At 74.4% G+C, this 54,853-nt stretch carries 54 protein-coding genes (1 of these 54 cut by a window edge); 28 read left to right on the forward strand and 26 right to left on the reverse strand.

Annotated features, from left to right (window positions below; all coding sequences use genetic code 11):
* The 3 genes from ABZ497_RS06750 to pdxH all read right to left on the reverse strand — a co-directional run.
* Positions 1-200: the start of a TIR-like protein FxsC gene (locus ABZ497_RS06750; protein WP_352291451.1), read on the reverse strand. It extends 1,138 nt beyond the left edge of the window; only the first 200 of its 1,338 coding nucleotides appear in the window; it begins with the start codon at positions 198-200; its stop codon lies beyond the left edge, outside the window.
* 106 nt (positions 201-306) lie between these two features.
* On the reverse strand, positions 307-492 hold the full coding sequence (fxsA, locus tag ABZ497_RS06755; protein ID WP_329489200.1) for an FxSxx-COOH cyclophane-containing RiPP peptide: 186 nt from the start codon (positions 490-492) through the stop codon (positions 307-309).
* A 200-nt stretch (positions 493-692) separates the two neighbouring features.
* Positions 693-1,325, reverse strand: coding sequence for a pyridoxamine 5'-phosphate oxidase (gene pdxH / locus ABZ497_RS06760; protein WP_329492207.1), 633 nt, complete (start codon positions 1,323-1,325; stop codon positions 693-695).
* Between the two features lie 416 nt (positions 1,326-1,741).
* On the opposite strand from pdxH, the gene ABZ497_RS06765 reads away from it, so the two are divergent.
* Together ABZ497_RS06765 and serC are read left to right on the forward strand one after the other, a co-directional pair.
* Entirely contained in the window at positions 1,742-2,842 is a 1,101-nt protein-coding gene (locus tag ABZ497_RS06765; protein ID WP_329489199.1) for a citrate synthase 2, read from the forward strand.
* A 133-nt stretch (positions 2,843-2,975) separates the two neighbouring features.
* Positions 2,976-4,094 (forward strand): phosphoserine transaminase, encoded by a 1,119-nt coding sequence (gene serC / locus ABZ497_RS06770; RefSeq protein WP_359803797.1) that lies wholly within the window; start codon positions 2,976-2,978, stop codon positions 4,092-4,094.
* A gap of 209 nt (positions 4,095-4,303) precedes the next feature.
* Here serC and ABZ497_RS06775 read toward each other — a convergent pair whose 3' ends face one another.
* On the reverse strand, positions 4,304-5,071 hold the full coding sequence (locus ABZ497_RS06775) for an SDR family oxidoreductase (protein WP_329489197.1): 768 nt from the start codon (positions 5,069-5,071) through the stop codon (positions 4,304-4,306).
* Between the two features lie 84 nt (positions 5,072-5,155).
* Between ABZ497_RS06775 and ABZ497_RS06780 the strand changes: the two genes are divergently transcribed.
* The gene (locus tag ABZ497_RS06780; protein WP_359803798.1) at positions 5,156-5,806 is read left to right on the forward strand and encodes a TetR/AcrR family transcriptional regulator; all 651 of its coding nucleotides are present in this window, start codon (positions 5,156-5,158) and stop codon (positions 5,804-5,806) included.
* Between the two features lie 62 nt (positions 5,807-5,868).
* Here the strand turns inward: ABZ497_RS06780 and thpR are convergent, their stop codons facing one another.
* The gene (gene thpR / locus ABZ497_RS06785) at positions 5,869-6,456 is read right to left on the reverse strand and encodes an RNA 2',3'-cyclic phosphodiesterase (RefSeq protein ID WP_359803799.1); all 588 of its coding nucleotides are present in this window, start codon (positions 6,454-6,456) and stop codon (positions 5,869-5,871) included.
* 45 nt (positions 6,457-6,501) lie between these two features.
* Here thpR and ABZ497_RS06790 point away from each other — a divergent pair, with 45 nt between their 5' ends.
* Entirely contained in the window at positions 6,502-7,020 is a 519-nt protein-coding gene (locus ABZ497_RS06790) for a GNAT family N-acetyltransferase (protein WP_359803800.1), read from the forward strand.
* Between the two features lie 48 nt (positions 7,021-7,068).
* Here the strand turns inward: ABZ497_RS06790 and ABZ497_RS06795 are convergent, their stop codons facing one another.
* The 7 genes from ABZ497_RS06795 to ABZ497_RS06825 all read right to left on the reverse strand — a co-directional run bounded on the left by ABZ497_RS06795 (position 7,069) and on the right by ABZ497_RS06825 (position 14,227).
* Positions 7,069-8,571: an MFS transporter gene (locus ABZ497_RS06795; protein ID WP_352291454.1), complete on the reverse strand. Its 1,503-nt coding sequence runs from the start codon at positions 8,569-8,571 to the stop codon at positions 7,069-7,071.
* Positions 8,572-8,705: 134 nt separating this feature from the next.
* Positions 8,706-9,140 (reverse strand): MarR family transcriptional regulator, encoded by a 435-nt coding sequence (locus tag ABZ497_RS06800; protein ID WP_329489192.1) that lies wholly within the window; start codon positions 9,138-9,140, stop codon positions 8,706-8,708.
* Between the two features lie 41 nt (positions 9,141-9,181).
* A complete protein-coding gene (locus ABZ497_RS06805; protein ID WP_359803801.1) occupies positions 9,182-11,002 on the reverse strand; it encodes a hypothetical protein in 1,821 nt (606 codons plus the stop codon).
* A gap of 66 nt (positions 11,003-11,068) precedes the next feature.
* The gene (locus ABZ497_RS06810; RefSeq protein WP_359803802.1) at positions 11,069-11,905 is read right to left on the reverse strand and encodes a nucleic acid/nucleotide deaminase domain-containing protein; all 837 of its coding nucleotides are present in this window, start codon (positions 11,903-11,905) and stop codon (positions 11,069-11,071) included.
* A 16-nt stretch (positions 11,906-11,921) separates the two neighbouring features.
* Complete coding sequence (locus ABZ497_RS06815) at positions 11,922-12,482, reverse strand: SUKH-4 family immunity protein (RefSeq protein WP_329489189.1); 561 nt, start codon at positions 12,480-12,482, stop codon at positions 11,922-11,924.
* A 36-nt stretch (positions 12,483-12,518) separates the two neighbouring features.
* Complete coding sequence (locus ABZ497_RS06820; RefSeq protein ID WP_359803803.1) at positions 12,519-13,508, reverse strand: nucleic acid/nucleotide deaminase domain-containing protein; 990 nt, start codon at positions 13,506-13,508, stop codon at positions 12,519-12,521.
* The gene (locus tag ABZ497_RS06825; protein ID WP_329489187.1) at positions 13,505-14,227 is read right to left on the reverse strand and encodes a WXG100 family type VII secretion target; all 723 of its coding nucleotides are present in this window, start codon (positions 14,225-14,227) and stop codon (positions 13,505-13,507) included. Before ABZ497_RS06825 ends, ABZ497_RS06820 begins: the two co-directional genes overlap by 4 nt.
* Positions 14,228-14,473: 246 nt before the next feature.
* On the opposite strand from ABZ497_RS06825, the gene ABZ497_RS06830 reads away from it, so the two are divergent.
* A complete protein-coding gene (locus ABZ497_RS06830; RefSeq protein ID WP_329489186.1) occupies positions 14,474-14,878 on the forward strand; it encodes a VOC family protein in 405 nt (134 codons plus the stop codon).
* Between the two features lie 373 nt (positions 14,879-15,251).
* Positions 15,252-16,034 (forward strand): MHYT domain-containing protein, encoded by a 783-nt coding sequence (locus ABZ497_RS06835; protein ID WP_329489185.1) that lies wholly within the window; start codon positions 15,252-15,254, stop codon positions 16,032-16,034.
* A gap of 133 nt (positions 16,035-16,167) precedes the next feature.
* Here the strand turns inward: ABZ497_RS06835 and ABZ497_RS06840 are convergent, their stop codons facing one another.
* Together ABZ497_RS06840 and ABZ497_RS06845 are read right to left on the reverse strand one after the other, a co-directional pair.
* Positions 16,168-17,880, reverse strand: a complete 1,713-nt coding sequence (locus tag ABZ497_RS06840; protein WP_359803804.1) for a hydrogenase maturation protein — start codon at positions 17,878-17,880, stop codon at positions 16,168-16,170.
* A 186-nt stretch (positions 17,881-18,066) separates the two neighbouring features.
* Positions 18,067-18,990, reverse strand: a complete 924-nt coding sequence (locus tag ABZ497_RS06845) for a DUF4231 domain-containing protein (RefSeq protein WP_359803805.1) — start codon at positions 18,988-18,990, stop codon at positions 18,067-18,069.
* Between the two features lie 131 nt (positions 18,991-19,121).
* On the opposite strand from ABZ497_RS06845, the gene ABZ497_RS06850 reads away from it, so the two are divergent.
* Positions 19,122-19,571, forward strand: a complete 450-nt coding sequence (locus ABZ497_RS06850; protein ID WP_329489182.1) for a VOC family protein — start codon at positions 19,122-19,124, stop codon at positions 19,569-19,571.
* A gap of 76 nt (positions 19,572-19,647) precedes the next feature.
* Here ABZ497_RS06850 and ABZ497_RS06855 read toward each other — a convergent pair whose 3' ends face one another.
* Entirely contained in the window at positions 19,648-21,108 is a 1,461-nt protein-coding gene (locus ABZ497_RS06855) for an NCS2 family permease (RefSeq protein ID WP_359803806.1), read from the reverse strand.
* 312 nt (positions 21,109-21,420) lie between these two features.
* Here ABZ497_RS06855 and ABZ497_RS06860 point away from each other — a divergent pair, with 312 nt between their 5' ends.
* The 3 genes from ABZ497_RS06860 to ABZ497_RS06870 are packed head-to-tail and all read left to right on the forward strand — an operon-like array spanning position 21,421 to position 24,688.
* On the forward strand, positions 21,421-21,723 hold the full coding sequence (locus tag ABZ497_RS06860; protein WP_359803807.1) for a DUF2530 domain-containing protein: 303 nt from the start codon (positions 21,421-21,423) through the stop codon (positions 21,721-21,723).
* Between the two features lie 52 nt (positions 21,724-21,775).
* Positions 21,776-24,268, forward strand: coding sequence for an HAD-IC family P-type ATPase (locus ABZ497_RS06865; protein ID WP_359803808.1), 2,493 nt, complete (start codon positions 21,776-21,778; stop codon positions 24,266-24,268).
* Positions 24,269-24,286: 18 nt separating this feature from the next.
* On the forward strand, positions 24,287-24,688 hold the full coding sequence (locus tag ABZ497_RS06870; RefSeq protein ID WP_329489178.1) for a hypothetical protein: 402 nt from the start codon (positions 24,287-24,289) through the stop codon (positions 24,686-24,688).
* Here the strand turns inward: ABZ497_RS06870 and ABZ497_RS06875 are convergent.
* Positions 24,633-27,938: a molecular chaperone Hsp90 gene (locus tag ABZ497_RS06875; RefSeq protein ID WP_359803809.1), complete on the reverse strand. Its 3,306-nt coding sequence runs from the start codon at positions 27,936-27,938 to the stop codon at positions 24,633-24,635. The two genes, ABZ497_RS06870 and ABZ497_RS06875, sit on opposite strands and share 56 nt — an antisense overlap.
* Before the next feature lie 220 nt (positions 27,939-28,158).
* Complete coding sequence (locus ABZ497_RS06880; RefSeq protein WP_359803867.1) at positions 28,159-29,037, reverse strand: DUF3027 domain-containing protein; 879 nt, start codon at positions 29,035-29,037, stop codon at positions 28,159-28,161.
* Between the two features lie 554 nt (positions 29,038-29,591).
* On the opposite strand from ABZ497_RS06880, the gene ABZ497_RS06885 reads away from it, so the two are divergent.
* The 4 genes from ABZ497_RS06885 (at position 29,592) to ABZ497_RS06900 (ending at position 33,227) form a co-directional block, all read left to right on the forward strand.
* Complete coding sequence (locus ABZ497_RS06885; RefSeq protein WP_359803868.1) at positions 29,592-30,956, forward strand: MFS transporter; 1,365 nt, start codon at positions 29,592-29,594, stop codon at positions 30,954-30,956.
* Positions 30,957-31,049: 93 nt separating this feature from the next.
* Positions 31,050-31,583 carry a hypothetical protein gene (locus ABZ497_RS06890; protein ID WP_329489176.1) on the forward strand — a complete coding sequence of 178 codons (534 nt, stop codon included), beginning with the start codon at positions 31,050-31,052 and terminating at the stop codon, positions 31,581-31,583.
* 11 nt (positions 31,584-31,594) lie between these two features.
* Positions 31,595-32,389: a futalosine hydrolase gene (locus tag ABZ497_RS06895; RefSeq protein WP_359803810.1), complete on the forward strand. Its 795-nt coding sequence runs from the start codon at positions 31,595-31,597 to the stop codon at positions 32,387-32,389.
* Positions 32,382-33,227 carry a 1,4-dihydroxy-6-naphthoate synthase gene (locus tag ABZ497_RS06900; protein WP_329489174.1) on the forward strand — a complete coding sequence of 282 codons (846 nt, stop codon included), beginning with the start codon at positions 32,382-32,384 and terminating at the stop codon, positions 33,225-33,227. The genes ABZ497_RS06895 and ABZ497_RS06900 overlap by 8 nt, the downstream gene beginning before the upstream one ends.
* 16 nt (positions 33,228-33,243) lie before the next feature.
* On the opposite strand, the gene ABZ497_RS06905 is transcribed toward ABZ497_RS06900, so the two are convergent.
* A complete protein-coding gene (locus tag ABZ497_RS06905; RefSeq protein WP_329489173.1) occupies positions 33,244-33,627 on the reverse strand; it encodes a cold-shock protein in 384 nt (127 codons plus the stop codon).
* Between the two features lie 452 nt (positions 33,628-34,079).
* On the opposite strand from ABZ497_RS06905, the gene ABZ497_RS06910 reads away from it, so the two are divergent.
* Positions 34,080-34,316, forward strand: a complete 237-nt coding sequence (locus ABZ497_RS06910; protein ID WP_329489172.1) for a hypothetical protein — start codon at positions 34,080-34,082, stop codon at positions 34,314-34,316.
* A gap of 12 nt (positions 34,317-34,328) precedes the next feature.
* Here the strand turns inward: ABZ497_RS06910 and ABZ497_RS06915 are convergent, their stop codons facing one another.
* Positions 34,329-34,967 carry a haloacid dehalogenase-like hydrolase gene (locus ABZ497_RS06915; protein WP_359803811.1) on the reverse strand — a complete coding sequence of 213 codons (639 nt, stop codon included), beginning with the start codon at positions 34,965-34,967 and terminating at the stop codon, positions 34,329-34,331.
* Between the two features lie 135 nt (positions 34,968-35,102).
* On the opposite strand from ABZ497_RS06915, the gene ABZ497_RS06920 reads away from it, so the two are divergent.
* The 7 genes from ABZ497_RS06920 to ABZ497_RS06950 all read left to right on the forward strand — a co-directional run bounded on the left by ABZ497_RS06920 (position 35,103) and on the right by ABZ497_RS06950 (position 41,451).
* Positions 35,103-36,161 (forward strand): iron ABC transporter permease, encoded by a 1,059-nt coding sequence (locus ABZ497_RS06920; RefSeq protein WP_359803812.1) that lies wholly within the window; start codon positions 35,103-35,105, stop codon positions 36,159-36,161.
* A complete protein-coding gene (locus ABZ497_RS06925; RefSeq protein ID WP_359803813.1) occupies positions 36,158-37,210 on the forward strand; it encodes an iron ABC transporter permease in 1,053 nt (350 codons plus the stop codon). Before ABZ497_RS06920 ends, ABZ497_RS06925 begins: the two co-directional genes overlap by 4 nt.
* Positions 37,210-38,031 carry an ABC transporter ATP-binding protein gene (locus tag ABZ497_RS06930; protein WP_329489168.1) on the forward strand — a complete coding sequence of 274 codons (822 nt, stop codon included), beginning with the start codon at positions 37,210-37,212 and terminating at the stop codon, positions 38,029-38,031. Before ABZ497_RS06925 ends, ABZ497_RS06930 begins: the two co-directional genes overlap by 1 nt.
* A gap of 80 nt (positions 38,032-38,111) precedes the next feature.
* Positions 38,112-39,092: an iron-siderophore ABC transporter substrate-binding protein gene (locus ABZ497_RS06935; RefSeq protein WP_359803814.1), complete on the forward strand. Its 981-nt coding sequence runs from the start codon at positions 38,112-38,114 to the stop codon at positions 39,090-39,092.
* Between the two features lie 174 nt (positions 39,093-39,266).
* The gene (locus tag ABZ497_RS06940; RefSeq protein WP_329489166.1) at positions 39,267-39,593 is read left to right on the forward strand and encodes a hypothetical protein; all 327 of its coding nucleotides are present in this window, start codon (positions 39,267-39,269) and stop codon (positions 39,591-39,593) included.
* On the forward strand, positions 39,593-40,933 hold the full coding sequence (locus tag ABZ497_RS06945) for a putative T7SS-secreted protein (protein ID WP_329489165.1): 1,341 nt from the start codon (positions 39,593-39,595) through the stop codon (positions 40,931-40,933). The genes ABZ497_RS06940 and ABZ497_RS06945 overlap by 1 nt, the downstream gene beginning before the upstream one ends.
* 23 nt (positions 40,934-40,956) lie before the next feature.
* On the forward strand, positions 40,957-41,451 hold the full coding sequence (locus tag ABZ497_RS06950) for a SitI3 family protein (protein ID WP_359803815.1): 495 nt from the start codon (positions 40,957-40,959) through the stop codon (positions 41,449-41,451).
* 96 nt (positions 41,452-41,547) lie between these two features.
* On the opposite strand, the gene ABZ497_RS06955 is transcribed toward ABZ497_RS06950, so the two are convergent.
* Complete coding sequence (locus tag ABZ497_RS06955; protein WP_359803816.1) at positions 41,548-42,546, reverse strand: zinc-dependent alcohol dehydrogenase family protein; 999 nt, start codon at positions 42,544-42,546, stop codon at positions 41,548-41,550.
* A 148-nt stretch (positions 42,547-42,694) separates the two neighbouring features.
* Here ABZ497_RS06955 and ABZ497_RS06960 point away from each other — a divergent pair, with 148 nt between their 5' ends.
* Entirely contained in the window at positions 42,695-43,036 is a 342-nt protein-coding gene (locus ABZ497_RS06960; protein ID WP_329489162.1) for a helix-turn-helix transcriptional regulator, read from the forward strand.
* A gap of 62 nt (positions 43,037-43,098) precedes the next feature.
* On the opposite strand, the gene ABZ497_RS06965 is transcribed toward ABZ497_RS06960, so the two are convergent.
* On the reverse strand, positions 43,099-44,058 hold the full coding sequence (locus ABZ497_RS06965) for a hypothetical protein (RefSeq protein WP_359803817.1): 960 nt from the start codon (positions 44,056-44,058) through the stop codon (positions 43,099-43,101).
* A gap of 235 nt (positions 44,059-44,293) precedes the next feature.
* On the opposite strand from ABZ497_RS06965, the gene ABZ497_RS06970 reads away from it, so the two are divergent.
* Positions 44,294-46,849: a helicase C-terminal domain-containing protein gene (locus ABZ497_RS06970; RefSeq protein WP_359803818.1), complete on the forward strand. Its 2,556-nt coding sequence runs from the start codon at positions 44,294-44,296 to the stop codon at positions 46,847-46,849.
* Between the two features lie 33 nt (positions 46,850-46,882).
* On the opposite strand, the gene ABZ497_RS06975 is transcribed toward ABZ497_RS06970, so the two are convergent.
* A complete protein-coding gene (locus tag ABZ497_RS06975; RefSeq protein ID WP_329489159.1) occupies positions 46,883-47,143 on the reverse strand; it encodes a hypothetical protein in 261 nt (86 codons plus the stop codon).
* Positions 47,144-47,246: 103 nt separating this feature from the next.
* Here ABZ497_RS06975 and ABZ497_RS06980 point away from each other — a divergent pair, with 103 nt between their 5' ends.
* On the forward strand, positions 47,247-47,657 hold the full coding sequence (locus ABZ497_RS06980; RefSeq protein WP_329489158.1) for a hypothetical protein: 411 nt from the start codon (positions 47,247-47,249) through the stop codon (positions 47,655-47,657).
* Positions 47,658-47,740: 83 nt separating this feature from the next.
* Positions 47,741-49,378: a DNA repair helicase XPB gene (locus ABZ497_RS06985; protein ID WP_359803819.1), complete on the forward strand. Its 1,638-nt coding sequence runs from the start codon at positions 47,741-47,743 to the stop codon at positions 49,376-49,378.
* A 13-nt stretch (positions 49,379-49,391) separates the two neighbouring features.
* On the opposite strand, the gene ABZ497_RS06990 is transcribed toward ABZ497_RS06985, so the two are convergent.
* Positions 49,392-49,586, reverse strand: coding sequence for a hypothetical protein (locus tag ABZ497_RS06990; RefSeq protein WP_329489156.1), 195 nt, complete (start codon positions 49,584-49,586; stop codon positions 49,392-49,394).
* Between the two features lie 330 nt (positions 49,587-49,916).
* On the opposite strand from ABZ497_RS06990, the gene ABZ497_RS06995 reads away from it, so the two are divergent.
* A complete protein-coding gene (locus ABZ497_RS06995; RefSeq protein WP_359803820.1) occupies positions 49,917-51,968 on the forward strand; it encodes an ATP-binding domain-containing protein in 2,052 nt (683 codons plus the stop codon).
* 105 nt (positions 51,969-52,073) lie between these two features.
* Here ABZ497_RS06995 and ABZ497_RS07000 read toward each other — a convergent pair whose 3' ends face one another.
* The 3 genes from ABZ497_RS07000 to ABZ497_RS07010 are packed head-to-tail and all read right to left on the reverse strand — an operon-like array spanning position 52,074 to position 54,101.
* Entirely contained in the window at positions 52,074-52,760 is a 687-nt protein-coding gene (locus ABZ497_RS07000) for a copper homeostasis protein CutC (RefSeq protein ID WP_352297294.1), read from the reverse strand.
* A 55-nt stretch (positions 52,761-52,815) separates the two neighbouring features.
* Entirely contained in the window at positions 52,816-53,757 is a 942-nt protein-coding gene (locus ABZ497_RS07005; protein ID WP_359803821.1) for a hypothetical protein, read from the reverse strand.
* Complete coding sequence (locus ABZ497_RS07010; protein ID WP_352297299.1) at positions 53,754-54,101, reverse strand: PadR family transcriptional regulator; 348 nt, start codon at positions 54,099-54,101, stop codon at positions 53,754-53,756. The genes ABZ497_RS07005 and ABZ497_RS07010 overlap by 4 nt, the downstream gene beginning before the upstream one ends.
* Before the next feature lie 90 nt (positions 54,102-54,191).
* Between ABZ497_RS07010 and ABZ497_RS07015 the strand changes: the two genes are divergently transcribed.
* Positions 54,192-54,845 carry a hypothetical protein gene (locus ABZ497_RS07015; RefSeq protein WP_359803822.1) on the forward strand — a complete coding sequence of 218 codons (654 nt, stop codon included), beginning with the start codon at positions 54,192-54,194 and terminating at the stop codon, positions 54,843-54,845.
* Positions 54,846-54,853 lie beyond the last annotated feature (8 nt).

Below are 54,853 nucleotides of genomic sequence, written 5' to 3' on the forward strand. Positions count from 1 at the left end.
GCCAGCATCTGGGCGAGCTGCTGCTCCCAGTTGTCGCCCAGGCGCAGCCGCTCGGTGTCGCGGTAGGCGAGCTCCTCGGCGCCGGCGGCGGGCTCGATCCGGCCGAGCTCGTCCCGCAGGTCGTTGAAGAACTGGTCGACGAAGGCGTCCCCGGCCTCGTAGTCCCGCCGGGCGTAACTGAAGAAGAAGTACGGCCGCACTGATCCCCCCGGGCCCGACGGTGCCGCGACTGCGCTGCTGTCCTCCCCAGCATGTCGCGAACTCCGCGGCCGCGCCCGGGAGTCGGCGAAGCTCGTGGCTCCGGGACTACAGGGACGACTGGAAGGCCGCGACCGGCTCCGCGCCGGGGGCCAGGACGTCCGCGACCACCCGGCGCAGCAGGTCGCCGAGGACGGTGTCGGGCAGGGCGTCGATCTCGTCCAGCGGCAGGGCGGTGACGTCGACCAGGTCAGAGCCGAGTCCAACGGCGGTTCCCGCACCGGTGACGCCCATCAGTCCCTCACTCGATCTGCTCGGCCCAGCGGGCTGGTGGCCCCGGGGAGTCGACCCGGTCCGCGACGCGCATACTACACCCGTGCATGACGGGCCATCAGCTGTGCTGCGCCGCCGCGCCAGGCCCTTTCCCGGCCGGGGCGGGGTCGACGACACCCGGCGCGGCGGCCACGACGGCGGCGTCGGGCCGCCCCCGGCGGTCAGGGGCAGAGCCGCTCGACCCGCCAGCCGGTCGGCGCCGACGGGTCGGCGAGGAAGCGGAGCCGGTCGTGCAGCCGGTTCTCCCGGCCCTGCCAGAACTCCACGCTCTCCGGGACCACCCGGTACCCGCCCCAGAACGGCGGGACCGGCACCCCCTCTCCCTCCGGGTAGCGGCGCTCCAGCTCCGCGTACCGCTGCTCCAGCACCTCGCGGCTGCCGACCGGGCTGGACTGCTCGCTGGCCCAGGCGCCGAGCTGGGAGCCGTGCGGTCGGGTGCGGAAGTAGGCGGCGGTCTCGTCCCGGCCGACCTTCTCCACCCGGCCCTGCACGATCACCTGGCGGGCCAGCGCCACCCAGGGGAAGAGCAGGGCCGCCTGCGGGTTGACGGCCAGCTCGGTGCCCTTGCGGGAGCCGTAGTTGGTGAAGAACACGAAGCCGCGCCGGTCGAAGCCCTTCAGCAGCACCGTGCGCGAGCTCGGCCGCCCCCCGGCGTCGGCGGTGGAGAGCACCATCGCGTTGGGTTCCACCACGCCGGCGTCGTCCGCCTCGTGGAACCAGCGGGTGAACTGGGTGACCGGGTCGGCCGCGAGCTGCCCCTCGACCAGGCCCTCGTGGGTGTAGTGCTTGCGCATCACGGTGAGGTCCGGCCCGGGCCGGGCCTCCTCGGCCAGGATCCGGGAGGCGGGGCTCGGGGGCGTCGACTGGGCGCGTTCCGGGGTCTGCACGTCAACATCATCCCGTACGACAAGCAACCGGCACCGCTACCTCCGGACAAACCCCCGTGGGAGATAAGGTGTCTCGCCACCGCTCGGCCGTCCGAGCTACAGGCAATTGTCCGGAAACCGATGATTGATTCCGGAGAATCGCCGGGCGCGACCGGCCCTCAGGTGAAGGTCGAGCGGTCCTGCGGGAAACATCACCACCGTGGTGTATGGCGCAATGCACCCCGTGCCTGTCAGGCTGGCACCGAGTGCCAAACACCATTCGGTCACTGGCGTACCGCCCCACCACGGCGGCCCGCCGATCACAGAGCTGAAGGAGCCGTCGCATGTCCGACTTCGTACCCGGGCTTGAGGGAGTCGTCGCTTTCGAGAGCGAGATCGCCGAACCCGACCGTGAAGGCGGCGCCCTGCGGTACCGCGGAGTCGACATCGACGACCTGGTCGGCCACGTCTCCTTCGGCCACGTCTGGGGCCTGCTGGTGGACGGCAAGTTCAACCCCGGCCTGCCGGCCGCCGAGCCCTTCCCGATCCCGGTCCACTCCGGCGACATCCGGGTGGACGTGCAGTCCGCCCTCGCCATGCTCGCCCCGGTCTGGGGCCTCAAGCCGCTGCTCGACATCTCCGCCGAGCAGGCCCGTGACGACCTCGCCCGGGCGGCCGTGATGGCCCTCTCGTACGTGGCGCAGTCCGCCCGCGGCCAGGGCCTGCCGATGGTCCCGCAGAGCGAGATCGACAAGGCCGAGACGGTCGTCGAGCGCTTCATGATCCGCTGGCGCGGCGAGCCGGACCCGAAGCACGTCAAGGCCATCGACGCCTACTGGACGTCCGCCGCCGAGCACGGGATGAACGCCTCCACCTTCACCGCCCGCGTCATCGCCTCCACCGGTGCCGACGTCGCGGCCGCGCTCTCCGGCGCCGTCGGCGCGATGTCCGGCCCGCTGCACGGCGGCGCGCCGTCCCGGGTGCTCGGCATGATCGAGGAGATCGAGCGCACCGGCGACGCCAAGGCCTGGGTGAAGAACGCGCTGGACAAGGGCGAGCGCCTGATGGGCTTCGGCCACCGCGTCTACCGCGCCGAGGACCCGCGCGCCCGCGTGCTGCGCCGCACCGCCAAGGAGCTCGGCGCGCCGCGCTTCGAGGTCGCCGAGGCGCTGGAGAAGGCCGCGCTGGAGGAGCTGCACAACCGCCGCCCCGACCGCGTGCTGGCCACCAACGTCGAGTTCTGGGCCGCCATCATGCTGGACTTCGCCGAGGTCCCGGCGCACATGTTCACCTCGATGTTCACCTGTGCGCGCACCGCCGGCTGGTCGGCGCACATCCTGGAGCAGAAGCGCACGGGCCGGCTCGTCCGCCCCGCCGCGCGCTACATCGGCCCCGCCCCGCGCAGCCCGCGCGACATCGAGGGCTTCGAGGCCATCGCGCACTGAGAAACCGCTGGTGAGCAGCGGGTCCGACGCTCCGTCGGACCCGCTGTTTCCGCAGCTCGCAGCCGTGAAGATCGCATCTCAGCGGGCGGACTGCCGTAACACTTCCGCAATCGCGGCCGGTAGGCTGCCGCCCGTGGCTCAGATCCAGATCCCCGCTGACATCAAGCCCGCAGACGGCCGTTTCGGCTGCGGCCCGTCCAAGGTGCGCCCCGAGGCCCTGAGTGCCCTCGCCGCCACCGAGACCTCCCTGCTCGGCACCTCGCACCGCCAGGCCCCGGTGAAGAACCTGGTCAAGCGCGTGCGCGAGGGCGTGAGCAGCCTCTTCTCCCTCCCCGAGGGGTACGAGGTGGTTCTCGGCAACGGTGGCTCCACCGCCTTCTGGGACATCGCGGCCTTCGGCCTGGTGCGGGAGAGGTCCCAGCACCTCGACTTCGGCGAGTTCTCCTCCAAGTTCGCCTCCTCGGTCAAGGCGGCGCCCTGGCTGGGCGAGCCGACCGTGATCAAGACCGCCCCGGGCACCCACCCGCTGCCGGTCGCCGAGGCGGGCGTGGACGTCTACGCGCTCACCCACAACGAGACCTCCACCGGTGTCGCGATGCCGATCGGGCGCCCGGCCGGGGCGGACGAGGGCTCGCTGGTCCTGGTGGACGCCACCTCGGGCGCCGGCGGCCTGCCGGTCGACATCACCGAGACCGATGTCTACTACTTCGCGCCGCAGAAGTCCTTCGCCGCCGAGGGCGGCCTCTGGCTGGCGACGTTCTCCCCGGCCGCCCTGGAGCGCGCCGCCGAGATCGCCGGCTCCGGCCGCTACATCCCGCCGTTCTTCGATCTGCCGACGGCCATCGACAACTCGTCGAAGGACCAGACGTACAACACCCCGGCGATCTCCACCCTGTTCCTGCTGGCCGACCAGCTGGACTGGCTGAACGGCAACGGCGGCCTGGACTGGGCAGTCGCCCGGACGGCCGACTCCTCCTCCCGGCTGTACGGCTGGGCCGAGAAGTCGTCGTTCGCCACCCCGTTCGTGGCGAACCCGGCGGAGCGCTCCCAGGTGGTCGGCACGATCGACTTCGACGACGCGGTGGACGCCTCCGCCGTCGCCAAGGCACTGCGTGCCAACGGCATCGTCGACACCGAGCCGTACCGCAAGCTCGGCCGCAACCAGCTGCGCGTCGCGATGTTCCCGGCCATCGAGCCGGCGGACGTCGAGGCGCTCACCGCCTGCATCGACTACGTGGTCGAGCAGCTCTGAGCACCGGCACGGTCGCACGGCCCTGAGCGGGCCGGCACACGCGTGAGGGCCACCGCCTGCGGGCGGTGGCCCTTCCGTTTGTTCGCGCTACCTGTTGACGAGCGAGCTGATCAGGACGACCACCAGCAGCAGCACCAGGGCGCCGGTCACGATACGCATGCGAGTCTTGGGATCCACGGTCATCGAGCGTACCCGCGACCCGTCGGCGGTCAGACCCCGAGGTTGGATCCGCCGGTGGCGTCCAGGTTCTGCCCGGTGATCCAGCGGGCGTCGTCGGAGGCCAGGAAGGCCACGATGTCCGCCACGTCGGCCGCCTCACCGACCCGGTCGAAGGCCGAGTGGCCGGCCGCCCCGGCCCGGGCCGCCGGGTCGGCCAGCCAGGGGTTGATGTCGGTGTCGACGATGCCCGGCAGCACCGCGTTGACGGTGATCCCGCGCGGCCCGAGCTCCTCGGCGAGCGTCAGTGTGAGGGTGTTCAGCGCCCCCTTGGTCATCGCGTAGGAGACGGCCGACGGGAACGCGACCCGGGTGACCCCGGACGAGACGTTGACGATCCGGCCGCCGTCCCGCAGCCGGCCCAGGCCGTGCTGGACGATGAAGAACGGCGCCTTGGCGTTCACCGCGAACACCCGGTCGAAGTCCGCTTCGGCGACCTCGTGGATCCGCCCGTTCTGACCGATCCCGGCGTTGTTCACCAGGATGTCCAGGCCCTCGCCGCCGCCGTGCGCGGCGAGCCCCGCGTCGAAGGCCGCCCAGAGCGCCCGCGCGTCACCGGGCACCCCCAGTTCGGTGCCGATCGCGAAGGCCCGGCCGCCGGCCCGCTCGATCACCCCGACGACCCGCGCCGCCGCCTCGGCGTCACGGCCGTAGTGGACGGCGACCAGCGCCCCGTCGCGTCCCAACCGCTCGGCTATGCCTCGCCCGATCCCCCGGCTGCCGCCCGTCACCAGAGCCGTCCTGCCCGCAAGCGTGCCCATGGCCACGCCCCCTATTTCTGTAGCGGTCGCTAATGAAATGAACCGTACCAGAGCTTCTGTAGTGCTCGATATAGAATGACGGGCATGGCCCCCGACCCAGCCACCCCAGCCGCCGCAGCCGCCGTCCCGCCCTCCGACGCGGGCACCGGCACAGCGCGGCGCGGACGCCCCCGCTCCTTCGACCGCGAGGCCGCCCTGGAGCAGGCCCTTCGGCTGTTCTGGGAGCGCGGCTGGGAGGCGACCTCGGTCGCCGACCTCACCTCCGCCATGGGCATCCGCCCGCCGAGCCTGTACGCGGCCTTCGGCGACAAGCGCGCGCTCTTCGCGGAGGTCGTCGCCCGCTACCGGGAGAGCCACGGCGCCTACTCGACCCGCGCGCTCGCCGAGGAGCCCACCGCCCGGGCCGGCATCGCCCGGATGCTCCATGAGGCCGCCGCCGAGGCCACCGACCCGGAGCACCCCTGGGGCTGCCTGCTGATCAGCTCGGCCGTGAACTGCACGTCCCCCGAGGTCGAACAGGCGCTCCGGGAGATCCGCAACGCCAACGTCCGCGCGCTGGAGTCACTGATCCGGGCGGACATCGCGGCCGGCCGCGAACCCGCCGGGGCTGACGCGGCGGCGCTGGCGCAGTTCACCGCCACCGTGCTCCAGGGGATGTCCCAGCGGGCCCGCGACGGCGCCGACCGGGCCGAGCTGGAGCGGGTCGCCGCCGACGCGATGCGGGTCTGGCCCTGAACGGGCCACCACGCACGCGCCGGCGGCCCGGCCCCCAGCGGGCCGCCACCCCCGGGCCCGCCTCAGCCCCAGCGGGCCAGCGGCCAGGAGGCGACCGTCTCGTAGTGCGCGAAGCCGCCGTCGAGCTCGCTCTTCATCAGGTGCAGCTCCGCGGCCTCCCACTCCGGCCCGCGGTACCCGCCGAGCGCCGACTCCAGCGCCTCCAGCTCGGCCACCGCCCCCCGCTGCGCCGCCCGCCGGTGCCCCCGGGAGGAGCCTGCCCGGGCGAGGGTGAGATGCGGGTGGAAGGTGAACGCGTCGACCTCACCGGCCACCCCCGCGGTGGCCTCGTGCACGGCCTCGGCGAGCCGCCGCAGCGCCCACGCCTGGCCCTCCACCCCGGCCCAGAGCACCCGGTCGCCGAACCGCCCGGCGCCCGCGAGCCGCAGCCGGTGCACCCCGTGCACCCCGGCCACCGCCGCCAGCCCGGCCTCCAGCTCCGGCAACCGCTCCACCGGCACCTCGCCGAGGAAGGCCAGGGTCAGGTGCCAGCCCTCGACGGCCGTCCAGCGCAGCCGGTCCGCCCCCGGCAGGGTCCGCACCGGGGCGACCGCGTCGGCGAGCCCCTGCACCGCCTCGACCGGCGGCAGCACCGCCACGAAGAGCCTCATGGGCTCATCTTCCCCCGCCGCCCGGTTTGGGCTAGAACCTTTTTCATGAAGATCCGTACCGGCGGCCGCGCCGACACCGCCGACATCCTCGCCCTGCTCGACGGCGCGGTGGCCTGGCTCGCCGCGCGGGGCCGCGCCGACCAGTGGGGCGACCGGCCCTGGAGCAGCGTCCCGGCCCTGATCGACCGCATCGACGGGTACACCGCCGAGCCGTTCCTGATCCGGCTCGCGACGGACGACGAGGGCCGCACCATCGGCTGCTGCGTGCTGTCCGAGCAGGCCAGCGCCTACGCCACCGCCGTGGACGAGCGCGAGCTGTACGTCCGCAACCTGGTCACCGACCGCTCGCTGAAGGGCTCCGGCATCGGCGCCGCGCTGATCGCCGACGCCCTCGACGAGGCCCGCCGGCGCGGTATCGGCCTGGTCCGGGTGGACTGCTTCGCGAGCGAGGACCGCCGTCTGGTCGAGCAGTACCGGGCGCTCGGCTTCACCGAGACCGAGGCCTTCGAGTCCGAGTACAAGGGCAGGCCCTGGCGGGGCCAGATCCTGGAGATCCGGCTCTGACCCCGCGCCCGGGGCGCACCACGCGGTGCACTCAAGGGTGACGAACCGTCAGCAGGCCGGTGCCAGCTCGGACTTCGCCGGGGCGACGGTGCGCGGGACGAAGGCCACCACCCGCCCGCCGCGACCCGGATGCAGATCGACGCGGACCTTCAGGTCCGCACTGCGGGCCAGCACCAGACCGACCGTGCCGGCCGCCAGCGCCGAGACCACCCCACAGGCCAGCAGCCCGAGCCGGGGCCCGTACGAGGCCGTCACCCAGCCGACGACCGGCGCGCCGATCGGCGTGCCGCCGGTGAACACCAGGACCAGCAGGCCCATCACCCGGCCCCGCATCGCCGGGTCGGTGCCCAGCTGGAGCATCGAGTTGACCGAGGTGTTGAAGCTCAGCCCGAAGACCCCGATCAGGGTCAGCAGCAGCGCGAACGACCAGTAGTCGGGCGCGAAGGCGGCCAGCACCTCCAGCGCGCCGAAGGCCAGCGCGGCGGCGACCAGCCGGCGCAGCCGGGGCGCGCCACGCCGGGCCGCGAGCAGCGCGCCCGCCAGCGAACCGACCGCCATCGCGGTGTTCAGCAGGCCGTACTGCCCGGCGCCGACCTTGAAGGTGTCGTGGGCGAAACCGGAGAGCAGCGTCGGGAAGTTGAACCCGAAGGTGCCGATGAAGCCGGCCAGCACCATCGGCCAGAGCAGCTCGGGCCGCTCCTTGACGTACCGCAGCCCCTCCCTCAACTGCCCCTTCTCGCGGGCGATCGGCGCGGTGGGGCGCAGTTCGGACGACCGCATGGCGAGCAGCCCGCCGATCACGGCGGCGAAGGAGAGCGCGTTCACCGCGAAAGCCCAGCCACTGCCGACCGCGGCGATCAGCAGGCCCGCGACGGCGGGGCCGACCAGCCGGGCGGTCTGGAAGTTGGCGGCGTTCAGGCTGACCGCGTTGGCGAGGTCCTTGGGACCGACCATCTCGGAGACGAAGGCCTGCCGGGTCGGGTTGTCGACCACCGTGACGAGGCCGAGCAGCAGCGCGAACGCGTACACGTAGTAGGGCGTCACCACGCCGCCGACGGTCAGCACGGCCAGGCCCGCGGCGAGCAGGCCCATCGCGCCCTGGGTGTAGATCAGCAGCCGGCGCTTGGGCATCCGGTCGGCGAGCACGCCGCCGAAGAGGCCGAGCAGCAGCATCGGCAGGAACTGCATGGCGGTGGTGATGCCGACCGCGAGCGGGCTGCCGGTGAGGCTGAGGACCAGCCAGTCCTGGGCGATCCGCTGCATCCAGGTACCGGTGTTGGAGACCACCTGGCCGGCGAAGTAGTAACGGTAGTTGCGGACGCGCAGTGAGGAGAACATCCCTCCGGGCCGGGTGAAGCGGGCTCCGGTCGGGGATTCCTGAGCGGCGGGGGTGACCGCCGCGGTGCGTTCGTCGGGGTCGTCGTCGCCGTTGCCGGCCGGCCCCGTCGGGGCGGGTGCCTGGGCGTCGGCGGCCGCGGCGGTGGCCGCGGCGGGTTCGGTGGTCGGTTCGTCGGTGCGGATGGCGGCGCTGGCTGCGGCCGGCGGTGTCACGGTGCTCTCCCCTCGCGGCGCGACGACCCGGCAGGGGGTCGTCGCGCTCCTGGTTTCGGTGGTCGGTGCTGCGGTGATGCGGTTCTCCTTCGTCCTCCGGCGGCTGACCGGAACGGCTGGGCCCCGAGCGTGTCTTACAGGTGTGCGAGCTTGTAGAGCACCGGCGCGGCCGCCCGCAGGGCGGCCCACTCCTCCTCGTCGAGACCCTCGGCGAGTTCGGCGAGCCAGGCGTTGCGCCGGCGGCGGCTCTCCGCGAGGATCACCTCCGCCTGTTCGGTACTGCTGACGACCACCTGACGGCGGTCCTCCGGGTGCGGCTCCCGCCGCACCAGGCCCTTCTCCTCCAGCATCGCGACGATCCTGGTCATCGAGGGCGGCTGCACGTGCTCCTTCCGGGCGAGCTCACCCGGCGTGGCCTTCCCGCAGCGTGCGAGGGTGCCCAGCACCCCCATCTCGGTAGGGCTGAGCGACTCCTCGACCCGCTGGTGACGCAGGCGGCGGGAGAGGCGCATGGTGGACGACCGCAGCTGACTGACGGCTGCGAGGTCCTGCTCGGACATCTCGGGCATGTCCTTAGTCTATGTCATTACTCTCGCTAATGAAAATTGCTTCAGGCGCCGGCCCGCAGCCCGACGGCGGGGGCCGCGGCCCCGTGCGGCCGGGGCCGGGTGTCCACCGCGGCGAGGCCGTCCGGCATGCCCAGCACCAGCAGCGTTCCGGCCAGCGCCAGCGACCAGACCTCGGAGCCCGTCCGCAGGTCCAGCACCCCGCCGGTGCCGAGGTCGCGCACCCGGACCAGCCCGTCGGACCAGGCCGCGGCCACCACCGGGCCGGCCGCGGTCGCCCCGGCGGCCACCGCCGTCACCGGGCAGCCGCGCCGGTCGGACGGCTCGGGCATCGGCGCCGAGCGCGGGCCCCAGAGCCGCACGGCGCCGTCGAAACCGCCGCTGACCAGCAGCGGGATCTCCGGATCGGACAGCGGTCCGCCCCCGAGCGCGGCGCCGGCCAGCGCGGTGACCGGCCCCTGGTGCAGCCGCTCGCTCACCACCGCGCCGTCCTGGTACCAGTGCACGGCGCCGGCCGCGTCGCCGAAGGCGGGCGCGGAGTCGGCCAGCCCGCCGATCGCGGCCACCGCGCTCAGCCCGCCGCCCGGACCGCCGGCCACCGCGCGGACCGCGTCCAGCGCCGCCATCAGCCCGTATCCGTCCAGCCCCGGCCGCGGTTCGGCCGGCACCACCAGCTCCGCCCGGCCCCAGGCGTCGAGCAGCACCACGGAACCGCCGGCCGTCACGGCCAGCCCCCGCAGCGGGCGCGGGGCCGGCACCACCACGGCACCGACCCGGCGGCCGGTGGCGACGTCGAAGGTCCGCACCGCGCCGGTCGGATCGGCCACCAGCACCTGCGACAGGTACGGCCCGACCCCGGCGGTGACCGCGACGGCCGGGCCCGGCCAGTCCCGGTCGGTGCCCTCCCAGCGCGCCCAGCGCCCGGACCACGGCGCGGGCAACTGCGCGAGGACGGCCGCGGCGGCCGCGGCGGCGGTGTCCGCGCCCAGCAGCCTGGTCCGCAGCACGGCGGCGCGGACGGCCGGGTCGGGCTCCTCGATCACGGCCGGACCGGCGGCGCGCCAGGCCCGGCCGAGCGCGTCGTCCCGCCGCTCGACGGCCGCCGTCACCGGGACGGGGCGGGCCAGCGCGTAGAGCAGCGGATCGGCGGTCAGCGGGCCGGGGTCGCCACCGGCCGCGGCCGCCGTCCAGAGCGCGGACAGCGCCTCCTCGCCGGCGGACCGCAGATCGGCACCGGCCGGCACCACCGGCGGAGCGGCCGGCGTCCCGAGGACCGGGCCGGGCAGCGGGTAAGCGCCCGCGTCGCCGCCCCGGGCCGCCGCCCACTGCGCGAACCGCTCCCGGTCCGTCCACTGCGGATCGCCGAGCTCCAGCACCGCCGGCGCGGGCACCGCGGTGAACGCCGCGGCCGCCGCGCCCCCGGTCGTCGCCTCGACCACCAGGCGCACCCCGGGCAGCCGGAGCAGCGGGTCGAGCAGCCCGGTCACCAGGCCGGCCGGGTCGTCGGCCCTGTCCAGCTCGGGGACGCAGATCAGGGTCGGGCGGTTGTCCGCCGCGATCGCCTCGATCAGCGGGCCCGGGGCGTGCGCCACCAGGTCGAGCTGGTGGCCCAGCGACCAGACGGCCGTCCGGAGGGTGGCGCCGGCGGCGGGCAGCACGGCGTGGATCCGCCGCTCGCCCGGCGCCTCGTCCGTCGTGCAGCCGCGGACCAGCCAGGCCAGCAGGTGCGACTTGCCGGCCCCGGGCGGCCCCGCCACCCGGCAGAGCCGCGGTGCCCGCATGTCGTCCAGCCAGCCGAGCAGTGCCAGTCCGGCCGCCCTGCGCCCCGCCCCCAGCGGCGGCATCCGTCGCCCGTCCCGCACCATTCCCGCTTCCCTCTCCTGGTTCCACCGCGGCCCGACCGCTCGGGCCTCCCCGCGCGGCCCGACCGCTCAGCCCTGCCGCTCGGCCAGGCTGATCATCAGTGCCTTGATCCCGCTCTCGCGCGACTCGGCCGTCTCCCCGTAGTCGAAGCCGTGGGTGAACTCCGCCTGCGGGAACTCCGCCGCCATCCAGCGCGCGCAGTAGTGCCCGGGCATCATGCACGGCTCCAGCTCGCAGTAGACCCGCACCACCTGCTCGGGCTCCACGCCCTCCGCCCGCAGGCGGTGCCAGAGCACCTCCTCGGGGTGCAGCAGGCCCGGGCCGCCGATGGCCGTCTCGATCCGCGTCCCGCCCTGCTCGTCGACCACCTCGAAGGCCGCCGAGGAGTCGACGTTCAGCGGGCGCCGCAGGTCGTCCAGCACCCGCGGCCACCAGCCCTCGCGGTCCTCGAAGGCGGCCGGGTCGGCCGCCAGCAGCCCCTGGCGCAGCTCCCGGTAGGCGGCGAAGGCCGCCTCCGGCCGGTCGGACGCGGCGACCGCCGGCAGGTACCGGTCCAGCAGCAGCAGCCCGGCCGCGAACGCCTCCACCGTCGAGGCGACCGGCAGCTCCGCCGGCTCGGACCCCAGCAGCAGCGCGCGGACGGACCGGTCCGGGGCGAAGAACAGCTCGGCCCCGCCGTCGGTGCCGATCCGCAGTTGGGCGGCCGACGCTCCGGCCGCCAGCCCGGCCCCGGCCGCGTACTCACCCAGCGACAGCGGGTCGGACTCCTCGGCGGCCCGGAAGTACGGCCCCACCTGGAGCGGCAGTCCGGGGTCGCGCAGCGGCCCGGCGGGCGCGACCGACAGGCTGCGCAGCCCCCGCGGCCCGAAGTGCGCCGTAAGCGCCGCCGTCAGCTCGTCGTCCATGTCCGCACCGGCCCTCTCACGTCGTCTGGTAGAAGTCGAGGAAGGAGTTCCAGAACTCCGCCTCGCTGCCGAACGGCAGATCGTCCCAGCGGCCCATGCCCTCCCGGATGTACTCCTCGGCATCGGCCCAGTCGTACGGCGTCGGCCGTTCCTCGGGCCGCGGCCGCTCGATGGCGATCTTGTACACCAGGTACGCCAGCGAGGAGATGTCACGGTGGATCAGCTGGTACTCCTCGTCGGCGTCCGGGTCGCAGACCCAGATCGTCCCGTCGTCGAGGTTGACGAACACGAACGCGCTGGACAACTCGCCCAACTGGCGCAGCGTGCCGTGCTCGGTCTCCACCAGCGAATCGGTCAGCGGCCGGGCGAACGCCCAGTCCGGGTTCTCGGGCCGCCGGTCCGCGAGCTCCTCCAGCAACCGGAACAGCCCGTTGGAGAACGGCACCCCGATCTCCGTCACGAAGCGGGCGCCGTCCCCGTCCGGCCAGATCCGGGCCGCCTCGTCGGGCTTGAACCTCAACAGGTCGCCGGGCGCGGCCTCGGCGACGACCCGGGGCCAGTCGATCCCTACCAGCACCGGTCATCCGTCCTCTCGGTCCGCCCGCCAACTGCCCTACTGTCCATGCTTCGCCTTCTTCGCCACGTGCTTCGTCTCGTGGGCCGCCTTGTCCTGCTGCCCCTGCGCGTCGAAGTCCTTCGTGCCCATCGTGCCACCATGCTGGCCCGCGGTGTGATCCTGGTGGAGCTGGTCCAGGTACGCCCGGTGGCCCCAGTCCCGGTTCTTCGTGGGGACCTTGCTGTCGTACTCCACGCCGTAGTTCACGTCGAGGTCGGGGTTCTTGGGCTGGAAGTGCCGGCCGAGCCAGCGCTCGCAGTTCTCGTTGGCCTGACAGGGGGCCCGCTCGGTGTACAACTCGGAGACGTGGTCCTCCCGGCCGCCGAGCAGCGGTTTGCCGATGGACCGTTCGGAGTGGCTCCGGTCACCGCTGCGGCCGACCAGGATGATCTCGTCGCCGTCCGGGTGCTTGTACCGCAGCGCCGCGTAGTTCTTGCCGCCGTAGTCGCCCTGGGCCCGGCGGGCCTCCTCGACGGCCCGGGAGAGCGGGGTCGGAGCGTCGATCCGGCTGCTCGGGACCTTCTCGTCCTTCTTGGGGTTCCCGTCGTCGTCCTTGTCGGACTTCTTGTACTTCTTCGCGTGGTACTTGTCCTTGAGGTCGTCCGGGGAGGGGTCCTTGACCTTCTCCGAAGCCCCGTCCAGCAGGGTCTTCAGGGACTTGTCGCTCCCGTCGACGTCGACGAACTTGCCGTCCTTGATCTCCTGGACCCGGCCGTCGTCGTGGACGTAGTACTTCCGGGGCGGCGTCTTCGGCCCGTCGCCGCCGCTGCTGCCCGCCTTCGGCGGCGGCGCGGCCTTGTCCTTGTTCTTCTCGTCGAAGGTGTGGGCGTTGCCGGAGTCGTTGTCCTTGTGGTGCTTGGCGGCCTTCGACAGGTTGTCGCCGGCCTGCTTGTACATCTTCTTGGCGGCCTTGCCCATGTCGTCGGCGAGTGCCTTGCCGAGCTTCTGGGCGCCCTTCTCCAGGGCCTTGACGATCGGGTCCGTCACGCGAAACTCACCCCCGCGACCCGGCTGCTGAAGACCTGCGCGTGCTGGGCCACCTTCTCGGCCTGTTCGTGCAGGGCCTTGGCGTGCGCCTCCACCGCGTCAGGGTTGATCTTGAACTGGGTTCCCCCCGACCCGCCACCGCCGCTCAGCGCGGCCTCGGCGGCCTCGAACACCAACCCGGCCACCGCCCCGGAGACGATCTCCACCAGCGGGGTGATCGCCGCCTCGATCACCTCGGAGACGATGTGGTCCTCCAACTGGTGCGCCAGGTAGGACATCAGCTTGCGCCCGGCCTGCTGGATCGCGATCACCCCGGCCTCCGCCAGGCCGAAGGTCGCCACCGCGGCGGCCTGGGCGGCGACGAAGGAGGCGGCCAGCACGATGAGCTCGCCGAGCGCCTCCAGCTTCATCGCCACGATCACGTCGGCGGCGGTGTCCAGCGCCTTCGCCACCACGTGGGCCGCCTGGACGACCTCGTTGAAGTGCTTGTCGGACATCAGCGCCCACTTGGCGATGAGCGCCTCGTAGGACGCCCCCTCGTACGCCCCGCCGAGCTGATGGACCGTCGCCGTCGAGTCCGCGTGCAGGTCTTCGAGGCCCTTCGCGAACTCCTTGACGTGCTCCCCGAATTCACGGACCTTGTCCTCGTTGACCGAGGGCCAGTGGATGCCGATGAAGTCCAGGAGCGTCGCTACCTCGCTCGGCAGCTCGATCGCCATTGGAGAACCCCCCGGTTAACAACAATCCTTCGATATCGTCGAAAGTTTATACATCCCGCATCCCACCGACAGTGGCGGAAACGTCCTGATTCTGTAGCGATCCACCCGGCTCCACGGCGCACGGCGCCGGACACGAGCCCCCCGCACCACCGGCCGCGCCCTCCGTGACTCCCGGTGCGATGCTGGTTCTGGGGCCCGATCCACGCGGGCCCCGGCACCACCCCTCAGTAGAAGGGCCGACCAGAAATGACCGACGTCGCCGCTGAGCAGGCCGAGCAGAACGACACCGGCTTCGCCCGCCTCGCCATGGTCACCATCGACTGCGCCGACCCGGTCGCGCTGGCCGCCTTCTACGGTGAGCTGCTCGGGTGGGAGACCAGGCACGTGGACGAGCGCTTCGCCATCCTGGACAACCCCGAGGGCGGCAGCCCGCTCGGGTTCGGACGGGTCGCCGGGTACCGCCAGGAGCCGTGGACCGAACCCGACGGAAGCAAGCACTTCCACCTGGACTTCTACGTCGACGACCTGGAGGAGGCCACCGCCCGGGCACTCGCGCTCGGGGCCACCGAGCCGCAGTTCCAGCACGGCCGCACGCTCAGGGTGCTGATCGACCCGGCCGGCCACCCGTTCGGCCTAGCACCCCTGGAGTGACCGCGCCCCGGCGGCCGGACGCCGGCGCCGCGGCGGGCCCGGACGGCACATGCGCAGGGCCCGGGCGGCACATGCGCAGGGCCCGTGTGCGTGCGCAGGCGGCGTCAGGGCTTGGTGGCGAGATCTTGCCGATCACGTGAAGGACGGCTCTGACCTGCGATTTCACCAAATGATCGAACATTGTGCGACTCACCGGTAGTGGTTACTGTCCCCCGTTGTCAGGGGCACCACACGCCAGGCTTCCCCCGGGCAGGACCACGACGCCGCGCGTGCCGCGTCCCGGCACTGCCGCCATCCATGACCGGCCGTTCCCGGCCGACGAGTCCGCCCGATCCTGGCGTCCGTCCTCCCCCAATCCGTCCAGGAGTTCCTCGTGGGTGAGATCCACCATGCCGACCTCGGCTGGGTGACGCCGGCGGTTTCGTACTTCGTCGCCTGTCTGGGCGCCTTCGTCGCCCTGCGCAGCGCCCGATGGGCCCTGGTCTCGTCGGGCCGCACCCGGACGTACTGGCTGCTGTTCGCGTCGACGTCGCTCGGCGCGGGCATCTGGTCGATGCACTTCATCGCGATGCTCGGCTTCTCCGTCACCGGGGCCGAGATCACCTACCGCCCGGGCCTGACCGTGCTCAGCCTGCTCGTCGCGATCGCGGTGGTCGGGCTCGGCATCTTCACCGTCGGCTACAGCCGCCACCCCCGCACCGCGCTGCTCGCGGGCGGTCTCACCACCGGCCTCGGGGTGGCCGCGATGCACTACCTCGGCATGGCCGCGATGGTCCTGCCCGGCCACCTCGGCTACGACCACACCACGGTGGGGCTCTCGGTCGCCATCGCGATCTTCGCGGCGACGGCAGCGCTCTGGGCCGCGCTGAACATCAAGGGCACCGTCGCCGTCCTGGCCGCCGCCCCGGTGATGGGCGTCGCGGTGTGCGCCATGCACTACACCGGGATGGCGGCGGTCTCCGTCCGGCTCGACGCCGAACAGGGCACCCAGGGCGGTGTGATGGCGCTCCAGTTCATCTTCCCGCTGGTGGTCGGGCTGGGCTGCTACATCTTCTTCGGCTCGCTGGCCTTCGCGGTCTCGCCGAGCCGGGGCACCCTCAACGCGCAGCCGGTGCTGATCGGCCGGGCCGCCCCGCTGGCCGGCCGCGGGCGCTGAGCGCCCGGTCCGGTGGGGGCGCCGGCCCCGGCGCGACGCCCCCACCGGACCGTCCTCGTTCCGGACCGTCCTCGTTCCGGACCGTCCTCGTTCCGGCCGGTCCCACTCCGGCCGGTCGCACTGCGGCCGCCCGCTACTCCGGTCGGCCGAGCAGTCCCGTCAGGTGCTCCGGCGTCGCCACCGGGCAGACCTTGTGCACGAAGTCGCGCCGCAGCCGGTGGTAGGGCTCGCCCTCCCGGTAGAAGTTGCGGTGCATCCGCCGCAGCTCCTCCGTCCGGTGGTCGGCCAGCGGCCGCGCCTCCTCGTCCTCGGCCCGGCGGCGCTTCTTCTCCACCAGCCGGCCAGTCAGCTCCGGCGAGCCGGCCAGCGCGGCCGCCTCCCGCTCGACCCAGCCCCGGAACTCGGCCGCGTCGCCGCCCGCCGTCCGGTCCACCAGGCCGAGCCGCTCGGCCCGGGCCGCGCCCACCGGCAGCGTCTGCGTGGTCAGCTGCTCCGCCTGCTCGGCGCCGACCCGCCGGGGCAGCGTGTACGTCCAGTACTCGGACCCGTAGAGGCCCATCAGCCGGTAGTGCGGGTTGAGCACGGCCGACTCGCGGCACCAGACCTCGTCGGCGGCGATCGCCAGCATCAGGCCGCCGGCGGCCGCGTTCCCGGCCAGCGCCGCGACGGTGAGCTTGTCGGTGGTGGTCAGCACGGCCTCGACCAGGTCGTCCATCGCGTTGATGTTCTCCCAGGACTCCAGCGCCGGGAACGACGCCCCCTCGATCACGTTGAGGTGGATGCCGTTGGAGAAGAAGTCCCGGGCCGCGCCGAGCACCAGCACCGAGGTCGGCCGGTCAGCCGCCTCCCGGTAGGCGGCCAGCAGCCGGCGGCACTGCTCGGTGCTCATCGCCCCGCCGGCGAAGGAGAATTCGAGGAAGCCGACGTCCTCCCGCTCGTGGTAGCGGATCTCCGCCCAGGTGTCCCGGCCGGCCGCCGAGGCCGGGGTGACCGGCACCTCGCGGACCCGGTGGAGGTGGTCGGCGAGCACCGTCGCGGCCGGCAGCTTGAAGGTGGCCGGCCCGCCGGGCGTCCGCCGCGGGCGCAGCTGCGGGATCCAGACCGCGCCGTCCGTGGTGGCCCGGCAGATCGCGCCGTCCCGCTGGGCGATCACCGCCCCGGGCCGGGCACCGCGCAGCTCGTCCTCGGGGTGGCCACCGTGCAGGAAGTACTCGCGCCCGTACAGCTCGTCGAGCACGCCCGGCTGGGAGTCGCCCGCGCGCAGCTTGCGCAGCACGGTGGCGGTGTCGTCGGCCTCCCAGTCGATCCGGCGGGCCTCCTGCTTGAGGAAGGGCCGCAGTCGGCCGCCCACGTCCGGCCGGTCGTAGTCGAGCGGTTCGGGCGTGAACAGCCCGCCCTCGAAGCGGCTCACCGCGAGCAGCACCGCCTCCACGGCGGCGTCCGCGACCTCGCCCCGGTACAGCTCGCTCTTGCCGCAGGCCCGCACCGGGAAGTCCACGGACGCCCAGATGTCCCCGGCGTCCATCTCCTCCACCGCCTGGAGGACGGTCACCCCCCAGCGTTCGGCGCCTTCGGTGATCGCCCAGTCGAGCGAGGAAGGGCCCCGGTCGCCCTTCGGGCCGGGGTGCACGATCAGGACGGTCCGGGTCGACCAGACGTCCTCCGGGATCGCCTTGGTGAGCATCGGGCAGATGATCAGTTCGGGGTCGGTCCGGGCCACGGCGGCCCGGACCGGCTCGTCGCCGAGCGCGAGCTGTACGGCCACCTCGTGACCGCGCTCGCGGAGTTCGGTGTGGACGCGCTGGGTCAGGCTGTTGAACGCGGTGGCGATCAGAAGAACGCGCAAAGGGGGCCTCCGGGCAGTGACTGACGTCGTGCGCGGAGGCGATGAAACCAGGGCATGGACACGTAACGATTACGGACGGCGCTTCTCCGGCCGACCCTCACCCACCTCGCACACCTGTGCCGACAGCACCCCGTACATTTCGCCCGATCTCCTCACGACCTCCCGATTCCACACCGGGTCGGCCGCTCACCGGGGGAAGGCGCGCCGGGCCCGCCAGGTGGTGTGCTCGCGCGAGACTGCGTCCTCCGCCTCGGCGGCCAGCCGGGCCCAGCGGGCCTCGGCGTCCGGGGCCTTCAGATCGAGGTCGGAGAGCTGGTTCCCGACGTTCTCCAGCTCGCGCGCGGCCAGCTGGTACGCGGCGGCCAGCGGGCGCAGCTGCTTCAGCTGGGTCCAGGCGATCACCGCGGCGGCCGCCGCCGAGCTGGCCCCGAACACGTGCACCGGCAGCGCGCCGACCGCCTGCGCGATCGCCGCCGCCGCCCCGATGATGATGAGGACGGCGATCCCCAGCCCCCAGGAGACCGCCTGCGTCTCGCACGCCTCGGCCCGCGAGCGGTACCAGGTGCGCTGCCCCTCGACCCGGGTGCGCAGGTAGAACGTCCGCCGCGCGACCAGGCTCTCGGCGCGCACCCGGCGCATCTCCGGGGTGATCTCCACGGTGGTGTCCGGCGGCACGATCTCCGGGTCCTCGAAGGCGTGCAGCACGTCCTCCATCTGGAGCAGGTAGCCGCGGTCCACCTCCGCCGACTCCGCCTCGCCGTCGAACGGCCGGGCCCGCATCGAGTACTTCCAGGCGAGCGTCTTGACCGACTCGGCCGCCGCCCGGGCCTCGTACCACCGCCCCTGCGGGTTGCTGCGGCGCAGCCGTGACCAGAAGTAGCCGGCCACCAGGAACGCCACCACCGAGAAGAGCGGCGTGATGTCGCTGTCCCCCCGGTGCTCGGGCCCCGGCAGCGAGCCGACCACCGCGGCGATCACGAGCATCCCGATCAGCCCCCGGTACCAGCGCAGTGTCTCGCGCTGACCGTCCAGCGAGGCCTGGTCCGCCGTCCGGAACAGCTCCGGCAGCAGCCTCGCCTCGTCTCCCCCGGGCGGATCCTGTTGCACCATCGGTAGAGCCCCCTCCCCGTCTCCCGTCCAGGCAGTATGCCCAACGCCAACTGCCCTACACAGTGCCATTTTTGGCAGGCCCGTCAGGTCGGTCATTGATCGCGCGTCAGGTAACCTATATAACGGGTTACATGCCTCTGCACTGGAAGCTCGTCATCGACTGCGCCGACCCCCACCGCCAGGCCGCCTTCTGGGCCGCCGCCCTCGACTACACCGTCGAGGACCACAGCGCCCTGATCGCCCGCCTGCTCGCGGCCGGCGCCGTGACCCCCGACCTCGTCACGGAGACCGACGGCCGCGCCGCCTGGCGCACCCTGGCCGGCGTCCGCCACCCCGACGAGCCCTTCGACCCGGTCAGCGGCACCGGCCTCGGCCGCCGCCTGCTCTTCCAGCAGGTCCCCGAGGCGAAGACCGCCAAGAACCGCCTCCACCTCGACCTCCACCCCGGCCCCGACGCCCGCGACGCCACCGTGGAACGGCTGGAGGCCCTCGGCGCCACCGTCCTGCGCGCGGTCGACGAGCCCGGCGGCTCCTGGACGGTCATGCAGGACCCGGAGGGCAACGAGTTCTGCGTCCACTAGGGAGTGCACCGGCCCCCGCGAACGCACCGGGCCCCTCCCCGCACGAGGCGGGGAGGAGCCCGGCGGGCACTACGGCTCAGAGCAGGCCGAGGGCCGGCATCAGGTAGTAGAAGGCGAAGACGGCCGAGACCGCGTACATCGCGATCGGCACCTCGCGGCCGCGCCCGGCGGCGAGCCGCAGGACGCAGAAGGCGATGAAGCCGAAGCCGATGCCGTTGGTGATGCTGTACGTGAACGGCATCATCACGATGGTCAGGAAGGCCGGGATCGCGATCGTGTAGTCGGCCCAGTCGATCTCCTTGATCGAGTTGGCCAGGATCAGGAAGCCGACGGTGACCAGGGCCGGGGTGGCGGCCTGGGCGGGGACCATGGTGGCGAGCGGGGTGAGGAAGAGCGCGACCATGAAGAAGGCGCCGGTCACGATCGAGGCGAAGCCGGTACGGGCGCCCTCGCCGACGCCGGCCGTGGACTCCACGAAGCAGGTGTTGGCGGAGGAGGAGGTCGCGCCGCCGGCGGCGGTGGCGATGCCGTCCACCATCAGGATCCGGTTGATGCCGGGCAGGTCGCCCTTGGCGTCCAGCAGGTGGGCCTCGTCGGCGACGCCGAGGATGGTGCCCATCGCGTCGAAGAAGCAGGACATCAGGACGGTGAAGACGAAGAGGACGCCGGTGAGGACGCCGACCTTCTCGAAGCCGCCGAACAGGCTGACCTTGCCGACCAGGCCGAAGTCGGGCGCCGCCACCGGATTTCCGGGCCAGCTGGGGACGGTGAGGCCCCAGCTCGTGGCCGGGATGTCGGCGACCTTGTCGATCACCACGGCGAGGCCGGTCATCACGACGATGGAGACCAGGATCGCGCCGGGCACCTTGCGGACCACCAGCACCAGGGTGAGCAGCAGGCCGAGCACGAAGACCAGCACCGGCCAGCCGAGCAGGTGGCCGTTGCCGCCGAGCTGGAGCGGGACGGTGGTGTGGGCGGCGTCCGGGATGCGGCTGACGAAGCCGGAGTCGACCAGGCCGACCAGGCTGATGAAGAGGCCGATGCCGATCGCGATCGCCTTGCGCAGGCCGAGCGGGACGGCGTTCATGACGCGCTCGCGCAGACCGGTGGCGACCAGGATCATGATCGCGAAACCGGCCAGCACCACCATGCCCATGGCGTCCGGCCAGGTCATCTTGGGCGCGAGCTGCAGCGCGACGATGGTGTTGACGCCCAGGCCGGCGGCGAGGCCGATCGGGACGTTGCCGATCACGCCCATCAGCAGGGTGGTGAGACCCGCGGTGAGCGCGGTCGCGGTGACCAGCTGGGCGCTGTCCAGGTGGGCACCGGTCATGTCCGTGGCACTGGCCAGGATGATCGGGTTGAGCACCAGGATGTACGCCATGGTGAAGAAGGTGGCGATGCCACCGCGGATCTCGCGCGGCAGGGTGGAGCCGCGCTCGGAGATCCGGAAGTAGCGGTCCAGCGCGCCGGCGGGGGGCTTCGGCGCGTTGGAGGCGGGCTCGGGCGACTCGGTGGTCGGCTGGGCCACAGGCATGCGTGCGTCCTCTGGTGGGGGCTGAGGAGGGGACACCCGGAGCGACGGTGGTGGCCGGGCGGGCCCGGTGGGACGGGCACGAACACAGGCGTCCTGGGCATGGCGCGGCCAACCGGAGTCACAAGTATGAGTTCCCCAATCGCACACGCGCTATCTTCGCGCGTAGAACGATCACACTCCAGGAACGGCGGGGTGGCCGCCGGCCCGGGCGCGCCCCGACCGCCGCGGCGAGCCGGGGCCACCCGCCGAAGGTGTCCGGGACCGGCCCGCGTGATGGCGGACAACCGCACCCCGCCCCGTACGCTAGGCCTCATGCCGAAGAGCCCGCTGCACCCCTCGCCCCCGCCGCTGGAGGCCAACGACGTCGCCATCGTCGGCGGTGGCACGGTGCTGTGGTTCGTCGCCTTCCTGGTCCTGCTCCCCTTCCAGGGCACCCTCTCCGACCACGGCCACGGCAGCTGGCCGTGGATCTGCCTGTCCGGCGCCGGCCTCGGCCTGATCGGCCTCTGGTACTGCCGCGCCCGCCGGGACGCCATCGCCCGCGACCGGGCCGCCGCGGCCGCGTCGCAGGCCGCCGCCGGTGACGGCGGCGACCCGGCCACCCAGTCGGACTGAATAGTCCTTTAGTAGCACGCATCGGACATAAGGCGCCCGTAGAGTCGGTGCCATGACGCACCCTGCGCAGCCTGCCGAAGAGACGCCCGGGGACCGGCACGACGGCGCCCACCCGCTCGGCCTGCTGCCCGGCCGGCGCGGCGGACTGAGCACCGCGGAAGTCGCCGAACGGGTCGCCCGCGGCGACGTCAACGACGTGCCGGTGCGGTCCAGCCGCTCCACCCGGGAGATCGTCCGGGCCAATGTCTTCACCCGGTTCAACGCAATCATCGGCGTGATGTTCGGCATCATCCTGGTCGTCGGACCGATCCAGGACGGACTGTTCGGCCTGGTCATCGTGGCCAACACGGCGATCGGCATCATCCAGGAGATGCGCGCCAAGAAGACCCTGGACAGCCTCGCGCTGATCGGCGAGGCCAGACCGCAGGTCCGCCGGGACGGCGCCGTCCAGCAGATCGCCACCGGCGAGATCGTGCTGGACGACACGGTGCTGCTCGGCATCGGCGACAAAGTGATCGTCGACGGCGAGGTCACCGAGGCGGACGGTCTGGAGATCGACGAATCGCTGCTCACCGGCGAGCCGGACTCGGTCCTGAAGCAGCCGGGCGACCAGGTGATGTCCGGCAGCTTCGTGGTGGCCGGCGCGGGCGCGTTCACCGCCACCAAGGTCGGCCGGGAGGCCTACGCGGCGCAGCTGGCCGAGGAGGCCAGCCGGTTCTCCCTGGTCAAGTCGGAGCTGCGCAGCGGCATCGACAGCATCCTGCGGTTCATCACCTGGCTGCTGATCCCCACCGCGATCGGTCTGATCATCAGCCAGCTCGCGGTGGAGGGAAGGGACTGGAGGGAGGCCGTCCGGCGGATGATCGCCGGCATCGTGCCGATGGTCCCCGAGGGTCTGGTGCTGCTGACCTCGGTCGCCTTCGCCATCGGGGTGGTCCGGCTGGGCCGCAAGCAGTGCCTGGTGCAGGAACTGCCCGCGATCGAGGGCCTGGCCCGGGTGGACACCGTCTGCCTGGACAAGACCGGCACCCTCACCGAGGGCGGCATGGACGTCGTCGAGCTGCGCACCCTGCCGCCGGGGCCGGGGGCCGACGGCCGGCCGAGGGCGGACGCGCCGCCGGGCCGGCCGGTCCTCTCCGACCCGGAGGTCGTCAAGCAGGCGCTCGGGGTGATGGCCGGCGCCGACACCCGCCCCAATCCCTCCATGCAGGCCGTCATCGACGCGTACGGCAGGGGCGACACGGAGCACGGCAACGGCGGCGGCTGGCGGGTGATCGAGGCGATGCCCTTCTCCTCCGCCCGCAAGTGGAGCGGTGTGCAGCTGCTGGAACCGCAGGGCGGCGAGGCCAGCTGGCTGCTGGGCGCCCCGGACGTGCTGCTGCCCACCGGCCACCCGGCCCTCACCGAGGTGGACGAACTGGGCACCAAGGGGCTGCGGGTGCTGCTGCTCGGCCGCACGCCCGTCCCGCTGGACTCCCCGGACCCGGCCGCCGACCTCCAGCCGCTCGCCCTGGTGGTGCTCCAGCAGCGGCTGCGCGAGGACGCCGCCGACACCCTGCGCTACTTCGAGGGGCAGCGCGTCCGGGCCAAGGTGATCTCCGGCGACGCCGCCGTCTCGGTCGGCGCGGTCGCCTCGCACCTGGGCCTGCCCGGCGCCGACCACCCGCTGGACGCCCGCACCCTGCCGACCGATCCGCAGGAGCTCGCCGACACCGCCGACCGGACCAGCGTCTTCGGCCGGGTGACCCCGCAGCAGAAGCGCGACCTGGTCGGCGCGCTGCAGTCGCGCGGGCACACCGTGGCGATGACCGGCGACGGCGTCAACGACGTGCTGGCGCTCAAGGACGCCGACATCGGCGTGGCGATGGGCACCGGCAGCGACGCCACCCGGGCGGTCGCGCAGATCGTGCTGCTGAACGACTCCTTCGCCACCCTGCCGTCGGTGGTCGCCGAGGGCCGCCGGGTGATCGGCAACATCGAGCGGGTGGCCGGGCTCTTCCTGGTGAAGACGGTCTACTCGGTCCTGCTCGCCCTCCTGGTGATCTTCACCCACTCGCCGTACCCGTTCCTGCCCCGGCACTCGACGGTGCTCTCCACCCTCACCATCGGGATCCCGGCCTTCTTCCTGGCGCTGGCGCCCAACAACGAACGGGCCAGGACCGGCTTCGTCCGCCGGGTGCTGCGGATGGCCGTGCCGGGCGGGATCATCGCCGGCACGGCCACCTTCACCGCGTACGCGCTGGCCCGGGCCGACCACGCCACGGACCTGAAGTCCGACACCAGCGTGGCGACGCTGACGCTGTTCCTGGTGGCGTTGTGGGTGCTGGCGATCGTGGCCCGGCCGTACAACTGGTGGCGGCTGCTGCTGATCGCGACGATGGGCGGGGCGTTCACGCTGGTGCTGACGGTGCCGTGGCTGTCCGACTTCTTCCAGCTCTCGCTCTCCGGCACCCGGGACCCCTGGATCGGTGTCGGCATCGCCCTGGTGGCCGGACTCCTGCTGGAGGTCTCCTGGCGGATCATGCGGCGGAAGGCGGATGATTGACCCCGAAGGGGGTCCTGAATGGCGCGCAGGGGTGGGGACTTGGAGGCGTTCACCGCCTTCCTGGGGGGAATGCTGGCGGCCGGGGCGGCCGGGCTCGCCCTGGTCGGCGCCGATGCGCTGATCGAACCGGGGCCGTGGCTGCGCAAGGCCGCGCCGGTGGTGGTCGCGGTGCTCTGGCTGACCGTCACGGTCGGCCTCTACCGGTGGCTGGGCGCGGCCGCCCGGACCGGCTGGACCGGGGCGCGGGCGCCCGGGCCCGGCTCCCGCCCCGCCGGCCGGGACGGGCACCGGGCGGGCCACCCGCGCCCGGCCGGAGCCGACCGGGCGCCGGCCCGCCGCCCCGGCCGCGGGCCCGCCAGCCCGGTCAGCCCTCGAAGTCCCGGGCGGCCGAGAGCTCGTAGGCGCGGTCCGGCTCGGTGAGCGCGGCCAGCACCTCGAACCGGCGGTGCCACTGCCCGACCGACCAGGCGAGACCGGCCGCCAGACCCTCCGGGGTCGCGGCGTGCAGCAGCCCCGGCACCGGCGGCAGCTCGAACTCGTCGTCCTCGTCCGCGGCTTCGGCGGCGTCCGGGTCGTAGGGCGCCTCCGGGGCATCCGCCGCGGTGTCCCACCGCCAGTCCACGGCGGCCTCCTCGCCGTCCGGGCCGACCACCAGCAGCTCCTCGTGCTCCTCGTAGGCTATCGGGCAGCCGGGCAGCAGCTCGCGGACCACGGCGGGCACCCGGTGCAGCTGCCCCTCGGAGAGCACCCGGCCGCCGGCCACCTCGCTGGCCAGCGAGACGTGCAGGCGCTCGGCGAGGTCGGCGGCCAGCGCCGGGGCGACCGGCAGCAGCGGGTACGGGTGGAGCAGCTGGACGAGGTCCGGGGCGTCGGCGACGACCGCCTCGGTGGCGTCCACCAGCACCGTGTGCGCGGGCCGGCGGCCGGTCTCCCGGTCCAGCGGCGGCAGCGCCCGGACGACGTCCAGCGGCTCGATCCGGTCCGCCGCCACTCGGGCCAACGCGCTGTGGATGCCGTGCAGTTGACGGTGCCCGACGACGGAGGCCGGGTCGGTGAGCCGGTCCAGCAGCTCGTCCGGCCCGTGCGGTTCGGCCAGCAGCGCGGTCAGCGTGGTGCGCACCCCGAGCGCGTGCAGGAACTGCTCGTCCAGCGTCGTCCGGGCCTCCTCGAAGAGGCCGCGCAGCAGCGGGTCGGCACCTGCCGCCCGCAGCCCGGCCGGCTCGCGGCCGTCCAGCACCGGGTGGTCGCGCAGCCACCACGCGGTGTACGGCGGCAGGTCCGCGTACGAGCCGTCGGGCAGCAGGGTGCGGACGGGGTTGACCACGGCCTCCCGGTACGGCGGGCGGGCGAGGGCGGCGAGCGCCTGCGGCCACGCGTCGTCGTCCACCAGGTCGAGGTCGCGGACGACCAGCAGTTCGGCCGCGACCGGCGGGACACCGACCGGGTCGGCGTCGTCGGCGTGCAGTGCCTCCAGGGCGTCCTCGGCCCACTCGGCGAGGCCGTCGGGCGCCTCGTCCAGCAGCCCGGTGGGGTGGCCGCCGGCCGCGCGGTCGGCGGGGGCGGTCGGGTCGAGCCGCTCCAGGTCGTCCGGGTCGAGCACCACGTCCTCGGCGCGGACCAACACGAAGTCGGCCAACACCCCGACGGCGGTCAGGACTTCGGGGCCCCAGCGGTCCAGCAGTTCGTCGTCGATCCAGCCGGCGTCCTCCTCCCGGGCCAGTGCGGCGAACGGGCTGTCCGGCAGGATCAGCTCACCCGCGCGGGCCGGCTCGCCCTCGTCGTCCAGCAGCGCCAGCCGGGCCAGCCACGGGTGCTCGCCGACCGCCGGAGCGGCCGCCTTGACCAGGGCGAGCACGGACTCGGCGACATCGGTGGCGGCGTCCAGGTCGTCCTCGGCCAGCTCGTAGGAGCGGGCCACGGCGGCCCGCACCTCGGGAGTGTCCAGCACCCCGGCCGGGGTTGCGGTGCCGGCGCCGAGCTTGGCCAGCAGCGGGTGCGCCGCCTCCGGGTGGGCCAGCCGCAGGTCGAGCAGGGCCAGCGCGCCGGCCAGCGCCTCGGGGTAGCCGGGGAAGGCCGCCCAGTCGGCGTCCTCCGAGGGCAGCAGGACCCGGCGCGGACCGGTGACCGTCCGGCCGTCGGCGAGCGGCACGGGCAGCGCGCCGAGCGCCTCCGGGTCGGCCGCGCCGAGCGCCGCGTAGAGGTTGCGCCACCAGGCGGGCTCGCGGTCCAGGCCACCGAGCTGGTCGACCACGTCGGCCAGCGGCACCCGGCGCACGTTCAGCACCCGCAGCTCGGTGCGGCGCTCCAGGCCGGCCGGCAGCAGGCCGGGGAAGATCGGGGCCAGCGCCTCGACGACCGAGTGGTCCGCGCCCTCCAGCACCGTGGCGTCCCGGGGCCGCAGCGCGGGCGTGCCCTCCTCGACCGGTGCGGTGTGCGGCAGGAACGGCGTGCCGGGCAGCCGGGCGAGGATGCCGGCCCGCAGCGCGTTGTCCAGCGCGCCCTGGCCGAGCGGGCCGGGGACGAGCCCGAGCGAGCCGAGGTCGCCGCCGCGGGCGCGCAGCAGGTCGGCGTAGCTGTCGGCGGCGCGCTCGGTGACGAAGTCGGCGAGCGGGCCGGGGGCGACGTGCCGGCGGGTGGAGTCCAGCGGGTAGGAGGCGATCAGCAGCGCGGGCAGGCCGAGCGGTTCGTCGCTGGGGGTGGGCGCGTGCAGCACCGGGGCGATCCCGGTCGGCTGCGGGCTGCCGTCGGCGGCGACCGGGACGGCCCAGGTCACCGTCCAGTACGGACGGGCGCGCTCCTCGGTGGGGCGGTCGGCGAGCAGCGCGGCGTCCAGGGTGCCGGAGGCGCCGGCGGTCTGCCAGACGGTCTGCCGCAGCCGGCCGCCGGCGTCGTCGGTGACGGTCACCTCGGCGACGCCGTCGGGGCGCGCCTCGGCGGCGCCGCGGGTGAGGGTGCGGGTGCCCTCCTCGGTCTCCACCACGATCTCGGCGAGCCCGGGCAGGGTGAGCAGCAGGGCGTCGTCGATCCCGGCCAGCAGCCGGCGGGTGAGGTCCTCGGCGGCGGCGTCGCGCAGCGGCAGCACGACCACCGTGTCGTACCCGGCCGGGGCCGGGCCCTCGGCCGAGAACGGCAGCCGCAGCAGCGGCACGTGGCCGTCGCGGCGGCGCAGCTCCTCGCCGAGCGCCGGCTGCGCCTCGGCCAGCGCGCGGGCCTCGCCGAGCGACCAGCGCACGCCGCCGACGGCGCCCAGCACGGCGGGCTCGTCGGTGACGGCGAGGACGGCGGCGAAGCCGACGCCGAACCGGCCGACGGTGGGCTGCTCGTCGGCGCGCTTGGAGGAGGCGCGCAGAGTGGACAGCGACTCGACGGCGGCCGCGTCCAGTGGCGCACCGGTGTTGGCGGCGGCCAGCACACCGTCCGCCAGGGTCAGCCGCAGCCGGCCCGGGGCACCGCCCGCGCGGGCCGCCGCGTCGGCCGCGTTCTGCGCCAACTCGACGACCAGCCGGTCACGGTAGCCGCCGAGGGCGAGCTCCTCCTCGGCGTTGGCGTCCTCCCGGAACCGGGCCGGGGAGGCGGCCCAGGCGTCCAGCACCCGGCGGCGCAGGACGGCGCTGCCGAAGGGGTCCGCGTGGTGCTCGTCCGTGCCGCTGCCGATGATCCGAGGTTCCACTGGAACTGCCACCCTCCGCCGCCCTGTACTTCGTACGGGGGGCATTCTCCCCCGCCCGGGCACCCCCTGCGGACCGGGCCCGGGCCGCGGCGCCGTTCCGCCCGGTGGGGGCGGTTCCGGGCCGTTCCCGGGCCCGGCCCGGGAACGGCCGGACTCGGGAGCGCGGCCCGGCTCAGGAGTGGCCGGACTCAAGAGCGGCCGGGCTCAGGAGCCACCGGACTCAGGAGTGGCCGAGCTCCTCGGCCGGGGCGTCGGGCTCCACCGAACCGGAGGTGCGGTCGGGGTGCAGCTGGAGCGGCTCGATCACCAGCTCGTCCAGGATCAGCTCGGACGGCGCCGGCGGGGCCGGGATGACGGCCGCCTCGGAGTGCCCGCCGCAGCCGTACGCGAAGGAGACGATCTGACCGTCGGCCGGGCCGAACTCGTTGCCGCAGACGCCGAAGGCCTGACCGAGCGAGCCGCCGATCGGGACGAGGAAGCCGCAGCTCGCGCAGGAGGCCGGCGCGGCCTGTGCCATCGGGGTCTGCGGGCCGTGCGCCTTCTCCCAGCGGTCGGCGGCCAGGTGCAGCCCGAGCCGGGAGAGCACCCGGCTGCGGCCCAGGCCGAGCTCCTCGGCGAGGGCCCCGATCTGGGCGCGGGCCGGGGCCGGCTGGACCGACGGGTCGGAGACGACCACGTCCTCCTCGGCCAGCGCCACCACGGAGTTCGGGGCCGGCTCGTCCTCGCCGGTCCAGCCCGGCTCCAGGCGCAGGTCGTCGGCGTCGGTGGGCAGCAGGTCCCCGGGGCCCATGTCGCCGGGGCGCAGCCGCTCGCTCCACGGCACCCACTGCGGGGCCAGCACGGCGTCGTCGCCCGGCAGCAGCACGACCTCGTCCAGGGTCACGTTCTTGGCGCGGGGGGCGCGGGCCACGGTGACCGCCCAGTGCCAGCCCCGGTATGCCGCGTCCAGGCACTCGAAGGTGTGGGTGACGACGCGGTCGGCATCCGCCTGGACGCCGAGGTGCGCCCCTACGGTCTCTGCTCCGACGGCCTCGTCCGCTGCCTGCCGGGCGAGTTCGACGGCCTCGGCACAGAGCCGATCGGGGGTACGGCTTCGCATCGCAGCACTCACGGCGTCGATTCTCTCCCAGTTCTTCTGTTGCCCACGGCGTGTTGCCTGTTCCGTCGCGGCTCGGTTTCCCTCGACCATTCTGCGCGACCACGGGCCGCCACGGATACCGGCCGCGCCGCCCGTCCGGTCCTCCGGAGTCCGGCGCGCGTTCGGGCGGACCCTGGGCAGGCTACCCGCCGGTCGGCCACCCGGCACAGTCCGGGGCGCCCGCCGGCTCCGGAAGGGCCGCGCCGAGCGGAGCGGAATCCCGCGTCGCAGTACCGATTCTGGGGCAGGATGGGCTTGTGGCGGACGAAAAACCGTCGCAGCACGCACTGCGCGCCTCGCAGGCCGGCAGCCCCGACGAGGCGAACGCCGTGCCGCGACAGCAGGCTCCGGCCCCCGGTGCGGGCGAACCGCACCAGGTGGGCGCCTCGACGGTGCCCGGACGTGACGGCGACGGGCCGCCGGTGGATCTCGTGAAGCGCCCGGACCGGCCGGCCGACGAAGCGTCCGACGCCGCCGGAGAACTCGACGGCGCGCCCGAGGCCCGCCGACACTTCCTGGTCCGCACCGCCTCCGCCGCCGGCGCCCGAACCGGAAAGGTCGTACACGGCACCGGCCGGCGGATCCGCCGGGCGACCTCCGCCGAGGGCGCCGGGGAGTCCGGCCTGGCCAAGCTGATCGAGCTGCACGCGCTGAACTCCTTCGGCGACATGCTGATCACCGTGGCGCTGGCCTCGACCATCTTCTTCTCCGTCCCCACCGGCGAGGCGCGCGGCCGGGTCGCCCTCTACCTGCTGATCACCATGGCGCCGTTCGCGCTGCTGGCGCCGGTGATCGGCCCGCTGCTGGACCGCCTGCCGCACGGCCGGCGGGCCGCGATGGCGATGTCGATGCTGGCCCGCGCGGTGCTGGCGTGGACGATGGCCGGCACGGTGTCCGGCGGCGGGCTGGCGCTCTACCCGGAGGCGCTGGGCGTCCTGGTGGCGTCCAAGGCGTACGGGGTGGTGCGCAGCGTGGTCGTGCCACGACTGCTGCCGAGCCGGCTGTCACTCGTGAAGGCGAACTCCCGGGTCACCCTGGCCGGGCTGCTGGCCACCATGGTGGCGGCCGGGGTCGGCGGGGTGCTGCACCTGATCGGGCCGGGCTGGCCGCTGCGCGGCGCCTTCCTGGTCTTCGTGGTCGGCACCCTGATGGCCTTCCACCTGCCGCACGAGGTGGACTCCGCCAAGGGCGAGCAGCGGGCCGTCCTGCACGCCGAGGCGCACGGCGAGCCCGCCGCCGTGCCGGGCGCCGAGGAGGCCAGGAGCGCCGACGCCCCGAAGGCGTCCCTGCGCACCGTCGGCCCGTCGGTGATCCTGGCCCTGCGGGCGATGTCGGCCCTGCGCTGGCTGGTCGGCTTCCTGGTGATGTTCCTGGCGTTCCTGCTGCGCGAGGATCCGGTCGGCGGGCTGCAGCCGACCCTGGCGCTCGGCCTGGTGGCGCTGGCCGCCGGCACCGGCAACGCGCTCGGCTCGGTGCTCGGCTCCTGGCTGCGGACCCGCGGCTCGGAGGCGACGGTCACCGCGATGCTGCTGCTGGCCACCTGCGCGACGGCCGCCGCCGCGCTCTGGTACGGCGTGGTGACGGTGGTGGTGGTCGCCGCCGCGTCCGGGGTGGCGGCCTCGCTGGGCAAGCTGGCGCTGGACGCGCTGATCCAGCGGGACGTCCCGGAGTCGGTGCGGACGTCGGCCTTCGCCCGCTCGGAGACGCTGCTGCAGCTGTCCTGGGTGGCCGGTGGCGCGGTCGGCATCCTGCTGCCGCTGGACGGCGCGCTGGGGCTCTCGGTGGCGGCCGGCGTGGTCGGCGTGGTGCTGCTCTGGACCGTTCGCGCGCTGTTCAAGGTGGGCACCCGGCGCCGCGCGACCGCCCCGCGGGTGGCCTAGCCCCGCGCCGCCCCCCGCACCGCCCCCGGGCCGCAACACGCGGTTGCCGACCCCCGCGTAGCGTGATCGGCAAAGCCCGGTAGCCTCTGACGCATGAGCCTCAGCACCCGTGTCATCGCCGCCGTCGGCGCCGTCGTCGTGATCGGCGCCGGCACGGTCGGCGGGTCCATCGCCTACGCGACGGGCCAGGAAGAACCCTCCAGCCACCGTGTCACCCTCACGGTCGGCCGGTCCTCCATGGAGGTCGGGCCGTTCTGCTTCAACGACGGCAAGCCGCTGACCGACGAGCAGCAGGAGGAGTGCCAGAACCGGGCGAGCAAGGCGCTGGACGAGGGCAAGCTGCCCTCCTCCGACGTGGTCGCCAGCGACCAGCTCGGCCTCGGCGTGACCCCGGACGTGGCCGACCGCGGCTGGTGGGCCAACACCAACGGCGGCCAGCAGGCCCAGGGCGGCCGCTTCATCCTCGCCTCGGCCGCCAAGGGCTCGACCTACTCCGGCTCGGTGTCGGCCTCCAAGGCCCTCAACGCCTCCGGCAAGACCCTGGTCACCGTGGTCGAGTCGGACCCGAAGCAGCCGGACGCGATCTACGGCGTCTGGTACTTCCAGCTGAACACCCAGGACGCCTGACCGGCCGTCCGATGACCGCGCGACTCCACGACGACGAGCAGTCGGCCCCCCGGCGGGGCCGACTGCTCGTCGTCGTCGCGGTGCCGGCCGAGGCCGCCGCCGTGCTGCGGGGCCTGGGCCGCCGCGAGGACGGCGCGGAGGCCGCCCCGGTGCCGGTGCCCGGCGGCGGGCTGCACCGCGCCGAGCACCCCTCGGGGGTCACGGTGGACGTGCTGGCGGGCGGGGTCGGCCCGGCCGCCGCCGCCTCGGCCGCGTCCGCCGCGCTCGCCGTCGGCCAGTACGACCTGGTGCTCTCGGCCGGGATCGGCGGCGGGTTCGCCCCGGCCGCGCCGGTCGGCGCGACCGTGCTCGCCGAGGCGATCGTCGCCGCCGACCTGGGCGCGGAGACCCCGGAGGGCTTCGCCGACGTCACCGAACTGGGCTTCGGGACGGTCCGGCACACCCCCGCCCGGGCCGCCGTGGCCCGCGCCGCCGAGGCGCTGGGCGCCGCGGCCGGCGACTCCCCGGTGGTCACCGGCACCGTGCTCACCGTCTCGACGGTGACCGGCAGCGCCGCCCGCGCCGCCGCCCTGACCGCCCGCCACCCCGACGCGGTGGCCGAGGCGATGGAGGGCTTCGGGGTGGCCGAGGCCGCCGCCCGGCACGGGGTGCCGGTCTTCGAGCTGCGCACCGTCTCCAACCCGGTGGGCCCCCGCGACCGGGCCGCCTGGCGGATCGGCGAGGCCCTCGCCGCGCTGGAGCGGGCCTTCACCGCGCTCCCCTACCCGGAGCTCCTGACCACGTCCGAGGAGGCCCGCCGTGGCTGAACGGCTGACCATCGCCCACTCGCCCTGCCCGAACGACACCTTCGTGTTCCACGCCTGGACGCACGGCCTGGTGCCCGGCGCGGACGCCCCCGAGGTCACCTTCGCGGACATCGACGTCACCAACGGCCTGGCCGAGCGCGGCGAACTGGACCTCCTGAAGGTCAGCTACGCCGCGCTGCCCTGGGTGCTGGACGAGTACGCGCTGCTGCCCTGCGGCGGCGCGCTCGGCCGCGGCTGCGGCCCGCTGGTGCTCACCCGCCCGGAGACCGGCGACGACCTGAGCGGCCGGACGGTCGCCGTCCCCTCCGAGCGGTCCACCGCCTACCTGCTGTTCCGGCTCTGGGCGGCCAAGGCGGTGCCCGGCGGCCTGGGGAAGATCGTCGTCCTGCCGTTCCACGAGATCATGCCCGCTGTCCGGGACGGCCGGGTGGACGCCGGCCTGGTGATCCACGAGGCCCGCTTCACCTACCGGCAGTACGGCCTGCGCAGCCTGGCCGACATGGGCGAGGCCTGGGAGCGCGAGACCGGCCTGCCGATCCCGCTCGGCGCGATCATCGCCAGGCGCTCGCTCGGCGCCGAACGGCTGCGCGCGGTCACCGAGGCGATCCGCGCCTCCGTCCGCCAGGCCTGGGCCGACCCGTCGGCCAGCCGGGAGTACGTGCTCGCGCACGCCCAGGAGATGGACCCGGCCGTCGCCGACCAGCACATCGGCCTGTACGTCAACGAGTTCACCGCCGACCTCGGCGAGGACGGCTACGCCGCGGTGCGGGCGCTGCTCACCCGGGCCGCCGCCGAGGGGCTGGTACCCCCGCTCGACCCGGGTGCGCTGGACGCCTGAGGACGGCCGGACCGGCCTACACGTCGAACTGGTCGGCCACCGCGCGCAGCACCCCGGCCAGCTTCTGGCCGGTCGGCTTGGCCGGGTAGCGGCCGTGCTGGAGCCCGGGCAGCACCGCGTCCATCATGGTGATCAGGTCCTGCACCAGCGCCGCCATGTCGTCCGCGCTCTTGCGCGTGGCGGCGGCGACCGACGGCAGCGCGTCCAGCAGCTGCACGGCCATCGCCTGGTCGCCGCGATGGCCCGCGACCACGCCGAACTCCACCCGCTGGCCGGGCTTCAGCACGGTGACACCGGCGGGCAGCGCCTTGGTGTGGACGAAGACGTCGCCGCCGTCGTCGCGCGAAAGGAAGCCGAAGCCCTTCGTCTCGTTGAACCACTTCACCTGGCCGGTGGGCATCTCGAACAGTCCTCGATGTGGGTGTGAGGGATCCCGGCCCTGGCCGGGGATCACTGGGTGGTGGAGGGCGGGCCGACCTCGGCTCCGCGCCCGTGGGGCGCTCATGGTCAGCACGCTGTGGAGAGCAGACTAACGGTCAGTCACTGCCTCATCCGCGATCCGCGGAGGATCCGTACCGGGCTCTGGTGGCCACCGGCGACCAGGTACCGGCACGGCCGGGACGCGGCTTCGCGCTTTCCACTGGCTCACACCCCCGGTCTGAGGAGACGGGGCGCACCTGTCGCACCCCTCGGCACAGCGTGCATACCCCTGCCCAGCAGGGATCAAAACTCCCAGCTTCCGGGAAACTGCGCAACGTGACCGGACGGGCCGCCCCCGAAACGGTCCGCCGCCGGCGCGGGCGGCGTCCTCTGCCAGACTGGGACGGCCGACCGACCGCAGAGGAGCACCCAGTGAGCAGCCAGAGCGCCGACCGCGGCGACGCCTACGTCAAGGCCGGAGCGATCGTCTTCGGGTTCGGCGCGCTCGCCACCCTGGTCACCTTCGTCCCGCTGTTCCTGCACCTGACGCCGCTGCCGACGGCCGCGTACTGGCTGAGCATGCTGATGCCGCTGGGCTTCCTGCTCGCCCTGACCGGCCTGCTGCTCTCCGCCCGCGCCCAGCGCCGCCGGGTGCACGCCGGGGCCTGACCGGCCCGCGCCCTAGCCGACCGGCCGCGCGGCCAGGTGGCCGGCCAGCCACTCGGGGAAGCCGGTGAGGTCGGCCAGCACCACGTCCGCGCCCGCCGCCAGCAGGTCCTCGGCGCCGTACGGCCCGGTCGCCACGCCGACCGCCACGGCGTCCGCGTGCCTGGCCCCCCGGATGTCGCCGAGGTGGTCGCCGACGTACACCGAGGCGCCGTGCTCGCGCAGCGCGACGCCCTTGGTCTCCGCCCAGAGGTCCCCCACCAGCGCGTCCGCGTGCAGCCCGGCGTGCTCCAGGTGCAGCCGGGCGTTCGGCTCGTACTTGCCGGTGATCACCACGACCCGGCCGTCGTGGGCGCGCACCGCGTCGATCGCGGCGTGCGCGCCGGGCAGGGCGACGGTCGGGGCGAAGGCGAGGTCCCGGTACAGCACGCGGTAGCGGTCGGCGACCGCCTGCACCCGCTCGGCCGGGAACCAGTTGCGCAGTTCGTCCAGCAGCGGCGGGCCGAGCCGGGTGACCACGAGGTCGGCGTCGATGTGCGCGCCGGTCTCCGCCGCGAGCGCCAGATAGGTGGCCCGGATACCGGGCCGGGTGTCCAGCAGGGTCATGTCGAGGTCGAAGCCGACGGTGAGCGGGACGTCCGGGGTCGCAGGCATGCCGCCAGGCTATCCAACCCCGCCGCCGGAACGGCCGGCTCCGTCCCGGTCCGGCTCCCGGCCGGGGGCCGGAGCGATTTGCCCCGGCTTCTCCGTGGAACTTAGGTTTGCCTGAGCTATCTGCGAGAGAGAGCCATGACCGACACCACCGCGCCGACGGCCGCACCCCGGTCCGCACCCGCGCCCGGCACGCGCCCGCTGCCGCGCCGCCGAATACTGTGGCTCGCCGCCGCACTGGCCCTGCTGGCCGCCGCCGTCCTGCTCAGCCTGGCCGTCGGCAGCCGCACCATCCCGCTCGGGGAGACCCTCGACGCCCTGTGGCACGGCGGGGACACCACCAACGCCGTGGTGGTCCGCGAGCTGCGGGTGCCGCGCACGGTGGTCGGTCTCGCGGTGGGCGCGGCGCTCGGCCTCGCCGGCGCCGTCATGCAGGGCATCACCCGCAACCCGATCGCCGACCCGGGCATCCTCGGCGTCAGCCAGGGCGCGGCGGCCGGCGTGGTGCTGGCGATCTCCGCGTTCGGCGTCTCCACCCTCACCGGGTACGTCTGGTTCGGCTTCGCCGGGGCGGTGATCGCCACCGTGCTGGTGTACGGCCTGGCCGGCCGGGGCCGGGGCGGGGCGACCCCGATCAAGCTGGCGCTGGCCGGCTCGGCGATGTCGGCGTTCATCGCCTCGCTCAACACCATGGTGCTCACCACCGACGCCGCCGCGATGGACCAGTTCCGGTTCTGGCACGTCGGGTCGCTCTCCGGACGCACCGCCGACGTGGCCTGGCAGCTGCTGCCCTTCCTGCTCGTCGGCACCGTCCTGGTGTTCGCGGTGGCGCGGGGGCTGGACGCGCTGGCGCTCGGCGACGACACCGCCAAGGGGCTCGGTGCCAGGACCGGCCTGGTGCGGGCGGTCGGCGCGCTCGGGGCGACCGTGCTGACCGGCTCGGCGGTCGCCGCCGCCGGTCCGATCGCCTTCGTCGGACTCGCCGTGCCGCACGCCGCCCGGGCGGTGGCCGGGGCGGACCACCGCTGGGTGCTCGCCTTCTCCGCCGTGCTCGGCCCGGCGCTGCTGCTGCTCGCCGACGCCTTCGGCCGGGTGCTCTTCCCGCCGTCCGAGGTGCCCGCCGGGGTGATGACCGCCCTGGTCGGGGTGCCGGTGCTGGTCGCGCTGGTCCGGCGCCGCAAGGTGGTGGCCTCGTGAGCGCCTCCGTCGTCCCGCTGCGGGGCTACACCGTGCTGCGCGCCGGGCGCGCCTCCTTCCTGCTGCACCGCCGCTCCGCCGTCGCGGTGCTCGGCCTGCTGCTGGCGCTGGCCGCCACCGTCGTCGCCTCGCTCTGCCTGGGGGAGTCCACCGTCTCCCCGGCCGAGGTGGTGAAGGTGGTGCTGGGGCGGCCCAGCCCGCACGAGCTGGTGGTCGGCGAGTTCCGGCTGCCCCGGGTGGTGGTCGGGCTCCTGGTCGGCACCGCGCTCGGCCTGGCCGGCGCGCTGGTGCAGACCGTCGCCCGCAACCCGCTGGCCAGCCCCGACGTGGTCGGCGTCTCCTGGGGCGCCACCGCCACCGTGGTCGGGCTGATGGCGTACGGCGTGGTCGGCTCCGCCGGCCAGGTGCCGTGGGCGGCGGTCGCCGGCGGCCTGGTGGCCGGGGTGCTGGTGTACGCGCTGGCCTGGCGGCGCGGTCTGCACGCCCAGCGGTTCGTGCTGATCGGCATCGGCATCAGCGTCGCGCTCTCCTCGCTCACCTCGGTCTTCCTGACCAAGGGCGACGGCTTCCAGGCGCAGGCCGCGAAGGTCTGGATGACCGGCAGCCTGAACGGCTCCGGGTACGACCAGGCCGGCTGGCTCGCCTGGCTGCTGCTGGCCGCCGTACCGGTGGCGCTCTGGGCGGCGCGGGCGCAGCGTTCGATCTCCTTCGACGACGCCACCGCCGTCGGGCTCGGCCTGCGGCTGGACCGGATCCGGCTCGGCATGGGGCTGCTCGGCGTCGTGCTGGCCTCCTGTGCGGCGGGCGCGGCCGGGCCGGTGGACTTCGTCGCGCTGATGGCCCCGCAGATCGCGCTGCGGCTGGCCCGCTCGGCGCAGATCCCGCTGTTCTGCTCGGCCCTGACCGGTGCGCTGGTGGTCGTCCTGGCCGACCTGCTGGCCCGGCGGCTGCTCTCGCCCACCGAGCTGCCGGTCGGCGTGGTGACCGGCCTGGTCGGCGCGCCGTACCTGATGTGGCTGCTCGTCCGATCCCGCCGTGGAGGTTCCTGATGTCCGCCCGTCCGACGCCGGCCCACCGTCTCGAAGCCCGGGGCCTGACCCTCGCCTACGAGGCGCGCACGGTCGTGGAGGGGCTGGACCTGACCGTCCCGGACGGCCGGGTGACGGTGATCGTCGGCCCGAACGCCTGCGGCAAGTCGACGCTGCTGCGCGCGCTCGGCCGGCTGCTGAAGCCGGTGCGGGGCGCGGTGCTGCTGGACGGCGCCGAGCTGGCGCGCGTCCCGACCAAGCGGATCGCCCAGCGGATCGGGCTGCTCCCGCAGTCCCCGACCGCGCCCGAGGGCATCTCGGTGGCCGACCTGGTCTCCCGCGGCCGCCAGCCGCACCAGAGCTGGTGGCAGCAGTGGTCGGCCGAGGACGAGCGGGCGGTCGCCGAGGCGCTGGAGCGCACCTCCACCGCCGAACTGGCCGAGCGCAGCGTGGACGAGCTGTCCGGCGGCCAGCGCCAGCGGGCCTGGATCGCGATGGCGCTCGCCCAGGGCACCGACATCCTGCTGCTGGACGAGCCGACGACGTTCCTGGACATCGCGCACCAGGTCGAGGTGCTGGACCTGGTCCGGCGGCTCAACGTCGAGCGCGGGCGGACGGTGGTGGCCGTGCTGCACGACCTCAACCAGGCCGCCCGCTACGCCGACCACCTGGTGGCGATGCGCGCCGGCCGGATCGTCGCACAGGGTCCGCCGGCCGAGGTGGTGACAGCGGAGCTGGTGCGCGAGGTGTTCGGCCTGGACTCGGTGGTCGTGCCGGACCCGGTGACCGGTACCCCGCTGGTCGTGCCGGGCGCGCCGTGGGCGGTGAAGGCGGACGCCTAGCGGGCATTTCGGACATAATCGACGCGCTCGCGGCCACCGCGGGCGCGCCCGTTCCCCGTCCGCCCGCCCGAGGACCGCCGATGCCCCCGCTCACCCGCCGCACCCTGCTCGCGGGGCTCGGCGCCGCCGCCCTCGCCGGGTGCAGCACCCGGCACACCGCCCCGCCCGCCGACGGCGCCGCCGCCGCCGCGAGCGTCACCCCCACCCCGGCCCCGGTGCCCGACGCCACCGTCGGCGCCGCGACGGGCCCGGTCGCGGTGCCGGGCGCGCCGATGCGCGTGGTCACCCTGGACACCGCCGAGCTGGACTCCGCGCTGACACTGGGCATCACCCCCGTCGGCGCGGCCCTGGCGCCGCTGGACACCGGCTTCCCCGACTACTGGCCCGCCTCCCGGGTCGCCGGGATCACCCGGGTCGGCGACATCGGCGCCCCGGACCTCGCGGCGGTCCGCGCCCTGCGGCCCGATCTGATCCTCTCCAACCAGACCCGCGACGGCGGCCGCTACGACCAGCTGCGCGAGATCGCCCCGACCGTGCTGACCCAGACCACCGGCTACCCGTGGAAGGCGAACGTCCAGCTGCACGCGCAGGCGCTGGGCCGCCAGGACGCCGCCGAGGCCTTCGTCGGCTCCTACCAGCGGCATGTCTCCCAGGTCGGCCAGGCGCTGTCGAACGCCAGGGCCGCCGGGCGCCGGGTCGGCCTGGTGCGGTTCGTCGAGGGCGCGGGCATCAGACTGTACGGTCGGCAGAACTTCCCCGGCACGGTGCTGGCGGACGTCCAGCTCGGCCGGCCGGACGCGCAGAACGTCGACCAGTTCGACGTCGAGATCCCGGCGGACCAGATCGCCCGGGCCGACGGCGACCTGCTGCTGTACGCCACCTACGGCGACCCGGAACGGGCCGGCACCAGGGCCGTACTGGCCTCCCCGGCCTGGCAGGGCCTCGGCGCCGTACGCGCCCACCGGGCCTTCGAGGTGGACGACCGGCTCTGGTTCCAGGGCATCGGGTACACCGGGGCGAACTACGTGCTCGCCCAGCTCCAGCGCTTCCTGGGGGCCTGAGCCGGGACCGGTCCGGGGCCTGGACCGCGCCCCGCGCCGGGGCCTGACGGCGCGTGACCGGTGCGACCGCGGCCCCGACCGGTCACCGCGCCGCACCGGAACCGGACCGCACGGCCCCGCGTCACTGTTCCCGGGCGCCCGCAGGACGCCTGCTCGGCACAGACGGGAGGGCTCATGGCAGACGGATTCAAGGTCGATCTGGGTGCCTTGGACGACGCGGCTTCGGGGATCACCAACACCCTGGCGAAGATGCAGTTCAAGAAGGTCAGCGACCTCGACCCGAAGAAGGAGGACTTCGGGCACGGCCACCTGGCCGACGTCGTCGAGAAGTTCTGCACCCGCTGGCAGCTGGGCGTGGAGAACCTGGCCAAGGACGCGCAGGCCGTCACGGCCCGGCTGAACGCGAGCGTGAAGGCCTACCGCGAGGTCGACGGACACGTCGTCGGCCATCTGAACGGCACCCTGAGCCGCGACAGCGGCGAGGACCCGGGAGCGAAGTGATGGCGAAGGAACTGGGCGGCACGTCCGACCCGAAGGAGCTCGTCCCGGGCGACCCGGAGGCGATCGCCTCCACCTGTGCCTGGCTCAAGAGCTACGGGGACACCCTGCACTCGACCGGCGAGGGCCTCAAGCGGATCGACACCGTCGAAGGGTGGTCGGGCAAGGCCGGCGACGCCTTCCGGAAGGCCTTCGAGGGCGAGCCGGGCAAGTGGCTGGAGGCCGGCGACTGCTTCCACAACGCCGCCACCGCGCTCACCGCCTACCAGTCGACCCTGACCTGGGCGCAGGGGCAGGCGGCCGAGGCGATCCGGCAGTGGGACGCGGGCCAGAGCGCCAGCAGCCGGGCGAAGGGCGACCACCAGGAGGCGGAGCGCAACGCCGGCCACGAACTGCCCTTCACCGACCCCGGCGAGAGCACCCGGGACGGCGCGCGGCAGACCCTGGCCAACGCCCGCGGCCAGCTCAAGTCGGCCGGCGACACCGCGGCGAAGACCGTCGCCACCGCGCGCGACAAGGCCCCCGAGGAGCCCGGCTTCTGGGACGACGTGGGTGACTTCTTCTCCGACGCGGGGGACTTCCTGGGGGACGTCGGCCAGGTCGTCGTGGAGGACCTCGCCTCGGTCGGCAACGCCATGCTGCAGAACCCGGGCGCCGCGCTGGAGGTCGCGGGCGGGCTCGCCCTCGCCACGGTCGGCGCGGGCGGCGAGGTCCTCGGCGTCGGCCTGGACCTCACCGGCGTCGGCGCGGTGGTGGGCGTACCGGTCAACGTGCTCTCGGCCGGCGTCATCGCCACCGGTCTCGGGATGGCCGGCATCGGCGCGGGCGAGATCGCCCAGGACGCCATGGGCTCCAGCCGGGTCCACATGGAGGGCGAGGGCGGTGGCGGCGGCGGGTCCGGCGAGCTGCACACCCAGCCGTCGAAGGGGGCCGACCCGGCCGCCACCCCGGAGGGGCACACCACCAACATCCCGAGGAACGCCGACGCGACGACCCGCCGGGCGTTCGAGCGGGAGAACGAGTCCGCCGAGATCATGGCGCGCAACGGCTACAAGGTCGAGCAGAACCCGAACGTCACCGGGACGACCAAGAACCCCGACTACCGCATCGAGGGCGAGGTGTTCGACTGCTACGCGCCGACCGCCTCGAACCCGCGCTCCATCTCCACCGGCATCCAGAAGAAGGTGGACTCGGGCCAGGCCGACCGCATCGTGCTGAACCTCTCCGACAGCGGTGTCGACGCGGCCGCCATGCGCAAGCAGCTCCAGGACTGGCCGATCGAGGGTCTCAAGGAGATCAAGGTCATCGACTCGTCCGGCAACGTGGTCCACTTCTACCCCTAGACGAACCGAGAGAGACGCCCAGCATGGCTATTGCCTACAGCCTCGACCTGGTGACCCCGCTCACCGCGGCCGAGGTCGCAGAGAAGCTCGACGAGATCGCCCGTCCGCAGGCGCTGTTCGGTGCCGGGGAGGACGCCGGCACCCTGGTCGCCGACGGCGCCGTCACCGCCCGCGGCACCTGGATCCGGGTGGTGGCGACCAAGGCGATCCCGTGGGGGGACCCGCTGATCGGCGGCCGCCCCTTCGGCGCGACCGTCTCGGTGGCCTTCCGCCTCGACAAGGCGGCCGACGTCTCCGACCAGCAGGACGACACCGTCCGGCTGACGCTCGGCCTGCTCGGCCGGGTCCCCGGCGACGCCGCGCTGCACCTCGACTACGAGGACGTCTGGCTGGTCCGCCAGGGCGGCGAACTGACCCTGAGCGAGCGCTCCGACCTCTGGCCGGCGCACCGCCTGGCCGCCGTGCCGGCGCCCTACCGGCGGCAGACCCAGGACTTCTTCTTCCCCGAGGACGACTGACCTCCGGATCAACGCCGGGAGCGGGACGTCGGACCCGCCGACTCCCCGCTCCCGCACCGGCGGCGAATCCGCGCTGCCGGCCGGCACCGCGGCGCCTCAGTGGTCGACGAAGACCACGATCTTGCCGAGCTGGTTGCCGGCCTCCAGGTAGCGGTGGGCCTCGGCGACCTCGTCCAGGCCGAAGACCCGGTCCACCACCGGGGCGAGGGAGCCGGTGCGCAGGCCGGAGGTGACGAAGGCCTCCGCGCGGCGCAGCCGCTCCGGGTCGCGGGTCGTCTCGTGGATCACGTAGCTGCGGATGCTCACCGCGGGCATGCCGAGGTCGAGGTTCGGGTAGGGCGTCGGCTCGCCGCTCAGCCAGCCGTAGAGCAGCACGGTGCCGCCGGCGGCGGTCGCCCGGACGAGGTCCGTCACACCGGGGCCGGCGACGGCGTCGAAGACGAGTTCGGCGCCCCGGCCCGAGGTCAGGGCCAGCACCCGCGCGCTGATCTCCTCCTCCTCGGTGACGATCACCTCGGCCGCCCCGGCCTTGAGCAGGGCCTCCCGCTTGGCCCCGGTCCGGGTGGTGGCGATCGGGACCGCCCCCGCCCGGCGGGCGATCTGGATCGCAGCCAGGCCCACACTGCTGGAGGCGGCGGTCAGCACGACGGTGTCCCCCGCCCGCAGGCCGCCGACCTCCACCAGCGCGCCGTAGGCGGTCACATAGGGCATCCAGACCGCCGCGCCCTCGACGGCGCCGAGCCCGGCGGGCCGGTGCAGCACGGCCGCCGCGGGGACGATCGCGCGCTCGGCGTAGACGGGGTAGTCGTTCATCGAGAACGCGGGCACCACGCTGACCGGCTGCCCCGGCTCGAACCCGGCTACCCCGGCCCCGACGGTCTCGACCACGCCCGCCGCCTCGGCGCCGAGCCCGGCGGGGAAGCTCCGGGGCGCCTCCAGGTAGGTGCCGCGGCGGAACAGCGCCTCGGCCCGGTTGATCCCGATCGCGTCCACCCGGATCAGCAGCTCGCCGGGGCCCGGCGAGCCGACCTCGACGTCCTCCAGCCGCAGTACCTCCGGCCCGCCGTGCTCGTGGAACCGCACTGTCCTGGCCATCGCGCATCGCCCCCATCCGGTCGGTGACGGCGGTGCGGACCACGCGCCGCCGCGTCCCACTAGATCCGAAAGGGCGTCAGCTGTCAAACTTCGACCGTCGTCGTACTTTGACGACTGCCGTACCATGTGCGCCGGAGGTGGCCGAACCATGGCAGCAGCACAGCGCGGCGGGCAGCAGCACCGCATCCCGCCGCACCCGGACGTCCGGGAGATCGGTCTTCAGCAGGTCCTGGAGGCGCTGGTCGACCCGGTCCGGCGCCGGATCGTCGCCGAGCTGGACACCGCCGTCGAGGACCTCGCCTGCGGGACGATCGACCTGCCGGTCAGCAAGTCCACCGCCACCCACCACTTCCACGTGCTGCGCGAGGCCGGGCTGATCCGCCAGTACTACGTCGGCACCTCGCGGCTGAACGCGCTGCGCCGCGAGGAGTTCGAGGAGGCCTTCCCGGGGCTGCTCGGCGCCCTGCGGGTGGAGCGCGAGCGCGGCTGAGCGCACCGGGACGGCCAGGAGCGGACCGGGCCGGGCCGGCGCGCGCCCCGGCCGGGGGCGGCTCAACCCTCCGGCTGGGCCCGCTTCTTCAGCGCCATGCCGAGCAGGAACAGCGCCGACAGCACGGCCGCGAGGCGGAGCACGCCCGGGGCCGCCGACCAGGCGATCTCGCCGGCCGGCTGCCCGGGCTGGAGCCCCCCGCCCCAGCGCCCCTGGGCCCGGCCCCAGTACCAGAGACTGGTCCCGCTGATCGTCGCCAGCGGGATCCCGAGGATGGCGAACTTCCTGGTGAGATCGCTCAGTTGACGGGACATGTAGCCGAGCGCCCAGCCCACCAGCATCACCACGATCTGGCCGCTGACGGCTCCGCCGACCAGCGTCACCGAGGCGAGCAGCAGGAGCGGCGACGGGCGGCGGCCGGCCATCGCCGACGGCTTCGGGGGCGCGGCGGCGGGCTCGGGCGGCGGCGTCTTCCCCCGGCTCCGCGCCCGGCCCCCGGCTCCCGCCCTGCTCGCGCCCTTGTCCTTGTCCTTGTTCTTGCCCTTGCCGTTGTCCTTGCCCTCGGCCGGGTCGGGCTCGGCGGGCGGCCCGGCCGCCGCGGCCGCCTCCCCGTCCTCCGCCCGCTGCTCCGGGATCGGCGTGATCGCCGCCCCCGGACCGTCCGAGAAGTTGAGCATCACCAGATCCCAGCCCCCGGCGTCGGAGGACGCGTACAGCTGCGGGGACGGCAGGGCGTCCGGGTCGGCCGGGGCGTCCCGGAACGACTCCGCCACCCACGGCGAGCCCTGGTCCTCCGGACCGGCCGGCCGCCCCGACCGCGGGGGCGCGGGCGGGGCGGAGGGGCGCGGGGGCACCACCGGCGCGCCCGTGGCGTACACGCTGTCCTCGTTCGCCGGGCCGCCGGAACCACCGGCCGCACCGGCACCGCCCGCGCCGTCACCCGTCCCACCGCGCGCGCCGTCACCGCCGCCGGACGGCTCGCTCCACGGCCCGCGCCTGCGCCACCACTCGCCGTCCGCCATCACCCAGCACCCCGCCTCGCCCGAGCCCGTCCCCGAAGACCTCGCGGGACCGCGCGGGACCGCGCCGGGCCCCGCGGATCCCCGCTGCTCGTGACGCTACCCACCCGGCCCCCGCCCACGCGAGCCCGGTCCGCCCACCGGCCGGTCCACCGCCTCGCGCTCCCGGGCGACCACGGCCGGATCACCCTCCGACGACGGATCCCCACCACCACCCGACCCGACTAACCTAGGTCGAATGACCACACAGCAGGGCCCCCAACGCACCGGCAAAGCGCCCGCCGGCCCCCGCACCCTCGCCGAGGAGCTCCGCAGCCGCGCGGACGACGACCTCGCCGCCCTGCTCCGGTCCCGCCCCGACCTGCTCAACCCCGTCCCCGGCGACCTCACCCAGCTCGCCGCCCGGCTCTCCTCCCGGGCCTCCGCACTGCGCGCCCTGGAACGGCTGGACCGCTTCACCCTCCAGGTCGCCGAGGCCCTGGCCGCCGCCCCCGACGGCGCGCCCCCGGCGACCGTCCGGACCCTGCTGACCGGCCCCGCCAAGGTCAAGCCGCACCCGGGCGCCACCCCGCTGAGCACCGCCGACCGGGCCGCCGTCACCGCCGCGCTCCCCCGCGCCCTCGCCACCCTGCGCGACCGGGCGCTGCTCTGGGGCCCCGACAACGGGCTGCGACTGGTCATCGCCGCCCGCGAGGCACTCGCGCCGACCGCCGCGAACCCCGGCCGCACCGGCCTCGGCCCGACGCTCGCCGACGCGACCGCCGGGATGTCCCCGGCCCGGATCCAGCAGTTGCTGGTCTCCGCCGGGCAGCCGCCGACGCCCGACCCGGTGACCGCCGTCGCCGCGCTCACCGCCCTGCTGACCGACCGCGCCCGGTGCGACGCGCTGCTCGCCACCGCCCCCGAGCCGGCCCTGCGCCTGCTGGACCGCCTGGTCTGGGGCCCGCCCACCGGCACCGTCCCGGACGCCACCCGCCCGGTCACCGCCGAGGACGCGCAGAGCCCGGTCGAGTGGCTGCTGGCCCGCGGCCTGCTGCTGCCGAGCAGCCCCGGCAGCGTGGTGCTGCCCCGTGAGCTCGCCCTGCACCTGCGCGGCGGCCGCACCCACCGCCTGGTCGAGCCGGTCCAGCCCGAACCGGCCCCGGCCGCCGCCGCGCGCGATCCCCAGGCTGTGGACGGCGCCGCCGCCGGGCAGGCGTACACCGCCGTCCGGACCGTCGAGGAGCTGCTCGACCTCTGGGGCCTCAACCCGCCGCCGACCCTGCGCGCCGGCGGCCTCGGCGTCCGCGACCTCAAACGCACCGCCCAGACCCTGGAGAGCACCGAGCAGCAGACCGCGTTCTGGCTCGAACTCGCCTACACGGCGGGCCTGCTGGCCCCGGACGGCGAGGCCGACGAGCGCTGGTCCCCCACCCCGGCGTACGACGGCTGGCTCCAGCAGGACACCGCCGACCGCTGGGCCGTCCTGGCCGCCGGCTGGCTCACCGCCACCCGCGTCCCGGCCCTCACCGGCACCCCGGACGGCAAGGGCAAGCCGCGCGCCGCCCTCGGCCCCGAACTCGACCGCACCCTGGCCCCGTCGGTGCGCCGGGCCGCCCTCGCCCTGCTCGCCGAGCTGCCGCCCGGCACCCCCGCCACCGCCGACGAACTGCTGCCCACCCTGCGGTGGCAGCGCCCGCTGCGCGGCGGACCGGTCACCGCCCGGCCCGCCGCCGACGGGCCGCACGGCGGCGCCGGGGCGCACCCGGCCGCCGGTCCGGGGCGCGACCTCCGGGACGACCTCGTCGGCTGGACCCTCGCCGAGGCCGAACTGCTCGGCATCACCGGCCGCGGCGCACTGGCCTCCCCCGGCCGCGCGCTGCTCACCGCCGAGGCCGACCCGGCCGAGGTGCTCGCCCCGTTGCTGCCGCGCCCGCTGGACCACGTGATCCTCCAGCCGGACCTCACCGCGATCGCGCCCGGCCCGCTGCTCACCCCGCTCGCCCAGGCGCTCGCGCTCTGCGCCGACATCGAGTCCAAGGGCGGCGCGACCGTCTACCGGTTCACCCCCGAGTCGGTCCGCCGCGCCCTCGACGCCGGCCGCAGCGCCGCCGACCTCCAGGCCTTCCTGGAGCAGCACTCCCGCACGCCCGTCCCGCAGCCGCTCAGCTACCTGATCGACGACGTGGCCCGGCGGCACGGCATCCTGCGGGTCGGCGCCGCCTCCTCGTACCTGCGCTGCGACGACCCGGCGCTGCTGGGCGAGGTGCTGGCCGACCGGCGCTCCGTCGACCTGCGGCTGCGCCTGCTCGCCCCGACGGTCCTGGCCTCCCAGGCCGCGCCGGACGTCCTGCTCGCCACCCTGCGCACCATGGGCTACGCGCCCGCGGCCGAGTCCGCCGAGGGCGACGTCCTGATCACCCGCCCGGACAGCCACCGCACCCCGCCGCGCGCGGCGCCCGTACCGGTACCGGACGGTCCCCCGACGCCCGACGACGTCCTGCTCGCCGCCGCCATCAAGGCGATCCGGGCCGGTGACCGCGCCGCCACCGCCGTCCGCCGGGAGCCGGCCCCCGACCCGCGCCGGCTCCCCCGCACGGCGGCGGCCGAGACCCTCGCCTCGCTCCAGACCGCCGTCCTGCTCGGCGAGCGGATGTGGATCGGCTACCTGAACGCCGAGGGGATCGCCAGCCAGCGCATCATCGACCCGGTCAAGGTCGAAGGCGGCTTCGTCACCGCCTTCGACCACCACGCGGACGAACTCCGCACGTTCGCCCTGCACCGGATCACCGGCGTGGCCGAGCTGGAGGAGTAGCGCCCTCCGGGGCAACCGCCCGGCGACCGGCGGTCAGTGCCCCTGCTTGGCGGCCTGCTCCTTCGCCTTCTCCTGCATCGCCTTGTCGGCCATGGCCGCGATGTCCCCCTGGCCGACCGGCAGGCTGCCGCCGCCGACGGTGTCCGCGAGCAGGAAGGCGGGGGCGGCCATCAGCCCGCCCGGGCCCTCGCCGATGCCCGCGAGGGCGTGCGCCGAGCCGGCGGAGGAGGCGGTCGCGGCGAAGGCCGAACCGAGGAGGGCGAGGGCGGTGAGGGCGCGCTTCGACTTGTTCATGCCCCGCACAACGACCGACCGGTCCACCGGTCACTGCCCGCGGTTGACGAGCCGGTCGCACCCGGCGTACTCCGGAAGGTGGGGGTTCGCGAAGGGAGTCATCGTGCTCGGCAACCGGATAGTCACGCAGACCACCAGGGACACCGGCCGGCGGGTGCTGGCCACCACGGACGGCATCCATCCCGTGGTCGAGGTCTCGTTCGAGGCGACCGGCGACGTCCTCGGCGTCGGGGTCAGGGAGTTCGCCACCTACGAGTCGCAGCTTCGCTCGGACGGCACGCTGTTCGGCGAGGGCCAGGGCGTGGGCATGAGCGAGCGCGGCGAGGGCTACAGCTGGCACGGCAGCGGCATCGGCCGCTTCACCGGCCCCGGCGGCGCCATGGCGTGGCGCGGCGCGATCTTCTTCGAGAGCCAGTCCGAGTCCTTCGCCCAGCTCAACGACACCGTCGGACTCTTCGAGTACGACACCGACGGCAGCGGCACCGGCAAGGTCACCGTGCACGAGTGGAAGTAGCCCTCCCGGGTTCGCGGCGGAATGCGCGACACTGGAGGGTCTGCGTCCCTGCAGACCTGTCAGCCAGTGGAGGGCTTCCCCGCGTGAACGACGGACCGCTCATCGTCCAGAGCGACAAAACTCTTCTTCTGGAGATCGACCACCCCAGGGCCTCCGACTGCCGTCGCGCCATCGCGCCGTTCGCCGAGCTGGAGCGCGCGCCCGAGCACGTGCACACCTACCGGGTGACCCCGCTCGGGCTGTGGAACGCCCGTGCCGCCGGGCACGACGCCGAGCAGGTGGTCGACGCCCTGGTCAACTTCTCCCGCTACCCGGTGCCGCACGCGCTGCTGGTGGACGTGGCCGACACGATGGCCCGCTACGGCCGGCTCAAGCTCACCAAGCACCCCGTCCACGGGCTGGTGCTCTCCACCACCGACCGGCCGGTGCTGGAGGAGGTGCTGCGCTCCAAGAAGATCGCCCCGCTGGTCGGCGCCCGGATCGATCCGGACACCGTCATCGTGCACCCCTCCGAGCGCGGCCAGATCAAGCAGGTCCTGCTCAAACTCGGCTGGCCCGCCGAGGACTTCGCCGGGTACGTGGACGGCGAGGCGCACCCGATCGAGCTGGACCAGAACGGCTGGCAGCTGCGCCCCTACCAGGCCCAGGCCGTCGAGGGGTTCTGGCACGGCGGCTCGGGCGTGGTCGTGCTGCCCTGCGGCGCCGGCAAGACGCTGGTCGGCGCGGCGGCGATGGCCGAGGCCAAGTCGACCACCCTGATCCTGGTCACCAACACCGTCTCGGCGCGGCAGTGGAAGCACGAGCTGGTCAAGCGCACCTCGCTCACCGAGGACGAGATCGGCGAGTACAGCGGGACGCGCAAGGAGATCCGCCCGGTCACCATCGCCACCTACCAGGTGATGACCACCAAGCGGAAGGGCGTCTACGCCCACCTCGAACTCTTCGACGCCCGCAACTGGGGCCTGGTCGTCTACGACGAGGTCCACCTGCTGCCCGCGCCGGTCTTCAAGTTCACCGCCGACCTCCAGGCCCGCCGCCGGCTCGGCCTGACCGCCACCCTGGTCCGCGAGGACGGGCGCGAGGGCGACGTCTTCTCGCTCATCGGCCCCAAGCGCTTCGACGCGCCCTGGAAGGAGATCGAGGCGCAGGGCTACATCGCGCCCGCCGACTGCTGCGAGGTCCGGGTCACCCTCACCGACTCCGAGCGGCTCTCCTACGCGACCGCCGAGCCCGAGGAGCGCTACCGGTTCTGCGCCACCACGGCGACCAAGCGCCGGGTGGTGGAGGCGCTGGTGAAGAAGCACGAGAAGGACCAGACCCTGATCATCGGCCAGTACATCGACCAGCTCGACGAGCTCGGCGAGGTGCTGGACGCCCCGGTGATCAAGGGCGAGACCAGCAACGCCCAGCGGGAGAAGCTCTTCGAGGCCTTCCGCACCAAGGAGATCAGCGTCCTGGTCGTCTCCAAGGTCGCCAACTTCTCCATCGACCTGCCCGAGGCGACCGTCGCCATCCAGGTCTCCGGGACCTTCGGCTCCCGCCAGGAGGAGGCCCAGCGGCTCGGCCGCGTCCTGCGCCCCAAGGCGGACGGGCACTCGGCGCACTTCTACTCGGTGGTGGCCCGCGACACCGTCGACCAGGACTTCGCCGCCCACCGCCAGCGCTTCCTGGCGGAGCAGGGCTACGCCTACCGCATCATCGACGCGGACGACGTGCTGTAACTCCCGGCGGCGCTCAGTACTTGACGCCGTCGCGCCCGAGGAAGACCACGCGCGCGGCGGTGTCGAGCGCGATGCCGACGTTGCGGACGGCCGTGGTCAGCGGGGAGCGGCGGTGTCCGGGGCCGACCGCGGCGGTGGCCCCGGCCGGGCGGGCGGGGGCGGACTTCTGGGACGGCACTCGCGGCGCCGTGATGTGTACGGTGCTCATGTGTTCCACGGTAGTTTCCGCCCGCCCGAAGCACATCACCCCAAAGGCCGTACCGGGCAGGACGTAGGTCGTCCTCCAGGTGTACGCAGGCCCTGAGGGCCCCGGAGGGGGAACGGGGTGGAACCCCGAGGCCGCCGGGTCTAGGATCACTCGTCTGCCCCCTCCCGAACCGTGGTACCTGCTGAGTCGCGCAGGCAGCCGGGGGAGGCGCCGACCGCACGGATGGGCCCCTCCTGCCCGTCGCCGGGCAAGGAGGGACGGTCGGCTGTATCCACCGTGAGCTCCAACGATCCGCTGCGCCCGTCTCCGGGGCAGCCGGGAAGGTTCGCTGTGCCCGCCACCCCCACCACCGACCCCCTCCAGCGCGAACGCGACCACCTGGCCGCCTCCCGGGCCGCGCTGCGCGCGATGCGCGAGGACGTCGAGTCCCTGGACATCAGCGACGTGACCGGCACCTGGGTCACCGCCGTCGTGCTCCAGAACCAGATCGAGGCCCGGATCGCCGCCCTGGCCGACCTCTCGCACACCCCGCTGTTCTTCGGCCGCCTCGACTACCTGCACGCGATCAGCGAGGACCTCTCCGAGGGCTCCGGCGGCGAGAGCTTCTACATCGGCCGCCGCCACGTCCACGACCACGACGGCGACCCGATGGTGATCGACTGGCGCGCGCCGGTCTCCCAGCCGTTCTACCGGGCCAGCCGCACCGCGCCGATGGACGTCGAGCGCCGTCGCCGCTTCGGCTACACCGGCGGCGAGCTGACCGCCTACGAGGACGAGCACCTCACCGACCCGGCCGAGACGGACACCTCCTCCGCGCTGCTCGCCGCCGAGATCGAGAAGCCCCGCGTCGGCCCGATGCGCGACATCGTCGCCACCATCCAGCCCGAGCAGGACGAGATCGTCCGCGCCGACATCACCGGCACGGTCTGCGTCCAGGGCGCCCCCGGCACCGGGAAGACCGCCGTCGGCCTGCACCGCGTGGCGTACCTGCTGTACGCGCACCGCGAGCGGCTCGCCCGCACGGGCACCCTGGTGATCGGCCCCAACAACGCCTTCCTCTCCTACATCGAGCAGGTGCTGCCCGCCCTCGGCGAGCTGGAGGTGGCCCAGGCCACCGTGCAGCAGCTGGTGGCGCACGTGGAGGTGCGCGGCGAGGACACCGCCGAGGCGGCCCGGCTGAAGGGCGACGCCCGGATGGCCGAGGTGCTGCGCCGGGCCGTGCGTTCGGGCATCACCGCGCCCACCGAGCCCTGCGTGGTGGTCCGCGGCTCCCGCCGCTGGCGCGTGCCGGTGTACGAGCTCACCGAGATCGTCGAGGAGCTGACCGCCCGCGACATCCGCTACGGCGCGGCCCGGGAGGCCCTGCCCCAGCGGATCGCGCACGCCGTGCTGCTGAAGATGGAGCAGGGCGGCGAGGCGCCGGACGACCGGGTGCAGGACGCGGTGGCCCGCAACGCGGCGGTGAAGGCGACGGTCAAGGAGTGCTGGCCGCCGGTCGATCCGGCCAGGCTGGTGCACCGGCTGCTCTCCGACCCGGAGTTCCTGGCGCGGTGCGCGGAGGGCGTCCTCACCCCCGAGGAGCAGCGCACGGTGCTCTGGTCCAAGCCCGGCCGCTCGGTGCGGACCGCCCGCTGGACGCCGGCCGACGCCGTCCTGGTGGACGAGGCCACCGACCTGGTCCAGCGCACGCCCTCGCTCGGCCACGTGGTGCTGGACGAGGCCCAGGACCTCTCCCCGATGCAGTACCGCGCCGTCGGCCGCCGCTGCACCACGGGCTCGGCGACCGTCCTCGGCGATCTCGCCCAGGGCACCACCCCCTGGGCGACGGCGAGCTGGCCGGACGCGCTGCACCACCTGGGCAAGCCGGCCGCCCACATCGAGGAGCTGACCAAGGGCTTCCGCGTCCCCGAGGAGGTCATCGCCTACGCCTCCCGGCTGCTGCCCGCGATCGCCCCCGGTCTCGCCCCCGCGACGTCCGTGCGTGCGGCGCCCGGCTCGCTGACGATCACCCGCGTCCCGGACGACGGGCTGGAGAAGGCGGTCGTCGAGGCCTGCCACCGGGCCCTGGAGCACGAGGGCTCGACCGGTCTGATCGCCGCCGACGCGCGCGTCCCGCTGCTCGCCGCGGCACTGACGGCGGCCGGCCTGCCGTTCCTCTCCCCCGGCGCCGAGACCAGCGCCGAGGCCCGGCTGACCCTCGTCCCGGCCTCGCTGGCCAAGGGTCTGGAGTACGACTACGTGGTGCTGGACGAGCCGGCCGCGGTGGTCGCCGGCGAGCCGGACGAGCGGACCGGCCTGCGCCGCCTGTACGTGGCGCTGACCCGTGCCGTCTCCGGGCTGACGGTGCTGCACGCCGAGCCGCTGCCCGACCGGCTGGGCTGACCGCGCCGGGCCCGGGACGCGCGAAGGGGACCGGCGGTATCCGCCGGTCCCCTTCGCGCGTCGAGTCGCGGACCGCCGATCGCTCAGCTGTCGGCGCTCTCACGCTCAGCCATCGATCAGGGACCGCCACTCGGCGACCTTGGAGGCGTCCACGGGGGACTGCCATCCGGCGACCCGCACCGCTCCGCCGACGTGGAAGCCGTCGAAGCCCGCCGCCCGCAAACCGGGCAGGTGTTCGGCCCGCAGGCCGCCGCCGATCAGGATCCGCTGCCCGTACCCCGGCTCGCCGGCCCTGGCCAGCTCGGCCAGCAGCACCTCCCGGCCCGCGTCCACCCCGGCCACCGCGCCCGAGGTGAGGTAGGTGTCCAGCCCGGGCAGCGCGCCGAGGGCCGCCCGGAGGGCGGTCCGGTCGGCGCTGTGGTCGATCGCCCGGTGGAACGTCCAGCGGCAGCCCGCCACCGCGTCGGCGACGGCCTCGGTGGCGGCGAGGTCGACGGCGCCGTCGGCCGTCAGGAAGCCGAAGACGAACTCGTCGGCGCCCTCGGCCCGCAGCGCGGCGGCCCGGGCCACCAGCTCGTCCAGGTCGCCCGGCGCGAAGCCGTCCCGGACGCGCAGCATGACGCGCAGCGGCAGCTCCACGGCGGCCCGGATCTTGGCGAAGTCCTCGACCGACGGGGTGAGGCCGTCGGCGGCCATGTCCGTGACCAGTTCGAGCCGGTCGGCGCCGCCCGACTCGGCGGCCTGGGCGTCCTGGGGCGTCAGCGCGATGACTTCGAAAATTGGTCTAGACATATCAGACAGCCTGCCACATCGCGAGGCGCCCGGCGAGGCCCGTACGGCCGATCGGTCACAGAGCCGAGCGGCGCAGACCCTCGATGCCCCGCCAGCCGATCCCGGCCACCGCCACGAACGCCGCGCCGACCGCGCCGACCCCCAACAGGTTCCAGATCCCACCGGCCGACTCCCAGAGGCTGAACAGGCTGAACGAGAGGGTCAGCGGCAGCACCGCCAGCCCGATCGCCGCCGGCACCAGCCAACCGCGCGCCGCGGCGCACACCAGCAGCAGCGGAACCGCCAGCAGCAGGGCGGCCCACGGGTCGTTCATCAGGTACCGGGTGTCCCAGCCGCCCTGGGCGCTGACCACCAGCAGACCCCCGACCGCGCCCAGCGGCACCAGGGCCGCGGTCCGCCAGGTCGGCCGGCCCAGCAGGTCCCCCGGTGCGGCGAGCACCAGCAGACCGGACAGCACGAACGGCAGCGCGGAGGTGGAGCTGTAGGAGAACCACCACCAGTCGACGAACTCCACGCTCAGGACGGAGTCGGCCAGGTTCAGCAGACCGGCGCCGATCACCGCGACCGACAGGACCCGGGCCGCCGTCCAGTGCCCCAGCACCGCGGCCACCGCCAGCAGCAGCGAGGCCACCGGCAGCGCGAACACGGTCAGCGCCAGCAGGACCGAGGAGTGCGCCCCCTGGATCCGCCAGGCGATCAGGTCGGGGTCGCTGACCCACGGGTAGAGGGCGGCCCCCGCGGCGGTGCCGGCCACCAGCGGAACCGCCAGCGCCAGCAGCCGCCCGGCCGCCGACGCCGAGGTCAGCCGGGCGCGCATCCGCAGGCCGTAGGCGGCGAGGTCCAGCGCCTCCCGCAGCAGGGTGGGCCGGTCCGCCTCCGCCGTGGTGTCGGCGAAGACCGCGGCCAGCTCCTCGCCGCGCTCGCGGCGGTAGCGGGCCGGGTAGAGCTGGAGCGCCGCCCGCAGGGCGACCGGCCGGTCGATGGTCTGCATGCTCACGCGAAGACCCCCCTGACCATCGAGAGCACGGCGGAGAGCCGGCGCTCGGCCTCGGAGGCGACGGCCCGCAGCCGCCCCGCCTCGGCCGCCAGCGCGCCGCGGCCGGCCGGCGTCAGCGCGTAGCTGCGCCGGGCCCGGCCGTCCACGACCTCCTCGGCGGCGACCTCGATCAGGCCCTGCTGGAGCAGCCGGTCGAGCGCGCCGTAGAGGGTGCCGGTGCGCATCTTCACCCGGCCGTCGGAGATCGCGGCGACCTCCTGGATGAGCGCGTAGCCGTGTCTGGGCGCGTCGGCCAGCGCGGTGAGCAGAAGCAGCGTCGGCTCCTGCATGGCTCGTTCTGTCATAGGACTACATATATCGTCAAACTACATATGCGTCCAGTGGACCCGCCGGACTCCGCCCGTGCCGCGACCGGCACCCGCCAGAATGAGCCCATGCCGAACCAGCCCGCCGCCCCCGTCCCGGCCGACCTGCTCGCCGACTGGACCGCCCTGCTGCGCCGCTGCGGCGCCGGCGCCGACCCCGCGCCGTACGGCCGCGACCTGCTGGGCCGCTGGACCGAACCGCAGCGCCGCTACCACACCACCGCCCACCTGCGGGCGGTGCTCGGCCACGTGGACGTGCTCGCCGCGCACGCCGAGGACCCGGACACCGTCCGGCTGGCCGCCTGGTTCCACGACGCCGTCTACCGCCCGGACCGCTCCGAGAACGAGGAGCGCAGCGCCGCCCTCGCCGTCCGGGCGCTCACCGAGGCGGGCCTGTCCGAGCCGCGGACCGCCGAGGTGGCCCGTCTGGTCCGGCTCACCGTCTCGCACCGCCCCGAACCCGGCGACCGGGACGGCGAGGTGCTCTGCGACGCGGACCTCGCCGTCCTCGGCGGCGACCCGCGGGCGTACGCCGCCTACGCGGCCGCGGTGCGCGAGGAGTACGCCTTCGTCCCGGAGCCGGACTTCCGCGCCGGGCGGGCCGACATCCTGCGCCGGCTCCTGGCCCTGCCCGCGCTCTACCGCACACCCCTCGCCCGCGAGCGCTTCGACGCCGCCGCCCGGGCCAACCTGGCGGCCGAACTCGACCGGCTCGAAGGCTGACGCGCCGA

Origin of the sequence: Kitasatospora sp. NPDC005751, assembly GCF_040630835.1 — a bacterium.
Classification (GTDB): domain Bacteria; phylum Actinomycetota; class Actinomycetes; order Streptomycetales; family Streptomycetaceae; genus Kitasatospora.

What these genes read in the sequence shown, in the direction of transcription:
- fxsA (WP_329489200.1), bottom strand. Translation starts at nt 492, where the DNA reads ATGGGCGTCACCGGTGCGGGAACCGCCGTTGGACTCGGCTCTGACCTG.
- pdxH (WP_329492207.1), bottom strand. Translation starts at nt 1,325, where the DNA reads ATGCGCAAGCACTACACCCACGAGGGCCTGGTCGAGGGGCAGCTCGCG.
- ABZ497_RS06765 (WP_329489199.1), top strand. Translation starts at nt 1,742, where the DNA reads ATGTCCGACTTCGTACCCGGGCTTGAGGGAGTCGTCGCTTTCGAGAGC.
- ABZ497_RS06775 (WP_329489197.1), bottom strand. Translation starts at nt 5,071, where the DNA reads ATGGGCACGCTTGCGGGCAGGACGGCTCTGGTGACGGGCGGCAGCCGG.
- ABZ497_RS06780 (WP_359803798.1), top strand. Translation starts at nt 5,156, where the DNA reads ATGGCCCCCGACCCAGCCACCCCAGCCGCCGCAGCCGCCGTCCCGCCC.
- thpR (WP_359803799.1), bottom strand. Translation starts at nt 6,456, where the DNA reads ATGAGGCTCTTCGTGGCGGTGCTGCCGCCGGTCGAGGCGGTGCAGGGG.
- ABZ497_RS06790 (WP_359803800.1), top strand. Translation starts at nt 6,502, where the DNA reads ATGAAGATCCGTACCGGCGGCCGCGCCGACACCGCCGACATCCTCGCC.
- ABZ497_RS06800 (WP_329489192.1), bottom strand. Translation starts at nt 9,140, where the DNA reads ATGCCCGAGATGTCCGAGCAGGACCTCGCAGCCGTCAGTCAGCTGCGG.
- ABZ497_RS06805 (WP_359803801.1), bottom strand. Translation starts at nt 11,002, where the DNA reads ATGGTGCGGGACGGGCGACGGATGCCGCCGCTGGGGGCGGGGCGCAGG.
- ABZ497_RS06810 (WP_359803802.1), bottom strand. Translation starts at nt 11,905, where the DNA reads ATGGACGACGAGCTGACGGCGGCGCTTACGGCGCACTTCGGGCCGCGG.
- ABZ497_RS06825 (WP_329489187.1), bottom strand. Translation starts at nt 14,227, where the DNA reads ATGGCGATCGAGCTGCCGAGCGAGGTAGCGACGCTCCTGGACTTCATC.
- ABZ497_RS06830 (WP_329489186.1), top strand. Translation starts at nt 14,474, where the DNA reads ATGACCGACGTCGCCGCTGAGCAGGCCGAGCAGAACGACACCGGCTTC.
- ABZ497_RS06845 (WP_359803805.1), bottom strand. Translation starts at nt 18,990, where the DNA reads ATGGTGCAACAGGATCCGCCCGGGGGAGACGAGGCGAGGCTGCTGCCG.
- ABZ497_RS06850 (WP_329489182.1), top strand. Translation starts at nt 19,122, where the DNA reads ATGCCTCTGCACTGGAAGCTCGTCATCGACTGCGCCGACCCCCACCGC.
- ABZ497_RS06855 (WP_359803806.1), bottom strand. Translation starts at nt 21,108, where the DNA reads ATGCCTGTGGCCCAGCCGACCACCGAGTCGCCCGAGCCCGCCTCCAAC.
- ABZ497_RS06860 (WP_359803807.1), top strand. Translation starts at nt 21,421, where the DNA reads ATGCCGAAGAGCCCGCTGCACCCCTCGCCCCCGCCGCTGGAGGCCAAC.
- ABZ497_RS06865 (WP_359803808.1), top strand. Translation starts at nt 21,776, where the DNA reads ATGACGCACCCTGCGCAGCCTGCCGAAGAGACGCCCGGGGACCGGCAC.
- ABZ497_RS06870 (WP_329489178.1), top strand. Translation starts at nt 24,287, where the DNA reads ATGGCGCGCAGGGGTGGGGACTTGGAGGCGTTCACCGCCTTCCTGGGG.
- ABZ497_RS06880 (WP_359803867.1), bottom strand. Translation starts at nt 29,037, where the DNA reads ATGCGAAGCCGTACCCCCGATCGGCTCTGTGCCGAGGCCGTCGAACTC.
- ABZ497_RS06890 (WP_329489176.1), top strand. Translation starts at nt 31,050, where the DNA reads ATGAGCCTCAGCACCCGTGTCATCGCCGCCGTCGGCGCCGTCGTCGTG.
- ABZ497_RS06895 (WP_359803810.1), top strand. Translation starts at nt 31,595, where the DNA reads ATGACCGCGCGACTCCACGACGACGAGCAGTCGGCCCCCCGGCGGGGC.
- ABZ497_RS06905 (WP_329489173.1), bottom strand. Translation starts at nt 33,627, where the DNA reads ATGCCCACCGGCCAGGTGAAGTGGTTCAACGAGACGAAGGGCTTCGGC.
- ABZ497_RS06915 (WP_359803811.1), bottom strand. Translation starts at nt 34,967, where the DNA reads ATGCCTGCGACCCCGGACGTCCCGCTCACCGTCGGCTTCGACCTCGAC.
- ABZ497_RS06920 (WP_359803812.1), top strand. Translation starts at nt 35,103, where the DNA reads ATGACCGACACCACCGCGCCGACGGCCGCACCCCGGTCCGCACCCGCG.
- ABZ497_RS06930 (WP_329489168.1), top strand. Translation starts at nt 37,210, where the DNA reads ATGTCCGCCCGTCCGACGCCGGCCCACCGTCTCGAAGCCCGGGGCCTG.
- ABZ497_RS06935 (WP_359803814.1), top strand. Translation starts at nt 38,112, where the DNA reads ATGCCCCCGCTCACCCGCCGCACCCTGCTCGCGGGGCTCGGCGCCGCC.
- ABZ497_RS06940 (WP_329489166.1), top strand. Translation starts at nt 39,267, where the DNA reads ATGGCAGACGGATTCAAGGTCGATCTGGGTGCCTTGGACGACGCGGCT.
- ABZ497_RS06945 (WP_329489165.1), top strand. Translation starts at nt 39,593, where the DNA reads ATGGCGAAGGAACTGGGCGGCACGTCCGACCCGAAGGAGCTCGTCCCG.
- ABZ497_RS06950 (WP_359803815.1), top strand. Translation starts at nt 40,957, where the DNA reads ATGGCTATTGCCTACAGCCTCGACCTGGTGACCCCGCTCACCGCGGCC.
- ABZ497_RS06955 (WP_359803816.1), bottom strand. Translation starts at nt 42,546, where the DNA reads ATGGCCAGGACAGTGCGGTTCCACGAGCACGGCGGGCCGGAGGTACTG.
- ABZ497_RS06960 (WP_329489162.1), top strand. Translation starts at nt 42,695, where the DNA reads ATGGCAGCAGCACAGCGCGGCGGGCAGCAGCACCGCATCCCGCCGCAC.
- ABZ497_RS06965 (WP_359803817.1), bottom strand. Translation starts at nt 44,058, where the DNA reads ATGGCGGACGGCGAGTGGTGGCGCAGGCGCGGGCCGTGGAGCGAGCCG.
- ABZ497_RS06970 (WP_359803818.1), top strand. Translation starts at nt 44,294, where the DNA reads ATGACCACACAGCAGGGCCCCCAACGCACCGGCAAAGCGCCCGCCGGC.
- ABZ497_RS06975 (WP_329489159.1), bottom strand. Translation starts at nt 47,143, where the DNA reads ATGAACAAGTCGAAGCGCGCCCTCACCGCCCTCGCCCTCCTCGGTTCG.
- ABZ497_RS06990 (WP_329489156.1), bottom strand. Translation starts at nt 49,586, where the DNA reads ATGAGCACCGTACACATCACGGCGCCGCGAGTGCCGTCCCAGAAGTCC.
- ABZ497_RS07000 (WP_352297294.1), bottom strand. Translation starts at nt 52,760, where the DNA reads ATGTCTAGACCAATTTTCGAAGTCATCGCGCTGACGCCCCAGGACGCC.
- ABZ497_RS07010 (WP_352297299.1), bottom strand. Translation starts at nt 54,101, where the DNA reads ATGACAGAACGAGCCATGCAGGAGCCGACGCTGCTTCTGCTCACCGCG.
- ABZ497_RS07015 (WP_359803822.1), top strand. Translation starts at nt 54,192, where the DNA reads ATGCCGAACCAGCCCGCCGCCCCCGTCCCGGCCGACCTGCTCGCCGAC.